At 66.5% G+C, this 56038-nt stretch carries 52 protein-coding genes and 1 pseudogene (1 of these 53 cut by a window edge); 23 read left to right on the top strand and 30 right to left on the bottom strand.

All coding sequences use genetic code 11. The features are described 5' to 3' along the window. The 5 genes and pseudogenes from lpxK to ACIQ3B_RS06705 all read right to left on the bottom strand — a co-directional run. Positions 1-784, bottom strand: a pseudogene (gene lpxK, locus ACIQ3B_RS06725) (tetraacyldisaccharide 4'-kinase) (its annotated part extends 194 nt beyond the left edge of the window); the annotation flags it as partial. Further along, positions 781-2022: a 3-deoxy-D-manno-octulosonic acid transferase gene (locus ACIQ3B_RS06720; protein WP_397400887.1), complete on the bottom strand. Its 1242-nt coding sequence runs from the start codon at positions 2020-2022 to the stop codon at positions 781-783. The pseudogene lpxK and the gene ACIQ3B_RS06720, both read right to left, overlap by 4 nt. Next, entirely contained in the window at positions 2019-2972 is a 954-nt protein-coding gene (locus ACIQ3B_RS06715; RefSeq protein WP_397400885.1) for a cation diffusion facilitator family transporter, read from the bottom strand. The genes ACIQ3B_RS06720 and ACIQ3B_RS06715 overlap by 4 nt, the downstream gene beginning before the upstream one ends. A 32-nt stretch (positions 2973-3004) precedes the next feature. Next, positions 3005-3712: a lysophospholipid acyltransferase family protein gene (locus ACIQ3B_RS06710; protein WP_397400883.1), complete on the bottom strand. Its 708-nt coding sequence runs from the start codon at positions 3710-3712 to the stop codon at positions 3005-3007. Further along, complete coding sequence (locus ACIQ3B_RS06705; RefSeq protein ID WP_397400881.1) at positions 3709-5499, bottom strand: ABC transporter ATP-binding protein; 1791 nt, start codon at positions 5497-5499, stop codon at positions 3709-3711. The genes ACIQ3B_RS06710 and ACIQ3B_RS06705 overlap by 4 nt, the downstream gene beginning before the upstream one ends. Before the next feature lie 83 nt (positions 5500-5582). Between ACIQ3B_RS06705 and ACIQ3B_RS06700 the strand changes: the two genes are divergently transcribed. The 4 genes from ACIQ3B_RS06700 to ACIQ3B_RS06685 all read left to right on the top strand — a co-directional run bounded on the left by ACIQ3B_RS06700 (position 5583) and on the right by ACIQ3B_RS06685 (position 8494). After that, on the top strand, positions 5583-6266 hold the full coding sequence (locus ACIQ3B_RS06700; protein ID WP_397400879.1) for a protein tyrosine phosphatase: 684 nt from the start codon (positions 5583-5585) through the stop codon (positions 6264-6266). A 3-nt stretch (positions 6267-6269) separates the two neighbouring features. Next, on the top strand, positions 6270-6809 hold the full coding sequence (locus ACIQ3B_RS06695; protein ID WP_397400877.1) for a GNAT family N-acetyltransferase: 540 nt from the start codon (positions 6270-6272) through the stop codon (positions 6807-6809). 106 nt (positions 6810-6915) lie between these two features. Next, positions 6916-7266 (top strand): endonuclease domain-containing protein, encoded by a 351-nt coding sequence (locus ACIQ3B_RS06690; protein ID WP_397400875.1) that lies wholly within the window; start codon positions 6916-6918, stop codon positions 7264-7266. A 244-nt stretch (positions 7267-7510) separates the two neighbouring features. Continuing rightward, complete coding sequence (locus tag ACIQ3B_RS06685) at positions 7511-8494, top strand: NADP-dependent oxidoreductase (protein ID WP_397400873.1); 984 nt, start codon at positions 7511-7513, stop codon at positions 8492-8494. Between the two features lie 60 nt (positions 8495-8554). Here ACIQ3B_RS06685 and ACIQ3B_RS06680 read toward each other — a convergent pair whose 3' ends face one another. From ACIQ3B_RS06680 to ACIQ3B_RS06670, 3 genes are all read right to left on the bottom strand, one after another. Beyond that, the gene (locus ACIQ3B_RS06680; RefSeq protein ID WP_397400871.1) at positions 8555-9202 is read right to left on the bottom strand and encodes an alpha/beta hydrolase; all 648 of its coding nucleotides are present in this window, start codon (positions 9200-9202) and stop codon (positions 8555-8557) included. Positions 9203-9492: 290 nt separating this feature from the next. Continuing rightward, complete coding sequence (locus ACIQ3B_RS06675) at positions 9493-11181, bottom strand: carboxylesterase/lipase family protein (RefSeq protein ID WP_397400869.1); 1689 nt, start codon at positions 11179-11181, stop codon at positions 9493-9495. An 86-nt stretch (positions 11182-11267) separates the two neighbouring features. Next, entirely contained in the window at positions 11268-11897 is a 630-nt protein-coding gene (locus ACIQ3B_RS06670) for a hypothetical protein (protein ID WP_397400868.1), read from the bottom strand. 239 nt (positions 11898-12136) lie between these two features. Here ACIQ3B_RS06670 and ACIQ3B_RS06665 point away from each other — a divergent pair, with 239 nt between their 5' ends. Then, positions 12137-12562 (top strand): endonuclease domain-containing protein, encoded by a 426-nt coding sequence (locus ACIQ3B_RS06665; protein WP_397400866.1) that lies wholly within the window; start codon positions 12137-12139, stop codon positions 12560-12562. A gap of 179 nt (positions 12563-12741) precedes the next feature. Here the strand turns inward: ACIQ3B_RS06665 and ACIQ3B_RS06660 are convergent, their stop codons facing one another. From ACIQ3B_RS06660 to ACIQ3B_RS06635, 6 genes are all read right to left on the bottom strand, one after another. Continuing rightward, positions 12742-13839 carry an acyl-CoA dehydrogenase family protein gene (locus ACIQ3B_RS06660; RefSeq protein ID WP_397400864.1) on the bottom strand — a complete coding sequence of 366 codons (1098 nt, stop codon included), beginning with the start codon at positions 13837-13839 and terminating at the stop codon, positions 12742-12744. A gap of 199 nt (positions 13840-14038) precedes the next feature. Beyond that, positions 14039-15241: an acyl-CoA dehydrogenase family protein gene (locus ACIQ3B_RS06655; RefSeq protein WP_397400862.1), complete on the bottom strand. Its 1203-nt coding sequence runs from the start codon at positions 15239-15241 to the stop codon at positions 14039-14041. Positions 15242-15389: 148 nt separating this feature from the next. Next, positions 15390-16595 (bottom strand): acyl-CoA dehydrogenase family protein, encoded by a 1206-nt coding sequence (locus ACIQ3B_RS06650; protein WP_397400860.1) that lies wholly within the window; start codon positions 16593-16595, stop codon positions 15390-15392. Between the two features lie 187 nt (positions 16596-16782). Continuing rightward, positions 16783-17988: an acyl-CoA dehydrogenase family protein gene (locus ACIQ3B_RS06645; RefSeq protein WP_397400858.1), complete on the bottom strand. Its 1206-nt coding sequence runs from the start codon at positions 17986-17988 to the stop codon at positions 16783-16785. 46 nt (positions 17989-18034) lie between these two features. Then, entirely contained in the window at positions 18035-19243 is a 1209-nt protein-coding gene (locus ACIQ3B_RS06640; protein WP_397400856.1) for an acyl-CoA dehydrogenase family protein, read from the bottom strand. Between the two features lie 8 nt (positions 19244-19251). Beyond that, entirely contained in the window at positions 19252-20457 is a 1206-nt protein-coding gene (locus tag ACIQ3B_RS06635; RefSeq protein WP_397400854.1) for an acyl-CoA dehydrogenase family protein, read from the bottom strand. Positions 20458-20571: 114 nt separating this feature from the next. On the opposite strand from ACIQ3B_RS06635, the gene ACIQ3B_RS06630 reads away from it, so the two are divergent. Next, positions 20572-22257, top strand: a complete 1686-nt coding sequence (locus ACIQ3B_RS06630) for a phosphatidylglycerol lysyltransferase domain-containing protein (RefSeq protein WP_397400853.1) — start codon at positions 20572-20574, stop codon at positions 22255-22257. Here the strand turns inward: ACIQ3B_RS06630 and ACIQ3B_RS06625 are convergent. Next, positions 22238-22444, bottom strand: coding sequence for a hypothetical protein (locus tag ACIQ3B_RS06625; protein ID WP_397400851.1), 207 nt, complete (start codon positions 22442-22444; stop codon positions 22238-22240). The genes ACIQ3B_RS06630 and ACIQ3B_RS06625 overlap by 20 nt on opposite strands. Before the next feature lie 133 nt (positions 22445-22577). On the opposite strand from ACIQ3B_RS06625, the gene ACIQ3B_RS06620 reads away from it, so the two are divergent. From ACIQ3B_RS06620 to ACIQ3B_RS06600, 5 genes are read left to right on the top strand one after another with little or no spacing between them, the layout of a single operon-like run. Then, the gene (locus ACIQ3B_RS06620) at positions 22578-25238 is read left to right on the top strand and encodes a peptidoglycan-binding protein (protein WP_397400849.1); all 2661 of its coding nucleotides are present in this window, start codon (positions 22578-22580) and stop codon (positions 25236-25238) included. Positions 25239-25291: 53 nt separating this feature from the next. Next, a complete protein-coding gene (locus ACIQ3B_RS06615) occupies positions 25292-26215 on the top strand; it encodes a sulfite exporter TauE/SafE family protein (RefSeq protein ID WP_397400847.1) in 924 nt (307 codons plus the stop codon). After that, positions 26212-27012: a TIGR02186 family protein gene (locus ACIQ3B_RS06610; protein ID WP_397400845.1), complete on the top strand. Its 801-nt coding sequence runs from the start codon at positions 26212-26214 to the stop codon at positions 27010-27012. Before ACIQ3B_RS06615 ends, ACIQ3B_RS06610 begins: the two co-directional genes overlap by 4 nt. Positions 27013-27027: 15 nt before the next feature. Then, positions 27028-27486, top strand: coding sequence for a DUF3429 domain-containing protein (locus ACIQ3B_RS06605; RefSeq protein WP_397400843.1), 459 nt, complete (start codon positions 27028-27030; stop codon positions 27484-27486). A 26-nt stretch (positions 27487-27512) separates the two neighbouring features. After that, the gene (locus tag ACIQ3B_RS06600) at positions 27513-28265 is read left to right on the top strand and encodes a hypothetical protein (protein WP_397400841.1); all 753 of its coding nucleotides are present in this window, start codon (positions 27513-27515) and stop codon (positions 28263-28265) included. A gap of 1 nt (position 28266) precedes the next feature. Here the strand turns inward: ACIQ3B_RS06600 and ACIQ3B_RS06595 are convergent, their stop codons facing one another. The 8 genes from ACIQ3B_RS06595 to ACIQ3B_RS06560 all read right to left on the bottom strand — a co-directional run bounded on the left by ACIQ3B_RS06595 (position 28267) and on the right by ACIQ3B_RS06560 (position 34339). Beyond that, positions 28267-28695 carry a BLUF domain-containing protein gene (locus tag ACIQ3B_RS06595; RefSeq protein WP_397400839.1) on the bottom strand — a complete coding sequence of 143 codons (429 nt, stop codon included), beginning with the start codon at positions 28693-28695 and terminating at the stop codon, positions 28267-28269. A 7-nt stretch (positions 28696-28702) separates the two neighbouring features. Beyond that, positions 28703-29416 (bottom strand): GTP cyclohydrolase I, encoded by a 714-nt coding sequence (folE, locus tag ACIQ3B_RS06590; RefSeq protein WP_397400837.1) that lies wholly within the window; start codon positions 29414-29416, stop codon positions 28703-28705. Between the two features lie 110 nt (positions 29417-29526). Further along, entirely contained in the window at positions 29527-29733 is a 207-nt protein-coding gene (locus tag ACIQ3B_RS06585; RefSeq protein WP_397400835.1) for a hypothetical protein, read from the bottom strand. A 133-nt stretch (positions 29734-29866) separates the two neighbouring features. Beyond that, entirely contained in the window at positions 29867-30805 is a 939-nt protein-coding gene (locus ACIQ3B_RS06580) for an alpha/beta hydrolase (RefSeq protein ID WP_397400833.1), read from the bottom strand. Continuing rightward, positions 30802-31740 (bottom strand): phytanoyl-CoA dioxygenase family protein, encoded by a 939-nt coding sequence (locus tag ACIQ3B_RS06575; RefSeq protein ID WP_397400831.1) that lies wholly within the window; start codon positions 31738-31740, stop codon positions 30802-30804. Before ACIQ3B_RS06575 ends, ACIQ3B_RS06580 begins: the two co-directional genes overlap by 4 nt. A 192-nt stretch (positions 31741-31932) precedes the next feature. Further along, positions 31933-32310, bottom strand: coding sequence for a VOC family protein (locus ACIQ3B_RS06570; protein ID WP_397400829.1), 378 nt, complete (start codon positions 32308-32310; stop codon positions 31933-31935). A 2-nt stretch (positions 32311-32312) separates the two neighbouring features. Next, positions 32313-33470 (bottom strand): acyl-CoA dehydrogenase family protein, encoded by a 1158-nt coding sequence (locus tag ACIQ3B_RS06565; protein WP_397400827.1) that lies wholly within the window; start codon positions 33468-33470, stop codon positions 32313-32315. Continuing rightward, positions 33470-34339 (bottom strand): sulfurtransferase, encoded by an 870-nt coding sequence (locus ACIQ3B_RS06560; RefSeq protein ID WP_397400825.1) that lies wholly within the window; start codon positions 34337-34339, stop codon positions 33470-33472. Before ACIQ3B_RS06560 ends, ACIQ3B_RS06565 begins: the two co-directional genes overlap by 1 nt. Before the next feature lie 700 nt (positions 34340-35039). Between ACIQ3B_RS06560 and ACIQ3B_RS06555 the strand changes: the two genes are divergently transcribed. The 6 genes from ACIQ3B_RS06555 to ACIQ3B_RS06530 all read left to right on the top strand — a co-directional run bounded on the left by ACIQ3B_RS06555 (position 35040) and on the right by ACIQ3B_RS06530 (position 42975). Then, on the top strand, positions 35040-36077 hold the full coding sequence (locus tag ACIQ3B_RS06555) for an AAA family ATPase (RefSeq protein WP_397400823.1): 1038 nt from the start codon (positions 35040-35042) through the stop codon (positions 36075-36077). A 166-nt stretch (positions 36078-36243) separates the two neighbouring features. Then, positions 36244-38529, top strand: a complete 2286-nt coding sequence (locus ACIQ3B_RS06550; protein ID WP_397400822.1) for a S8 family peptidase — start codon at positions 36244-36246, stop codon at positions 38527-38529. A gap of 196 nt (positions 38530-38725) precedes the next feature. Further along, a complete protein-coding gene (locus ACIQ3B_RS06545) occupies positions 38726-40000 on the top strand; it encodes a NupC/NupG family nucleoside CNT transporter (protein ID WP_397400821.1) in 1275 nt (424 codons plus the stop codon). 400 nt (positions 40001-40400) lie between these two features. Beyond that, positions 40401-41003 (top strand): CDP-alcohol phosphatidyltransferase family protein, encoded by a 603-nt coding sequence (locus ACIQ3B_RS06540; RefSeq protein WP_397400819.1) that lies wholly within the window; start codon positions 40401-40403, stop codon positions 41001-41003. A gap of 26 nt (positions 41004-41029) precedes the next feature. Beyond that, on the top strand, positions 41030-41839 hold the full coding sequence (locus tag ACIQ3B_RS06535; protein ID WP_397400817.1) for a DUF1499 domain-containing protein: 810 nt from the start codon (positions 41030-41032) through the stop codon (positions 41837-41839). 5 nt (positions 41840-41844) lie between these two features. Beyond that, the gene (locus tag ACIQ3B_RS06530) at positions 41845-42975 is read left to right on the top strand and encodes an NAD(P)/FAD-dependent oxidoreductase (protein ID WP_397400815.1); all 1131 of its coding nucleotides are present in this window, start codon (positions 41845-41847) and stop codon (positions 42973-42975) included. On the opposite strand, the gene ACIQ3B_RS06525 is transcribed toward ACIQ3B_RS06530, so the two are convergent. The 3 genes from ACIQ3B_RS06525 to ACIQ3B_RS06515 are packed head-to-tail and all read right to left on the bottom strand — an operon-like array spanning position 42952 to position 45919. Continuing rightward, the gene (locus tag ACIQ3B_RS06525; RefSeq protein ID WP_397400813.1) at positions 42952-44370 is read right to left on the bottom strand and encodes a dihydrolipoyl dehydrogenase family protein; all 1419 of its coding nucleotides are present in this window, start codon (positions 44368-44370) and stop codon (positions 42952-42954) included. The genes ACIQ3B_RS06530 and ACIQ3B_RS06525 overlap by 24 nt on opposite strands. Beyond that, positions 44367-45083, bottom strand: a complete 717-nt coding sequence (locus ACIQ3B_RS06520) for a TVP38/TMEM64 family protein (RefSeq protein ID WP_397400811.1) — start codon at positions 45081-45083, stop codon at positions 44367-44369. Before ACIQ3B_RS06520 ends, ACIQ3B_RS06525 begins: the two co-directional genes overlap by 4 nt. After that, a complete protein-coding gene (locus ACIQ3B_RS06515; protein WP_397400809.1) occupies positions 45083-45919 on the bottom strand; it encodes a DUF547 domain-containing protein in 837 nt (278 codons plus the stop codon). The genes ACIQ3B_RS06520 and ACIQ3B_RS06515 overlap by 1 nt, the downstream gene beginning before the upstream one ends. A 68-nt stretch (positions 45920-45987) precedes the next feature. Here ACIQ3B_RS06515 and ACIQ3B_RS06510 point away from each other — a divergent pair, with 68 nt between their 5' ends. Then, on the top strand, positions 45988-47208 hold the full coding sequence (locus ACIQ3B_RS06510) for an acetyl-CoA acetyltransferase (RefSeq protein WP_397400808.1): 1221 nt from the start codon (positions 45988-45990) through the stop codon (positions 47206-47208). A 10-nt stretch (positions 47209-47218) separates the two neighbouring features. Then, positions 47219-48028, top strand: a complete 810-nt coding sequence (locus ACIQ3B_RS06505) for a DUF1295 domain-containing protein (RefSeq protein ID WP_397400806.1) — start codon at positions 47219-47221, stop codon at positions 48026-48028. 7 nt (positions 48029-48035) lie between these two features. Here ACIQ3B_RS06505 and ACIQ3B_RS06500 read toward each other — a convergent pair whose 3' ends face one another. Continuing rightward, a complete protein-coding gene (locus ACIQ3B_RS06500) occupies positions 48036-48431 on the bottom strand; it encodes a nuclear transport factor 2 family protein (RefSeq protein WP_397400804.1) in 396 nt (131 codons plus the stop codon). Then, positions 48428-49918 (bottom strand): carotenoid oxygenase family protein, encoded by a 1491-nt coding sequence (locus tag ACIQ3B_RS06495; protein WP_397400802.1) that lies wholly within the window; start codon positions 49916-49918, stop codon positions 48428-48430. The genes ACIQ3B_RS06500 and ACIQ3B_RS06495 overlap by 4 nt, the downstream gene beginning before the upstream one ends. A 151-nt stretch (positions 49919-50069) precedes the next feature. Between ACIQ3B_RS06495 and ACIQ3B_RS06490 the strand changes: the two genes are divergently transcribed. Both ACIQ3B_RS06490 and ACIQ3B_RS06485 read left to right on the top strand, forming a co-directional pair. Further along, positions 50070-50834, top strand: coding sequence for an SDR family oxidoreductase (locus tag ACIQ3B_RS06490; RefSeq protein ID WP_397400799.1), 765 nt, complete (start codon positions 50070-50072; stop codon positions 50832-50834). A gap of 227 nt (positions 50835-51061) precedes the next feature. Next, a complete protein-coding gene (locus ACIQ3B_RS06485; RefSeq protein WP_397400797.1) occupies positions 51062-52147 on the top strand; it encodes a serine hydrolase domain-containing protein in 1086 nt (361 codons plus the stop codon). A gap of 9 nt (positions 52148-52156) precedes the next feature. On the opposite strand, the gene ACIQ3B_RS06480 is transcribed toward ACIQ3B_RS06485, so the two are convergent. Further along, positions 52157-53551 (bottom strand): hypothetical protein, encoded by a 1395-nt coding sequence (locus ACIQ3B_RS06480; RefSeq protein ID WP_397400795.1) that lies wholly within the window; start codon positions 53549-53551, stop codon positions 52157-52159. Positions 53552-53565: 14 nt separating this feature from the next. Next, positions 53566-54405, bottom strand: coding sequence for a PIG-L deacetylase family protein (locus ACIQ3B_RS06475; protein WP_397400793.1), 840 nt, complete (start codon positions 54403-54405; stop codon positions 53566-53568). Between the two features lie 88 nt (positions 54406-54493). Between ACIQ3B_RS06475 and ACIQ3B_RS06470 the strand changes: the two genes are divergently transcribed. Both ACIQ3B_RS06470 and ACIQ3B_RS06465 read left to right on the top strand, forming a co-directional pair. Beyond that, positions 54494-55546: an iron-containing alcohol dehydrogenase gene (locus tag ACIQ3B_RS06470; protein WP_397400791.1), complete on the top strand. Its 1053-nt coding sequence runs from the start codon at positions 54494-54496 to the stop codon at positions 55544-55546. Between the two features lie 15 nt (positions 55547-55561). Further along, on the top strand, positions 55562-56038 hold a 477-nt coding region (locus ACIQ3B_RS06465; RefSeq protein WP_397400789.1), incomplete at its 3' end, for a DegT/DnrJ/EryC1/StrS family aminotransferase.

The following is a 56038-nucleotide window of genomic DNA, read 5'->3' as shown; positions in this document are numbered from 1 at the left end:
AGAAGTCGGCCAGTTCGCAGCCTGCCGCCTGCCAGGCCCGTTCCACCTTCCACGGCTTGCCGACGCCGGCGAACCCCACCTGTGGCCCGGATGGCGGCGGCGACGCTGGAACGAGATGCGCAATCAGCACCGGCAGGGGGCTGAACAGACCTACCAGTTCCGGGTCCGGTTCCGCCAGATCGGCCGGCAACAGCAGCACCACCGCATCGGCCCTCGCCAATCCGGCCTTCAGTGGCTCGCGCATGGGACCGGACGGAAACACCCCGCCCGCGCCGAATGGCCATTCCTCTCCGCGCGTCTCGCCATCGACCACGATCAGCGACAGTGTCTTTTTCACCGAGGGATTCTGGTGCCCGTCATCCATCACGATGATCCGGGCGCCGTCCTGCGCGGCGGCTATGGCCCCGGCGGCCCGATCGCGCGACACCCATACCGCCAGGTCTCGGGCCAGCATCAACGGCTCGTCGCCGACCTCGGCGCTTGAGTGCCGTGCGGCGTCGACCTTCAACGGCCCAGGTTCTGATCCGCCGTAGCCCCGCGACAGCACGGCCGCGCCCAGTCGCCGGGCGATCTCCCGCACCACCGGGGTCTTGCCGGTTCCACCCACCGTGAGGTTGCCTACGCAGATCACCGGCACGCCGGGATCAACCGGACGTCCCCGGGCGATCCGGCGCGCGGTGACTGCGGCCCAGAGCCACCCGACCGGCGTCAGCAGCAGGCGCACCACCCCGCCCGTGCCCCGCCGGCTGCGGCTGTACCACCAGCGAGGCGTCGACAGCTTCATGGCGCCAGCAACGGGTCGAGAAGCGCCAGGGCCTGATCCAGCGCCGCGCCCTGGCGGTTGGCATAGGCCAGGGCCGCCTCGCCCATCCGCCGGGCGATGACGGGATTGTCCAGCAGGCCCCGGATGTGGCGGGTCAAGGCCGTGCCGTTGACGGCCTCGATGGCGGCTGCCTCGGCGAACATCTCGGCATAGATGTCGGCGGCGTTGAACACATACCGGCCCGTCAGGATCGGGCGCCCGATCCGCGCCGGCTCCAGTGGATTGTGCCCGCCGATGCCCGGCACGAAGCTGCCGCCCATCACCACGATGTCGGCCAGCCGGAAGAACAGGCCCAGTTCGCCCAGGGTGTCGGCCACATAGACCGGCCCCATCGCTTCCCCCTGGCTTCTCAAGGCGCCCCCCAGCATGGCGGCGATCTCCGGTCCCCGCTCGGGATGGCGCGGGGCCAGAATGAGGACCCCGCCCGGCGCGGCGTTGCGCACGGCGTTGGCGATCAACGCGTCTTCCCCCGGATGGGTGCTGGCCGCCAGCACCACCGTGCGACCGGCGAGCGCAGTGCGCAGGCGGTCGAGCTCGGCCATATCAGCCGGCAGGGGCTCGCCCACCAGTTTCAGGTTAAGGCGGGGGCCGTTGGTCCCGCCCAGACGGCTCAGCCGTTCATCGGTAGCCGCGTCCTGGGGCATGATCAGGTCAAAGGCCGAGACCAGAGCCCGCGCCGAGGCCGGCCATTGTGACCAGCCGTTGGCGCTGGCCGCCGTCATCCGCGCCGACAGCAACGCCAGCCGCACGCCGCGAGCCTTTGCCGCCAGGATCAGGTTGGGCCAGAGCTCGCTCTCGACAAATACCGCCGCATTCGGCCGCCAGTGATCCAGAAAACGTCGCACCGCGCCCGGCCCGTCCACCGGGGCGAACTGGTGAAGCACGCCCTCGGGCAACCGCTGCGCCAGCAACGCCGCCGCCGTCGTCGTGCCGCAGGTCACCAGGATCGTCAGGTCGGGCCGTCGGGTCCTGAGCGCCGCCACCAGCGGCAGCAGGGAGGTGGTCTCCCCAACGCTCACACCATGCAGCCAGACCAGCGCGCCGTCCGGCCGGGGCAAACCGGCGCGTCCCAGCCGTTCGGAGAGGCGCCCGGGATCCTCCTTGCCCCGCCGGGCTCGGGCGCGCAGCAGCGATGGGGCCAGCGGCTCGAGCGCCGCCATCGCCGCGCCGTACAGGACCAGAGGCAGGGGTGTGCTCACACCACCTCGGCGGGCGCGAGGCGGCAGGCGTGGGCGGCGTCGGTCTCGACCTGCAGCGTCGAGTGTCCGATCCCGAAGTGGCTGGCCAGTCCTTCGCAGGTGGCGTGAAGAAAGGCGTCGGCGTCGGTGTTTGCGGGGCGCAGCAGGTGGGCGGTCAAGGCGGTCTCGGTGGTGCTGATCGCCCAGATGTGCAGGTCGTGAACGTCCTCGACCCCGGGCTGGTCCGCCAGCCAGCGGCGCACGGCCTCGACGTCGATCTCGCGCGGCGCGGCGTCCATCGCCATGTCGGCGGAATCGCGCAGCAGGCCCCAGGTTCCCAAGACGATCACGCCGGCGATCCCGAGGCTGAGCGCCGGGTCGATCCAGAGCAGGCCGGTCACAGCGATGGCGCCGGCGCCGGCCACGACCGCCAGCGACACCGCCGCGTCGGCCGCCATGTGCAGGAAGGCGCCGCGCACGTTGAGGTCCGACTGGCTGCCGCGCATGAACAGCAGGGCCGTCGCACCGTTTATCAGCACGCCCAGGCCTGCGGTCAGCATGACGATGGACGTTTCAACCGGGGCAGGCTCCGAGAACCGGCGCACCGCTTCCGAGACGATCACCCCCACCGCCACCAGCAGCATCACCGCGTTGGCCAGCGACGCCAGGACCGTTGCCTTGCGCAGGCCGTAGGTGCGACGCCCGGCCGGCGCCCGCTTCGCCAGCACCGTGGCGCCCCACGCCAACAACAGGGCCAGGACGTCCGACAGATTGTGGCCGGCGTCCGCCAGCAGGGCGAGCGACCCTGTCCAGAGGCCTGCGGCGACCTCGGCCCCGACGAAGGCTATGTTCAGGGTCACGCCAATCGCAAAGGCGCGGCCCATGTCTTTGGGTGCATGATGATGGTGGCCGCTGCCATGGCCATGTCCATGGTCGTGCCGGTGATCATGATCGTGGTGATCGTGCGCCATCGCGCCCTGTGTCTCACCGACCGGCGGATGGATCAATGCGCGGGGCGCCCCACCAGCGCCTCGGCCCGTCGGGTGGCGGCGGACAGGCGGTCAGACCAGTCCGCGATCAGGGTGTCGATCAGGGCGTCGTCCGCATCGGCCGGTACTTCCAGCGGCCCCTCCCAGACAACGGCCCCGCGACCGAACGGTGCGGCGAACATCACCCGGTCCCAGCTCTTGCGGCTCTGCCAGGCCGGGTTGGCGGCGATGCCCATCAGGAAGACGGGTTGGCCCGACCGCCGGGCGATCTGAAGGGACCCGGCGGCGATCACCTCGTTCGGCCCGCGCGGCCCGTCGGGGCTCACCACCAGGGCGCCGCCGTCCTTCACCCAGGCCACCGCCTCGCGGATCGCGCCCACCGCCTGCCGCGCCTTGGCCGCGTCGCCCGGCTTGGCGGACGAGGCGCGGATGGCGCCGAACCCCGACATGGCCAGCGCTCGGGCGATGAACTCGCCGTCCGCCGAGGGCGAGATCAGGCACTTGGTCCGCTTGCGTCCCCACTGCGGCGTGGGCGCCAGGCCCAGCGGGATCCGGCCGTGCCAGAACAGCGCGATGGCCCCGGATGGTCCGGCCAGCACCGGCTCCACGCAGTCGACGTTTTCATGGCGCCAGCGCACGGTCTTCAGGATCAGGCGCATATAGATACCCAGCAACCAGCCGAGCACCGCCTGTACGCCGTCGCTGCGCAGGAACGCCTTCAATCTGTCGGCCCCGGCCCCGGCCCCGGCCCCGGCTCCAGATCCTGGCTTCGGGCCAGGCGCGCATAGAGGCCGCGCTTTTTCACCAGGCTCGCGTGGTCGCCGGTCTCAACGATCCGCCCCTTGTCCACCACATAGATCCGGTCGGCGCCGCGCACCGTGGAAAGTCGATGGGCGATCAGGATGGTCGTCCGCCCCGCCATCAGACGTTTCAGCGCGGCCTGCACCTGCGCCTCGCTCTCCGTGTCCAGTGCGCTGGTGGCTTCGTCGAGCAACAGGATCGGCGCGTTCTTCAGGAAGGCCCGCGCAATGGCGATCCGTTGCCGCTGCCCGCCCGACAGACGCGCGCCGGCCTCGCCGACGGTGGTCGCATAGCCCTGGGCCAGACCGGCGATGAAGTCATGGGCCGCCGCCGCGCGGGCCGCCGCCTCGATCTCGCCGTCGCTGGCGGCGGGTCTGGCGTAGGCGATATTGGCGCGGATGCTGTCGTCGAACAGGAACGGCTCCTGGGTCACCAGGGCGATCTGGTCCCGGAGCGAAGCGAGCGCCACATCGCGCACATCCTGCCCATCGATCAGCACCCGACCCGCACTGGCGTCATAGAACCGCGGGATCAGGTTCAGGATGGTGGTCTTGCCGCCGCCGGACGGTCCCACCAGGGCCACGGTTTCCCCGCGCCGGACCTCGAATGACAGGTCGCTCAAGGTGGGCGAGGCGTCATCATAGGCAAAGCCCACGGCCTCGAACCGGATCGTCGCCTGATCCAGCGCCAGCGCGGGCGCGCCGGGGCGTTCGCGGACCTCAGGCTCAACATCCAGCGCCGAGAACAGGCGTCTCGCCGCCGACATGCCCTCGGCGAACACCGTCTGCAGATTGGCGATCTGGCGCAGCGATTGCGAGGCCACCCCCAGCGCCGCCATGAAGGCCACGAAGGCGCCCACGGTCATGCCGCCCTGATGGGCCCGCCAGCCGGCATAGCCGATCACGATCGCCACGATGATGGTCATCAGCAGTTCGGTGGCCGGCGCGGCCCGGGCGCGGGCGTTGGCGCCCTTGGTCAGATGCTTCTGGCGCCGCCGCACCACCTCCGCGACCCGCGCCTCCTCATAGGCCTCGCGGTTCTCCAGCTTCACCACGCGTACGCCGTCCAGGCTTTCCATGATCGCGGTGGACAGCGCCGACGTCTCGGCCATGGCGCCTTTTGCGGCCTTCGTGGTGCGCTTGGCGAACCGGCGCATGATCCAGGTGGCAAGCGGCGCCACCACGATCAGCAGGATCGACATCAGCCGGTCGTTGGACACCATCACGCTGATGGCCCCGATCACGATCAGGAGGTTCTGCGTGTAGTTGATCACGCCTGAGGTCGCCGCCTCGCGGATCAACCCTGCGTCATAGAGCACCGACGACACATAGCTGCCGGAGTGGCGGCTTCGCAGATGGGCCAGATCCGCCCGCACCAGCCGCCCGAACAGCTGCACCTGGATATCGCCGACGACCGCGTTGCCGATCCGGTTCACCAGCGTCGCCTGAATGACCTGCGCGGCGGCGCGCGCGATGGCATAGACCACAATCGTCAGCGGCAGGATCAACAGGGTCCCGGGCTTGGGATTGGCCATCAGATCGTTGGTGGCCGGCTCCAGGATCTGCACCAGCAGGGTGGTGAACACCGCCGCCGCGATCGCCGCCACAAAGGCGCCCGTCCAGCCCATCCAGCGCGGCCGCAGATAGACGCCGGCCACCCGCGAGATCAGGGCTCGGGTAGAAAGCTCGGCCGGGGCGCGTTCGCTCATCACGCTGGGTTCGGATTTTGCGTCGTTGAAGTCAAGCTCACGCGGACTTCCGCCGACGTCGCGATCACCTTAAAGCCGGTGAGATGACGGATGCATCCTCCAGCCCTCGTTTCAACCTGACCTCTCCCCTGGGCCGGGCGCAGGCGGTGGCCGACTATCTGTGGAATGACCATGCCTATCTCCGGCTGGGCTTCTCCAACGCCCACTGGATCTCGGAAGAACTGGTCCGCGCCAACCAGCCCTGGCCTCACCAGCTGGCCGACTGGAAGGCGCGCGGGATCAGGACCGTCGTCAACCTGCGCGGCGGCTTCGACGCCAGTTTCCACGCCCTCGAAAAGGACGCCTGCCAGCGTCTGGGCCTCAACCTCGTCGATTTCACCATCACCTCACGCGAGGTCCCGTCACGCGAGCGTGTGCTGGGCGCGAAAGCCTTGTTCGAGACGCTGGAATATCCGGCCTTCATGCACTGCAAGTCCGGCGCGGACCGGGCGGGCATCATGAGCGTGCTCTACATGCACTTTCGCAAAGGCCTGCCGATCCGCGAGGCGATGGACCAGCTCTCGTTCCGCTACCTTCACATCCGCCACGGCAAGACCGGGGTGCTCGACTATACCTTCGCCAGATACCTGACCGAAGGCGAACCGGCGGGAATGACGTTCCTCGAGTGGGTCGAAAGCCCCCTCTACGACCCCGCCGCCATGAAGGCCGAGTTCCGCACCAACATGTGGGGCAACCTCCTGACCGAAAGCGTGCTGCGGAGAGAGTGACCGATGGGCCCGTTTCTGAACCCTCCTCCAACGCTGATGGACGGCGTGATCCGACTGGACGCCCCGACTGTCGCCGACGCGGAGGCGCATGTTGCTGGCGAGGACCGCGAAATCCGCCTGCGGTTCGAGTCGCCGGACCCCGATTTTCCGGCCACACTGGAGCGCGCTCGGGAGGTGTTTGCCGGATGGATGGCGACGCATCGGGAAGATGGCCCGACGATAGTCTACGCCGTGCGCGGGCCGTCGAACCAGCTCGCGGGTGGCTGCAAGATCCGGCGCCTCGCGGCGGGCGGCGCAGCGGTCTCCTACTGGATATATCCGGCGTTTCGTCGGTTGGGATACGGCGCCCGCGCGCTTGCACTTCTCTGCACCGTCGCCGCTGAGGATCCAGAGCTCACGCGTCTTGAGGCGCGCATTGATGCCGATAACCTGGCGTCACGCCGGACTGCGGAAGCAAATGGATTCATCGATAACGGCCTGATCGAAGACGAAGCTCAAGACGGTCAGATCGTCATGCGCAGAATCTATCTGCGCGCGCCCTGAATTCGGCGACGCAGCCCTTTCCCTTCGCCCCTTGTGGGAGAAGGTGGCAGGCGAAGCCTGACGGATGAGGGGTCGAAAATCGGGTCAGGATAGGTCACCCTGGGCCATGGCTCGCCCCACGACCGTTCCTCAGGCCCGCGCTCTGCGCCGCCGGGCGTCGGAGACCGAACGCATGCTGTGGAAGCTGCTGCGGGATCGAAAGCTGGAAGGACTGAAGTTCCGGCGACAGTTTCCGCTCGGCCCCTACGTTCTGGATTTTGTCTGCCTGCGACACCGGCTGGTGATCGAGGCGGATGGCCCGTTTCACGATCCGACACAAGATGCTGTTCGAGATGCTTGGCTGGCAGCCGAGGGCTTCCGCGTCTTGCGCTTCCCGAACACCGAGATTCAGCTGAGGGACTGGCAGGTCATTGGGCGCATTCTCGAGGTCGTCGGAGCGCCGCCACCCCAGCCATAGGCCTGTGCGACCCCTCATCCGACCGCCTTCGGCGGCCACCTTCTCCCACAAGGGGAGAAGGGAAAGGCGGCCTCCGAAAACAGACGATCAGCACGGCCTTGCCATCTGCAGGAAGTACTTCCTGAGTCGCACCTTCACCGGGAAAAGAAGACCTGCGAGACCTCGCACCGGCGTCGCATTCTCGCTACACCTGCCGCGAACACATCAGGCGCGGCCTAACGCGCCCTCTTGGGAGCCTCGACACATGACCGCCAGCCGCCAGATCCACCTCGTCCGCCGTCCCTCCGGCGTTCCCGTCGTTGAGGACTTCGCCGTGGTCGAGGTCGACACCCCGGATGCCGCCGAGGGTGAGGTCCAGGTACAGAACGTGCTGATGTCGGTGGACCCCTACATGCGACCCCGCCTCACCGCTGACCAGCCGCTGGACGCCCCCATGCTGGGCGGCGGCATCGGCCGGATCGTCCAGTCGCGCAACTCCCGCTTCAAGGCAGGCGATCTGGTCCGCCACGGCGCCGGCATGCAGGAGCGCTTCAATTCCGACGGCAAGGGTCTGCAGGTGCTGACCACCGACCCGGCGCTGTCGCTCAGCGTCTACATGCATGCGCTCGGCGGCACCGGTATCACGGCCTATGGCGGCCTGCTGGAAACCGGTGCGCTGAAGGACGGCGAGCAGGTGTTCGTCTCCACCGCGGGCGGCGCGGTAGGGTCTGTCGTGGCCCAGATCGCCAAGATCAAGGGTTGCTATGTCGGCGGCTCTACGGGCGCCGACGACAAGGCCGCCTGGCTGCGCGACGAGGTCGGCCTCGACGCCGTCGTCAACTACAAGACCACCCCGCTCACCAAGGTCCTGCGGGAGGCCATGCCCAAGGGTATCGACGTCTATTTCGAGAACGTCGGCGGCGGTCATCTGGACGCCGTCCTGCCTCGCATGAACCAGCGCGGGCGCGTCGCCGTCTGCGGCATGATCTCCACCTACAACGGCGGCGGCGAGGGCGTGCGCAACCTCTCGACCATGATCTACAGCCGGATCCGCATGGAAGGCTTCGTGGCCAGCGACTTCCCGCACCTGCAGGCGGCCTTCGTCAGCGACATGACCGGCTGGCTGAAGGATGGCCGCATCAAATATCAGGAGACGATCCTGGACGGCTTCGAGCGCGCGCCCGAGGGCCTGATCGGCCTCTTCTCCGGCCTCAACAGCGGCAAGATGCTGATCCGCGTTTCGGAGTAACGCTTAGCCGGGATGAGCGGTGATAGGGGAGGTCAGAGCGAGTGGATTGCGCTCCAGGCGTCAGGTTCCAGCCACCGGCCTCGAAAGTCGGTGTGCCAGGAATGTCGCGCCCAGCCTAAGTCCCATCTCGTCGATGCTGTGCCCCAGTCTCGGCGAGACGTGGGTCACCACATCCAGGCCGGCGGCTTCCAGCCCTTGTTTGGCCCTGGCCAGCGAGGCCACCGGCAGCACCTCATCGGCGTCGCCGTGGATCAGCAGCACCGGTGGCCGGGTGACAACCTCGACCGTCAGTTCGTCGGGGTCGGCCAGCATGCCCGAGAAGCCCACGATCCCGGCCAGCGCCTGCGCCCGGCGCGGCCCCACATGCAGGGCCATCATCGTGCCCTGGCTGAACCCCACCAGCGCCATCCGGGCCTCATCCAGCCCAAACTCGGCCAGTTTCGCGTCGATGAAGGCGTTCAGTCCCGCCGCCGGCTTGCGCACACCCGCCGCCCGGCCTCCCGGTGTCAGATTACTCAGGCCCCACCACTGATAGCCATCCGGCGCGCCCGGGCAGATTTCCGGCGCGTTGGGCGACAGGAACACCGTGTCCGGCAACGCGCCGCGCCAGTACTCGGCCAGGCCGATCAGGTCGTCGCCGTTCGACCCATAGCCGTGCAGAAAGATCACCATCGACTGCGGCGCCCCGCCGGAAGCGGGCAGGCGCATTGGCCCTTCAAGCATCGTCAATGTCCGGTCCTCGCTCTGCTATTGGCGACTTACATACACCAGCTTCGATAGCGCGCCTGCCTTGCTGATCGTCACGACCTGGCGCTACGCGCCGGCGACGCCCTGCACCTCGCCATCGCGACTGGCCAGGGCGCTGCCATGCTCACCCTCGATCGACGCCTCCATCAGGCCTGCTTGGCGCTCGGCCATCCGGTGCAGACGGTCTGACCCCCTCGAGGACACCATGATCGCCGTGGTCACCACCGTCAGCTACGCGCTGAAGCAGGCCCTCAGAACGTCTGCTTCGCCCAGGCCGTCTTGCACAGGTGCTGGTCGCGGAAGGCGTCAGCCGTCATCGCCGTCACCCCGCCGCCCGAGGCTACGTCCAGCGCCTGGACCGTCCCGCCCTTGAATCCTGCCCAGGCCGGGGCGCCCGCGCCGTTGGGGTTGCCGGTCTTCGCGAAGTTGGTCCAGTAGGTCGACATGGTCGTCTTCAGCGCGGTCTGTTCGGCGTTCTGGGCCGCGCTGGCCATGCCGAACAGATAGGGCAACTCGAACGCATGCGCCGCGCCCTGTGGCAGGCTCAGCGCATATTTGCCGCCGAATACGCCGAACAGCGGTAGCGCGGTCTGGTCGCGGAACTCATACATCCAGATCGGCGCACCCTGCGCGGCGATGCGCGCTGACACGTTCACGCCGTTGCACGAGAAGGTGCTGTCGGTGCCCGCCGCCGCCGCCGCGCGGCTGGGCTGCAGCCCGACATCGTCGCCGTGTCGGCTCAGTGGATAGTATCCCGCCAGGTCGCTGACCGAGACGCCGGTCTGACTGGCCATCGCCTCCGCGCCCTTGTTGAAGCCCTCGGCCGTCATCAGGAAGGAGCGGTCGGCGGGATTGAAGTTGGGCGGCTTGGCCGCAAAACGCGCGCCCAACTCGGCCAGGGCCAGGAACAGCAGGTTCTCGTCTTCGTTGGATCCGTTGATCACCGGGACCTTGTTGTTGGCGCCGGCCGCGAACGTCGCCTTGATGGACCGGGTCAGCACCTTGCCGTCAATCGAAGGGATCACCCCGCCGGTGGCCCGTTCGAACGCGCTCATCAGCTTGCCGCGCACCACCGTGTCGGGCAGGCCGCGCAGGCAGGCCGCCGTCACCGCGCCGCCGGCGCAGGCCGCGCCCGGATCAGCGCCCGCCATCGCCGTCTCCAGCGCCGTCGTGCTCTTGGCCTCCAGTTGCGCCTGGGTCAACTGGCCCGACACCCCATAGGCGCCGCTCTGGATGATGGCCTTGTCGAACAGTCCCTTTGACAGCGGCGAGGCCAGCAGCGTCAGCACGCTCATGCCGCCTGCAGATTCGCCAAAGATCGTCACGTTCTTCGCATCACCGCCAAACCGGCTGATATTCTCCCGCACCCAGCGCAGCGCCGCCTGCTGATCCATCATCCCGTAGTTGCCCGCGCTGCCCCCCGCATCGCGCAGCGCCGGATGCGCCAGGAAGCCCATGGCCCCCAGCCGGTAGTGGATCGCCACCACGATCACGCCCTTGCCCACCAGCGGCTCAGCCTGGGCATAGGTCGAGGCGTCGCCGGTGGTGAAAGCCCCGCCGTGGATCCACACCATCACCGGGAACGGGCCTTTGCCGGTGGGCGTATGGACGTCCAGATAGAGGCAATCCTCATTGTCGCCCCGGGTCCGGAACGGGCTGTCCGGCCCGGTCTGCAGACAGGCCGCCGCCGTCTTGCTGCGTGCGATCGGCGCGGTCCACTTCGCCGCCGGCGCGGGCGCCTTCCAGCGCAGCTCGCCCACTGGCGGGGCCGCAAACGGAATGCCGAAATAGCTGCGCATCGCCGCCCCGCGCTCGGTCGCCTGCACCGGCCCGTTCACGGTCTTCACCACCACCGGCGCGTCCGCCGCCAAGGCCGGCGTCGTCGCCAGGACTGCCAGCGCGGCCAGGCTCGCGGAAATTTTCGATGTCAGGTGGCGCATGCCGTTTCCCCAGAAAGACGCGTCCCGAATCCCGGAACATTCGGGCGATCTATGAGGCCGCCTGAGGCCGCGCGCAACGCCCCGGCCTACCCCATTTTCCGATACAGTTTCGGCGTCAGCCGCCCCTTGCGCGCCAACAGCGACCGGATCTCGGCGTTCGTCGCTTGTATGCCCATCAGCCACACCTTGTCCGGGACCAGATGCTCGGCGTTGAAGGCCAGCCAGCCGTCGCGCCAGTCGCAGGCGTCGATGAAGGCCGCCCGAAACCCCGGACATCCGCGCACCCGCGTATAGAGCGCCTTGAATGACGGCGCCCCCGGCCGCCGCACGGCCTCGCTCACCGACGCCCCGTCGCGCAGGTCGCTCAGCAACTGTCCCAGCGCCTGCGCCGGCACCATGGGTCGCCGCCCGCCGCGCCGCCGCCGGCCGCGCAATCGCCGCAACGCATCGCGCTCGGCCACCCGGTTCGCCGCCAGCTGCGCCCGCACCTGCGCCACTGCCTCCCCGAACGCGGGCACGACCTGCATCCACCGGAACACCGTGCAATAGGCTGGCATCCGAGGATCGGCCGTGATCGACTTCACCGTCTCCCCGGCGCCGATCCGCGTCAGGATCAACTCCCCCATCGCCCAGGTGAAGGCGGTGTCCTTCCACCCGGACCCATGGTCCATCGGCGGGATCGGCAAGTCGCAGGCGGGGTGTGGTTCGGTGGACATCCGGACAGTCCAACATGCGGCGACGTCAGTTCCGGACGTAGTCACTTCCTCTCCCTATTGGTTTCTCCGGGGGAGAGAAGGTTGAATGCGGCGCCTTGCGGCTTCGGGAAAGTGTCTGCACCTCCACTTTCCCCCGTCTCGAATGTTCCCTATAAGTTCTTACCTCCCCCGCAAAGCGGCGGGAGGGGGACCACGCCCCGAAGAGGGCGTGGTGGAGGGGGCAGGCCGCCAGTCACCGCATGAGACGCACTTTGATCGCTAACCGCGCCCGGGCCTTGCGACAGGTCATGAGCGACCCAGAGGTCATCCTGTGGACGCGCCTGCGTGGGCGCGGCCCCGACAAGCCTACCTTCCGCCGCCAGCATCCTTTCGGCTCTGTCATTCTAGATTTCTACTGCCCGTCAGCGCGGCTCGCTGTGGAGGTTGATGGCGCTACCCACTGGGACGACGCTGCTCAGGCGCGGGACGAGGCACGCGATCATTGGCTCAGGTCCCAGGGCGTCGATGTCATGCGCATCCCTGCATCCCAAGTCTACAACCAGCTGGGCGATGTCGTGTACGCCATCCTGTGGCGCGTGGACGAGCGTCTTCGGACGGGGCCGGCCCCCTCCACCCCGCCCTCTACGGGGCGCGGTCCCCCTCCCGCCGCTTCGCGGGGGAGGTAAGGATTCAAGGGTAGGTGAGGGCGGCGCACCTGGCCATCCGCCTCTACCTTTCCCCCGCAAAGCGGCGGGAGCGGGCGGTGGTGGGGGCAGGCCGCTTGCACGGCCCATCACCCCAACGAAAAGCCCCGCCGGTTCTCACCGACGGGGCTTCCCGAACTCAAAACGTAATCAGCGGCTGATCAATACCCCTGGATCCGCGCATACCGGTCGCGGTGGAACGCCTGGTTCCCAAACGCCGCTTCCGCCGCGCGGGCGCGCTTCAGGTAGAAGCCCGCGTCATGCGCATCGGTCATGCCGATGCCGCCGTGCATCTGCACCATCTCGTTGCTCACCAGGTGGAACGTGTCGCCCATCTTGGCCTTGGCCAGCGACACTAGCTCCGGCACGTCCGGGGCGTCGTTGTCGATGGCGCTCAGTGCGGCTTCCACCGCCGAGCGGCTCAGTTCCAGCTCGGTGAACATCTTGGCCGCGCGGTGCTGCAGGGCCTGGAAGGAACCGATCACCTGGCCGAACTGAACGCGGGTCTTCAGATAGTCCAGCGTCACTTCAAAGGCCTGCACGGCGGCGCCCAGCATTTCTGCGGAGATGCCGGCCCGCGCGCGGTCCAGGGTCTTTTCCAGCAGGGCCGCGCCGCCCGTCAGCTTGTCGGCGTCCGAGACGGCGACGTTGTCGAAGCTGACGTTGGCCGCGCCGCGGCTGTCGGCCAGGTTCAGCTTGGTGCGCGTCACGCCGGGGGCGTCAGCGGCCACCAGATAGAGTTCGACGGCGCCGCCCGAGATGGCCGAGACCACGAACACATTGGCCGCCATGCCTTCCAACACGAAGGACTTCTTGCCCGAGAGTTTGCCGCCCGAGACGGTGGTCGCCACCTTGTCGGGGCGATGGTGCGGGCCTTCATCGACCGCCAGGGTGGCGATGGCCGCGCCTTCCGCGATCTTGGACAGCCAGGCCGACTTCTGCGCGTCGGAGCCGCCCAGGATGATCGCCGAGGCGCCGCCCAGCGCGCTGGCCAGCAGCGGCGAGGCGGTGAGCGTGCGGCCGGTTTCTTCCAGCACCAGACCCAGGCTGAGGTAGCCGAAGTCTGAGCCGCCGTATTCCTCGGGGATGATCACCCCGGCCCAGCCCATTTCCGCCATCTCGTTCCAGGCGGCGACGTCATAGCCCAGCTCGGCGCCGCTATCGCGCATCTTGCGGAAGGCGGTGACCGGGGACTTCTCCTGCACCCAGCTCTTGGCTGCGTCGCGCAGCATGCTCTGTTCTTCAGTCAGAACGGCCATAGTTGTTGTTTCCTTCGTGAATTTCTTGTCGTGACGTTGGTGATCGGGATTTCAGATGGAGAGCGGGTGCGGCGTCAACGCCCCCTCCACCCTTCGGGTGCCCCTGCCCCTTGAACGGGGAAGGTTCGTCGCGCGTACCTCCCCTGCGCAGCGGGGGAGGGGGACCACGAAGTGGTGGAGGGGGCGCTGCGTTCGCACATCACTTGCTTTGCGTAAGGTCCGGCAAGCCCAGAATGCGCTTGCTGACGATATTCGACTGCACCTCGGACGAGCCGCCGAAGATGGTGAAGGCCTTGCCGAACAGCCAGCCGCGCACCGCGCCCAGTTCCTCAGCCGAGAAGTCGTCGCCCTCCCAGCCCAGGCCCTGATGGCCCATGATCTCCAGCGCCATCTCGTGACGCTCCTGGATCAGGGAGGTGCCGGCGTTCTTCATGATCGAGGTGGTGTTGCCGGGGCTGGCGTTGCCGCGCGCCTCGACCATGGCGCGCACAGCGGTCTGCTGGAACGCGCGCATGTTCATCACATTGTTGATCAGGCGGGTACGCAGATCGCTGTCGGCGATCCGGCCTTCCTCGTCGACGCCCACATATTCCTTGGCCAGCTGCTCGATGGGCTTGCCGCCCGAGCCCAGCCCGCCGCCGGCGCCGGTGAGGCCCGAACGCTCGTGCTGCAGCAGCCGCTTGGCGATGGTCCAGCCGCCGTTCAGCGGTCCGACCAGGTTCTTCTTTTCGGCAATGGCGTCAGTCAGGAACACTTCGCAGAAAGGTGAAGATCCCGCGATCAAAGGAATCGGACGGGTTTCAACACCCTTCTGATGCATGGTGAACAGTACGAACGAGATGCCTTCGTGCTTCTTCGAAGTATCCGTCCGCACCAGACAGAAGCACCAGTCGGCCCATTGCGCGCCGCTCGTCCAGATTTTCTGACCGTTGATGACGAAGTGGTCGCCTTTATCTTCGGCTTTCGTCTGAAGACCTGCAAGGTCCGAACCGGCGCCCGGCTCGGAGAAGCCCTGGCACCAGGCGATTTCGCCGCGGCAGATCGGCGGGATGTGCTCCTGCTTCTGCGCCTCGGTGCCGTACTCCAGCAGGGTGGGGCCGAACATCATCACGCCCATGCCGCCGATCGGGTTGTAGGCCCGCGCCCGGGCGAACTCGCCCTGCACCACCCGCGCTTCCGCCGAGCTCAGTCCGCCGCCGCCATATTCCTTCGGCCAGGTGGGGGTGCCCCAGCCCTTGGAGCCCACCGCCTTGCGCCAGGCTTCCATGTCGGGTGTGGGCGTGTTGCGCTCCTCCACCTGCATCGGGTTCTTGCCTTTGAGCGCGGCGGGGAAATTCGCCTCGACCCAGGTCCTTACCTCGCCCCGGAAGGCCTCGAGGTCAGTTCCGCCAAAATCCGCCATCTGTCTTCGTCCTCTTTGAACCCAAATTCCTGATCGTCATCCCCGGGCCTGACCCGGGGACCCATGCTGACCTTGCCGCCCACAAGCCGGAACGTCCGGGAGCATGGGTGGCCGGGTCAAGCCCGGCCATGACGAGCGCTGTGGTAGTCTACCGTGCCTGCGTCACCTCGGGCAGTCCGAGAATCCGCTTTGAGATAATGTTCAACTGCACTTCCCAGGAGCCGCCCGCAATGGTGCCGCTCTTGGTGCGCAGCATGGCCTTGATCGTGCCGGTCTCGTCGTCGGTAAATCCGGCGCCGTCCCAGCCCAGGCCCTGATGGCCCAGCACCTCGACCGACAGCTCGGCCTTGTCCTGGCGCACCTTGGAGCCCACGTTCTTCAGCACCGACGAGGCCGCATTGGGGCCGGAGTTGCCGCGATTTTCCTCTGCCGCCCGCCGCCCGGTGAGCTGGAAGGCGCGTTCCTCCATCAGGTGTTCGGTAATCCGCCGGCGCAGGTCCACGTCGGTCAGCCTGCCGCTGTCATCGACGCCCACATAGGCCTTGGCCAGATCCTTCAGCGGCGGTCCGGGCACGGCGCCGGGACCGGGACCGCCGCCCGCGCCGGAAATGCCCTCCCGCTCGTGCTGCAACAGTCGCTTGGCGATCGTCCAGCCACCGTTCAGCGGCCCCATCAGGTTGGCCTTGGGCACCTTCACATCCGTGAAGAAGGTCTCGCAGAAGGGCGCCGTATCATTGATCAGCCGGATCGGCCGCGGCTCAACGCCGCCGCCAGCCATATCGATCAGCAGGAAGCTGATCCCCTCATGCTTCTTGGACGTATCGGTACGTACCAGGCAGAAGCACCAGTCGGCCTTGTCGGCGCCGCTCGTCCAGATTTTGCTGCCGTCCACAATGTAGTGGTCGCCCATGTCGACGGCCTTGGTCTGCAAGGACGCCAGGTCTGATCCGGCGCCGGGTTCGGAGAACCCCTGGCACCACATCTTCTCACCCTTCACGATGGCCGGGATGTATGCGTGCTTCTGGGCCTCGGTGCCGTACTCCAGCAGGGTCGGGCCGAACATGATGACGCCCATGCCGCCGATCGGGTTGTAGGCGCCGATGGCGGCCATCTCCTGGGCCAGCACCTTGGCTTCCTCGCGGCTGAGGCCGCCGCCGCCATAGGCCCGGGGCCAGGTAGGTGTGCCCCAGCCCTTTTCGCCCATCGCCTTGCGCCAGGCGTCCCGCTCGGGGCTCAGCGCTTCCAGCCGCTCGCCACCGCCCGTGGCGCCCTTGAGGGACGCCGGAAAGTTGGCCATCAGCCATTCGCGAACGTCCGTCCTGAACGCCTCGAGGGTACTGCCGAAATCTGCCATCTCAAGTTCCTCCCTGAGCCCTTTCACCTCCCCCGCGAAGCGGCGGGAGGGGGACCGCTCGCCGGAGAGCGAGTGGTGGAGGGGGCAAGCCGCTCAATCGACGCTTGCCGCCTGTCCCCTCCACCCCGCCCTATTCGGGGCGTGGTCCCCCTCCCGCCATCGCAAGCGATGGGGGAGGTAAGGGTTTCTACCCTTGCGTCGTATCCGGCAGACCCAGGATGCGCTTGGAGACGATATTGCTCTGCACTTCCTGGCTGCCGCCGTAGATCGTGGTCGCCTTGCCCGAGAGCCAGGCGCGAACCGTCTCCAGTTCGTCCTTATCAAAGTCCTCGCCGGCCCAGCCCAGGCCCTGATGGCCCATGATCTCCAGCAACAGCTCCGACCGGTTCTGGCCGATCCAGGTGCCGGAGTTCTTCATCACCGAGGTGGTCGCCGAAGGGTTCACATTGCCTTTGGCCTCGTCCATGGCCCGCAGGACCGTCAGGGCGTGGGCCTTGGCATTGATCTGGTGCTGCGAGATCCTCGCCCGTAGATCGCTGTCGGCCAACCGGCCCTGATCGTCGATGCCCACATATTTCTTGGCCATGTCGGGGATCGAAATCCCGCCGCTGCCGGCCATCCGCGATCCGCCCTGGCCCGAGCGTTCATGCTGCAGCAGCCGCTTGCCGACCGTCCAGCCACCGTTATACGGCCCGACCATGTCGTCCTTCTCGGCGCGCGCATCGGTGAAGAAGGTCTCGCAGAACGGCGACGAGCCGGCGATCAGCTTGATCGGCCGGGTTTCGACCCCGGGCTGGTGCATATCGATGAGCACAAAACTTATGCCCTCGTGCTTCTTCGTGGTATCTGTACGGACCAGACAGAAGCACCAGTCGGCGTATTGCGCGCCGCTCGTCCAGATCTTCTGGCCATTGATTTTCCAGTGATCTCCGGCGTCCTCGCACTTGGTCATCAGACTGGCGAGGTCCGATCCGGCGCCGGGCTCGGAATACCCCTGGCACCAGCGCAGCTCACCCTTCACGATCGGCGGGATGTGGCGCTGCTTCTGCTCTTCGGTGCCGTATTCCAGCAGGGTCGGGCCGAACATCGACAGGCCCATGCCGATCATCGGGTTGTAGGCGCCGATCCGGTCCATCTCGTCGGCCAGCACCCGTGCCTCGTCGCCGGTCAGGCCGCCCGCGCCATATTTCTTCGGCCAGGTGGGGGTGCCCCAGCCCTTCTCGGCCATCCGCTGCTTCCAGACCAGATAGTCGCCGGTCGGCTTCACCCCGCCCGCGATCATCCGGGTTCCCGCCTCGGGATCCTCCCGCAGCGACTGCGGATAGTTGGCCTCAAGCCAGGTCCGCGCCTCCATCCGGAACGTGTCCAGGTCCGAACCGCCGAAATCCGCCATCGCAAACTCCCAAACTGGTGTTGTAGTAATACCGCTTATTCTAATCTTACTTCGGATCGGGCAGGCCTAGAACCCTTTTTGAGACCACGTTCAGATTGATTTCCGAACTGCCGCCCTCGATCGAGTTGGCCTTTGATCGCAGCCAGCCGCGAACGGCGGCCAGCTCGCCGGGCTCGTAGCCCTCGCCGGCCCAGCCCAGTCCCTGATGGCCCAGCCCCTCGACCAGCAGTTCGTTGCGCTCATGGGCGATCTTGGCCCCGGCGTACTTCATGGCGGCGGCCAGATTGGACGGACCGTTGCCGGCCTTGGACTCATCCTGCTGGCGGTGCACGGTCAGCTGGAAGGACCGGGCCTCCATCAGGTGCTCCGTGATCCGGCGGCGCAGGTCGGTGTCGCTGAGCCGCCCGTCGGCCTCGACCCCGACGCCGGCCTTGGCCGCCTCGACGACGGTCGGCACCGCTGTGACCCCGCCGATGTTGCCGGCGCCCAGGCTGGCTCCGATGCCTTCCCGTTCAAACTGCAGCAGCCGCTTGGCGATCGTCCAGGCGCCGTTCAGCGGTCCGAACAGCTGATCCTTGGGCACCTTCACGTCGGTGAAGAAGGTCTCACAGAACGGCGACGTCCCGTTGATCAGCAGGATCGGCCGGACTTCGACCCCCGGGGCCTTCATGTCGATCAGCAGGAAGCTGATCCCTTCATGCTTTTTCGACCGATCCGTGCGCACCAGACAGTAGCAGCGATCCGCGTACTGAGCGCCAGAAGTCCATATTTTTGAACCACTTACGAGGAAGTGGTCGCCCTTGTCCTCGGCCCAGGTCTGCAGCGACGCCAGGTCCGATCCGGCGCCCGGTTCGGAGTACCCCTGGCACCACCAAACGTCGCCGCTGACGATGCCGGGGAAGTGCTCTTTCTTCAGCGCATCGCTGCCGTACTCCAGCAGCGTCGGGCCGAACATCGAGACGCCCATGCCGCCGATGGGATTGCGGGCGCCGATCTTCGCCATTTCCTCGGCCAGAACCCGGGCCTCGTCTCGCGACAGACCGCCGCCGCCGATGGACTTCGGCCAGACCGGCGTACCCCAGCCCCTGGCGCCCATGGCGCGGCGCCAGGCCAGCGCTTCGGGACTCTCCGGTTGGGCCTGAAGCTTGGCAAGCTGGGCCATCGGGGTCTCTGCCAGAGACTTCGGGAAATTGGCCTCCAGCCAATCCCGCGCCTCGGCACGGAAGGTTTCTACGTCGCGGCCAAAGTCAGCCATGTCTCGCCCTACTTCATGTCCGGAAGGCCAAGCACCCGCTTGGCGATTACATTGAGATTCACTTCGGAAGTGCCACCCTCGATGGAGTTGGCCTTGGTTCTCAGCCAGCCGCGCACCGCGCCGATTTCCGGCGGATCATAGCCCTCGCCGTCCCAGCCCAGGCCCTGATGACCCAGCGCCTCGACCATGAGTTCGGAACGTTCCTTGGCGAACTCGGCCGCCGCATATTTGATGATCGACGTGGCTGCGCTCGGCCCATTGCCCGCGCGACTCTCGGCCGCCGAACGATTGATGGTCTGTCGCAGCGCCTGGAAGTCCATCTTGTTGAGGGTGATCCGCTTGCGCAGGTCTGCATCCGGGAGGGCGCCATAGGAGGTAGCGAGGTTTGCCAGATCGCCGGACGCGCCACCGGCCGTGCCGCCCTCGCCGAACCCGGCGGAGATGTTCTGACGCTCATACTGCAGCAGCCTTTTGGCGATTTCCCAACCGCCGTTGACCCGGCCGACCAGGTTCTCCTTGGGGATCTTCACGTCAGTGAAGAAGGTCTCGCAGAACGGGCTCTCGCCGCTGATCAGCTGGATCGGCCGGGTCTCGACGCCCGGCGACGCCATGTCGATAAGCACGAACGAGATTCCCTCGTGCTTCTTGGTCGCGTCGGTCCGCACCAGGCAGAAGCACCAGTCGGCCTTGTCAGCATAGCTCGTCCACACCTTGCTGCCGTTGATCAGCCAGTGGTCGCCCTTGTCCTCGCATCTGGTCGCTAGCGCGGCCAGGTCCGAGCCGGCGCCTGGCTCGGAATAGCCCTGGCACCAGCGGACCTCGCCTTTGATGATCCGCGGCAGGTGGACCAGCTTCTGGGCTTCGGTGGCGTATTCCATCAGCACTGGCCCAAGCATCCAGATTCCGAAGGCAAGCACCGGCGGCCGGTACTTGCCAGCGGCCAGCTCCTTGTCCAGAATCCGGGCTTCGTCAGCCGTCAGCCCGCCGCCGCCATAGGCCTTTGGCCAGGTAGGTGTCGTCCACCCCTTGGCCGCCATGCGGTTCATCCAGAGGATTTGCGGATCTTGGGAACCTGCGAACGCCCGACCTCCCCATACCGCTTCCGGGTCAGTCGGCGCATCGGCGCTGCGCAATTCGGCGGGATACATCGCCTTGAGCTGCTCGCGGACATCCTTTCGGAAGGCCTCAAGGTCGACGGCGCCGAAATCGGCCATGACGATCTCCCAACTGTTACAGGACCCAAACTTAATGATCGTCCCGGCAAGGGCAAGCCGAATGAAACAGTTGTTTGAGCGGATATGCGCCAACCTAGCTAAGAGAACGACTCAATGAGCCTGTTGTCTGACCTTAAGCCCGCCACGAACGCCGCCGCGCCGTGGACGGCAGCGTTACTCACCCTGGCCGCGGGTGTCATGTTGCTGGCGTCGGCGGCCACGCCCTCCGAACCGACGCGGTTCATACGCGTGATGCAGATCGAGCCGGTACTTCTGATCGAGCTCAGCCACTTCGCGTCAAGCGTTCTGGGGCTGCTCCTGGTGATGCTGGCCTTTGGGCTGCGGGCGCGGCTTGGTGCGGCCTGGGCAGCTACAATTGTGGTGTTGCTGGCGGCGGCTCCGCTCAGCCTGGTGAAAGGATTCATCTGGGAAGAAACCACCATCCTGACCGCACTTGCCGTGATGCTCGTGCCCTTTCGCCGGGCGTTTCCGCGAACCGCGCGCCTGACCCGTATGGAGGTGACCCCCGGATGGTTGCTGTCGGCGGTCTGTCTGGTGGCAGGGGCGGGTCTCCTCGGGGTCTGGTCGTTCCAGCACGCTGACTATGGCGAGATGCCGTGGTGGGAGGTCATGGCGGACGAGGATGCGGCGCGGTCTCTTCGCGGCTGGGTGGGTGCGGCCATGGCATTGTTGGCGGTCGGCGTCTGGCGCCTGCTGGCCTCCGCCGCCACGCCCGCGATCGTCGGGGATGAGGACCCGGAGTTTCAGCGCGTGCGCGCGATCCTGGCCAACGCGGAGGTGTCCAAGCCGACCTCCAACCTCGCGCTTCTGGGCGACAAGCGGTTCCTGTTTTCTGCGTCCGGCGACACGTTCCTGATGTTCGGGGTCAGGGGGCGTAGCTGGATCGCGATGGGCCCGCCGGTCGGGCGGCGCGACGAGCGACTCGAATTGCTCTGGCAGTTCCGCGAGCTCGCCGACTCTCATGCGGCGCGCCCGGGATTCTATCTGCTCGAGGCAGACGATCTGCCAGACATCGTCGAGTTGGGTTTTGCGATCCAGAAGCTGGGTGAAGCGGCCGTGACCCCGCTGGAAGACTTCACCATTGAGGGCACCAAACGCGGCAACCTGCGGCGAGCGTGGCGCAAGGCGGCCGAGGAGGGGGCGACCTTCGAGGTTGTACCTCCGGAGGCGGTCGAGGCGCTGATTCCGGATCTGCAGCGAATTTCGGATGCTTGGCTCGCCGGCCACGCTGGCGGCGAGAAGGGTTTCGCTCTGGGCGGCTTCCATCCACCCTATGTTCAGCAGTTTCCGGTGGCGCTGGTCCGGTGGGAGGGCCGCATCGTAGCCTTCGCGACCCTTTGGCCTGTGGCCTCCCTTTCGGCGTACTCGATCGATCTGATGCGCTATGTCGAGGAAGGTCCGCGCCGGATCATGGACTATCTGTTTGTCGAACTGATCCAGTGGGGGCGCGAGCAGGACTACGCCGCCTTTGACTTCGGCATGGCGCCGCTGTCTGGTCTGGATGATCGCCCGCTGGCGCCGATGCTTTCGCGGGTGGGTCGGCTGATCTTCGACCGTGGCGAGGAAATCTACAACTTCCAGGGCGTACGCGGATACAAGGACAAGTACGATCCGCTGTGGCAGCCGCGATATGTCGCAGCCCCGCGGAAGTGGGCCATCCCGCTCTTGCTGGCCGATGTCGGATTGTTGACCTCCGGCGGTATGGCCAATCTTGCCAAGCGCCCTTCGAAGAAGACCGACGAGATGGTCCCGGCGGCGGCTACAGCCCCGGTGGGTTGACGCCCGCCATCCGGAGAGCGCTGAACAGGAACATCATGGCTCCCGCTGCCGCCAGCAGCATGATGAAGCGCCATGGCGCCATGCGCGGGCCCTTCAGCGGGTTGGGCGGCCGCGCGCCGCGCCAGCCCGCGAACAGCCCGATGAGCGCCAGGACCAACCCAAAACTGACCGAGGTCGAGATCGTCATTGCATCGGTTTAGTCCGTAGCTAAGGGATCATCCACAGAAACCCCCGCGACCCACCAGATGTTGTGTTAACCGCGCGTTTACACCCCATAGTTCGGCGCCTAGGGTGAAAACCATGCGGGAGGTGCGATTCGGATGAGCGCAGGGGCGCCCTGGAGCGTCAAGGGAATCGATCCCAAGGCCCGTGAGGTCGCGAAGGATCTTGCCCGTCGCTCCGGCATGACGCTGGGTGAATGGTTGAACCGGGTCATCCTGGAAGACGACCTGCCCGAGGACGTCACCGCAGAGGCCCAGGTCTCGGATCGACTCCATCGATTTTCAAACCCCGCGCCGCGATTGGCAGTGGCTTCAGGGTCATCAGACCTCGCGCGTATCGGTTTTGCGCTGGATCGTGTGACCGACCGGATCGAGGCGTCTGAAACCCGCACCGGCCTGGCGATCCATGGTGTTGAGCATTCGGTCCGACAGGCGCTGGCCCGTATCGAGACCGCCGAGCGGGAGCAGCGCGCCAGCGCACACCGCCTGGAGGGGTTGGTCGCCGAGAACACAGCGGAGCAAGTCGCGTTCGGCGCGCGTCTGCGCCACCTGGAATCAGAACCAGCCGGCCCCCGGTCTGTCGAGGCGATGCAGGCCCTGGAGGTGCGCCTGGCCAGCGTTGAGCCAGAGGTTTTGACCGATGCCGTGCTGCAGCGGCTCGGAGAGCGACTGGCCGAGGCCGAGGCGCGAACCGCCAATGCACTGGAAACCCTGCAAAGAACTCTGGCATCCTTCGACCAGCGTGTGGCCGCCGTTGAGCGCCATGACGCTGCCGCCGTCGAACAGAGGTTCGAGACTCTGGGCCTTGCACTGACGCAGCAGGTTGAGCTGGTGCGTGGCGAGGTCGCGCGGAAACTGGAAGCCGCGACGGGCCCGGCGCTAGAGGCCCGGCTCAGCGCCATGGCCGAAACGGTGAAGGTGGCCGAGCGGCGATCCACACGTGCTGTCGAGGAGATCGGCCGACAGGTGCTGTTGATGGCCGAAGCGGTCAGCCGCAAGCTGGGCGAAGTGGATCAACGAAGCGCTGACGCCATTGATCAGGTTGGGTCCGAGGTCGCGCGGATCGCAGGTGCGGTCGAGCTGCGCCTGGCCCGTGGAGAGCACGCGCAGGCCGAAGCCTTCGCGCGCCTGAACGCTGGTTTCTCAAGGGTTACCGACGCGCTTGCCGCTCGCGGGATAGGCGCGGATGTGGAGGTTGACCCTGCGTCTGCGCCGCTGGATGCCGTCGACCTGGAACCGGTTGATGCGATTGAACATACGCTGGTCGCAATCGATCAGGAGTTTGACCAGGCGTTGATCGCCAACGACGCGTCGATCGAGCGCGATCCCCAGACGGCCGCTCTGCTTGAGGAGGCTCGTGAGCGATTGGGTCTGGGCCGTGCTGTAGAGGTCGAAGACCAATCGCCCGCGGCGTCTGATCCATTCGAGCCAGACCCCCAAACCCTGGCGCTTCTGCAGGAGGCCTGGCAACGCCTTGGCCCTCCACCCGAACCCGCACCTGAACCTCTGCCGGTGGAGGTCGCAACGCCGTCGACGCATAGGGGGCCATTCGATCCCGAGTTTTTCGCCAGGGCCGAATCTCACGACGATAGTCGCCAGGAGACCTACGAGGCCCCTTGGCGGCGCCTGGATCTTGATGGATCGGCGCCAGAAGCTGAGACGGCCTTTGTTCCGATCCAGGAATCCGATGACGAGGCGCTGTTCGCGCCTCGCGACGCTGCGCCGTCTCCTCCCGAACTGTCGACACGCGAGGTCATTGATCGTGCTCGCGCGGCAGCCCGCGCCGCCGACGCCACCCGGCCTCTGGACATGCGGGCGAAGGTCGACCGCAAGGCCGCTACAGGTCGTCTGTTTCAGGGATTTGGGACCAAGCCGCCATCCCGTCGCCACAACACGGCCCTGCAGACCGCCCTGCTGGTGGCTGGGGGTGCAGCCTTTCTAAGCGTAGGTGCAGCCGGCTTGACCCTGATGCAGGGCCCGGCGGGCGGCGCGCGAGACGCCGAGATTTCGCCGTTGGGGCCAAACCCCCGCGCGGCGGTGGCGCTCTCTGCCCCGGCACGCCCGGTGTCGACACCCGTTTTAGAACAGGTTCGGCGCGACGTTGAGAACGGCGCCCCAGGTGCGATTGCCCGTCTCAAGGCGCTTGCCGACGCGGACCACCCGCAGGCTCAGCTCTATCTGGCTCAACTCTATGATTTGGGGCAGGCTGGAATGGCCCGTGACCCTGTTGAAGCCCGTCGCCTGGTCGCTCTGGCCGCCGAAAACGGTGATATCCAGGCGATGCACAATCTGGGCGTCTTCTATTTCAGGGGAGAGGGCGGCCCTCAGGATCTCGCCAGCGCAGCCAAGTGGTTCCGCAAGGCTGCCGAGGGCGGCGTTATCGAGAGCCAGTACAATCTGGCGCTCCTCTACCAGACCGGATCGGGCCTACAGAAGGATCTGACCAAGGCCCGCTACTGGTTCGCCGAGGCCGCCGGCCAGGGCGATACCGAGGCAAGCCGTGCGCTGGCGAGCCTGGACCGACCGTCCAAACCCAGCCCAGCCGGGACGCCTGCCGGTCAGACGCGACCCTACACCCCGGCGACGGGACCGGGCGTCTCGCAGAATGTCCGCCAGACCCAGCTGATCCTTGCGAGGCTGGGCTACTACGATGGGCCGGCAGACGGCTTGTCCAATCCCGCCTACCGGACGGCGCTGTCCGCGTACCAGACGGCTCTGGACGGGCAGGGCGTCGGATCCCGGCCCACGCTCGCGAAGTGATCTGCTTTGACCGGGGGCTGATCCAAGGCCCGTTCAGGGCATAGGCGCGAGAGGTGGATATCTATCTCCCCATTGCCGAGATCGCGGTCAACGCGCCGCTGATCGTCGCGCTCGGGGCGCTTGTGGGCTTCATCTCCGGCTTGTTCGGAATTGGCGGCGGCTTCCTGATGACACCGCTGCTGGTGTTCTTCGGCATTCCCGCGCCAGTGGCGGTGTCCAGCATGGCGTTGCACGTGGCCGGGTCGTCCATGTCGAGCGTCATGGCTTACAGTCGCCGCCGTGCTGTGGACTGGCGCATGGGCGGCGTTCTGGCGACCGGTGGGGTGGTCGGCGCCATCGCCGGGGTGGAAATCTTCCGATTGCTTCGGTTGCTTGGACAGGCCGATCTGATCGTAGCCCTGGCCTATCTGGTGTTTCTGGGCGTCATCGGCGGGCTGATGCTCTGGGAATCCCTGGGGCAAATTCTGCGGCGCCACCGTGGTCTGCCGAATCCGCCGCAACGGGCTCGCCGGCCGATCTGGCTCTATGGCTTGCCCCTGAAGGTGCGCTTTCCCCGGTCCCGCCTCTACATCAGCGTCATTCCACCGCTGGCGCTTGGTGTGTTCGTGGGCGTCCTGTCCGCCATCATGGGTGTCGGGGGCGGGTTCATCCTGGTTCCGGCGATGATCTACATCCTGCGGATGCCAGCCGGCATGGTGGTGGGCACCAGCCTGTTCCAGATCATCATCACGACCGCTCTCACCGGCGTGTTGCAGGCTGGCCGGAACCAGACGGTCGATGTTGTGCTGGCGACCTTGCTGCTGGTTGGGGGTGTGATCGGCGCCCAGCTGGGTGCGCGCGCGTCCTCGCGGTTCCGGGCTGAAGAGTTGCGCGCCATCCTGGCCCTGATCGTTCTGCTGGTCGGCCTGCGGATGGGACTGGGCCTGTTTCTCACGCCGGAAGAGCCTTTTGTACTCATGACGGGGATGGCAGGATGACGCGCGCCGTCGTTCCGCTGGCCATGTTCACTGCACTTGCTGTGCTCACACCCGCGCGAGCGGCCCCGGTGATCTCTGCGGCGCTCACCGACACCACGGTGAAGGTCTCGTCGGACTTCAACGGTGCCCGGATCATTCTGTACGGCGCGGTGTTCGATCCCTCGGCGACCCCCAGCGATGTGGTTGTGCTGGTCCGGGGTCCCGAGCAGGCGGTGCGGATCACCCGCCGCGACAGGGTTTTCGGCCTGTGGCTCAACAGCCGCCCTGTGGTGTTTCGCGGTGCTCCGGGCTTCTATCGCGCAGCGTCCAATCGTCCGCTGGATGAAATCGCGACCTTCGGGACCTTGCGAAGGCTTGGGGCGGGCATCGACCACCTCGCCATCAATGCGCCGGAGGAACAGAGGATCGAAACCCGCTACGGGGTCCGCGACATCGTCGTCTCGCGGCTGGGCGCCGACTACTATGCATGGCGGCGGGCCGTGGTTCGGCTCAAGCAGGCGGCGGGGCTCTACAACGAGGATGGCCGGGGCGTGCGTTTCGTAGATCGGGGTCTGTTCCGCGCCGAGATCGCACTGCCGGCCGGAGCGCCGACCGGGATCTATCGGGCCGACATTCTATTGTTTCAGAACGGAAAACCTGTTGCGCAACGGTCGAGGGCGCTGACGGTCGAAAAGGTCGGCATTGAGCGGGCCCTTTACGTCTGGGCGCATGTGAGGCCATGGTCTTACGGGTTGGTTTCCATGGCGTTTGCCCTGGTGGCCGGTTGGGCGGCCTCCATGGCCTTCCGGAGGGATTGATGGCTCGTGGATAGCGTGACACCCGCCTCGAGATCGGAATCGCCGCCGCTGGCCCTTTGGGCCATCGCCGCGCTGTGCCTGTCGCCATTTGTGGCGGCTGCATTGATCTTCAGCTACGGCCCGCCAAAGCATGCCACGATGTCTCTGAATATCCTGATGACATGGTCCGCGGGCGGCATGTCGTTCCTGGCTGGCGTACGCTGGGGACTTGAAACCCGCGAGCCGGATCCCCGCTGGCAGCGCCAGGGATTTTCCGCCCTTGCGGCCTTGGCTGCGTGGATCATTTTCCTGGCGCGCGGCCATGCCCCCGACACCTGGATCCTGGGCGGGTTTATCGCGGCCTTCCTGATCCAGTGGCTGTTCGACCACCAGACGCCGGACACGCCGTCGCGCTATCCCATACTATCGACAGCCGTCACCGGCGTGGCCTGCGTTTCGTTGGCGCTGGCGCTGGAAAAGGCGCTGCACGCCTGAGCGGGCGATACAAGAAGGACACCATCATGCGCCTCAGACAGATCGCCTTGGTCGGGCAGGACCTCGCCGCCGCGACGGCCGATATCGTGGACGTTCTGGGATTGGGTGAGGCCTATGCCGATCCGGGCGTAGGCAAGTTCGGGCTGACCAATGCAGTCTGGCCGGTGGGCGACACCTTTCTGGAAGTGGTCACGCCCCTGCAACCGGGCACGACGGCGGGTCGCCTGCTGGAAAAGCGCGGCGGCGACGGCGGCTATATGGTGATCCTGCAAGTGGACGACATTGCAGTGGCCCGCGGCCACATTCATGCGGCCGGCGCACGGGTGATCGAACAGGTGGACGTCAAGGACAAGGTGTCCATGAGTCACATCCACCCCAAGGATATCGGCGGCGCGATCCTGTCGGTGGATCAGATGATTCCCAGGGAGAACTGGGAATGGGGCGGTCCGGACTGGCGCCGCAACGTGCGGACGGATGTCTCGGCGGCCGTGGTCGGCGGCGAATTGCAGGGAGATGACCCGGAGGGCATGGCACGACGCTGGGCCACCGTGCTCGGGCTCACGGCTGAGCCTTTTGCGGCGGGTTGGCGAATTGCGCTCGACGGCGGTGAACTGCGCTTTGTCGCGGCGACGGATGGCAGAGGCGAGGGCCTCAGCGTGTTTGATGTTGCGGTGCGTGATCCCGAAGCAGTCCGCAACCGGGCGAGGACCCGCAACTGCCTCGTCCCGGACGGTGGTGTTGTTCTATGCGGAACCCGCGTCCGCCTGATCCAGGCCTGATCTATTCGCTACGGTTCAGGATCGCGGCGGTGTCGACCAGTTCGGCCAGTAGCGACAGGGTGGCTTTGCCGGAGCAGTCGAACGGATTCAGTTCCACCCTCTTGAAGTACTTCAGTAACAGCGACGGATTGATCCGGGAGATGGTCACCTGGCCCATCGTCCAGTTGCCGAACCGGCGCTCGCCGATTTCCTCATAGATCAGAAGCCGGACCTGCTCATGGCGAGGATCCCGCACGATGGTATTGTAGAGATCACACACTTCATCCCGGCCGCCCTCCAGCACTTGGATGAAAAGGTCGTCGGAAACGCACAATAGGCCTGTCACCCCCAGATCGGGGTTGTTCTTCCGCGACTGGGCGAGAATATCATCGCAGGAAGACTCCATGAGGGCCTTCGACGGACGACTTGCATAGAGACAGCGCACAAGCATCTGCGGCTCACTTCCGTTGTTGTAGGAGGGACAGGAACTCGCTTCTCAAGTGCTTGTCCTTGAGAAAGGAGCCTCTCATCACGCTGTTGATCATCTTGGTCTCGCTGTCCTTTACCCCACGCCAGTGCATGCAGAAGTGATCGGCCTCCATGACGATGGCGAGACCATCAGGCCGCACCTTGTCCATCAGCAGTTCGGCCATCTGGGTGATGGCCTCCTCCTGGATCTGTGGGCGCGACATCACCCAATCGGCCAGGCGCGAGTACTTTGAAAGCCCGATCAGGTTGGAGTGCTCATTGGGCATAAGACCGATCCACAGGCGCCCCATGATCGGGCAGAAGTGGTGGCTGCAGGCGCTGCGCACCGTAATCGGACCCACAATCATCAACTCGTTGAGCGACTCTGCGTTGGGAAACTCCGTAACCGGCGGCGCGTCAGCGTAGCGGCCGCGAAACACCTCTGTGAGATACATCTTGGCCACCCGGCGCGCGGTGTCCTGGGTATTGTGGTCGCCCTCGGTGTCGATCACCAGGCTTTCCAGCACGCCCTGGAACTTGCCTGCCACCTCGGTAAGCAGGGCGTCCATTTCCCCGGGCTCTACGAAGGCGGCTATGTTGTCGTTGGCATTAAACCGTTTGCGAGCACGTTGCAGCCGCCTGCGGATCGTCACGGAAATCGGCTCCGGGGCCGTTATATCGCTGGGCGGGGGCGGTTCGCTCATGGGACTCTTCGACGCGCGCGACAGGAAGCGCCTGCCCGTACCGTATCGACCTACAGCCCGGGGAACCGCACGTCATGTGAATCCGGCGTGACGCAACGAAACGCTAGTGTCTATTTTTCGGTCAGGTTCCAGACGCCGTCCCAATCGCGGGGTGGTGGCGCGTCCCGGAGCAGACGACAACGCCCCACATACATGCTCGCCGGGCCGTCGTCCGGATAGAGCTCCAGCGCCGCCAGGAACGCCCGCTCCGCCGTATCCCAGTCGCGGGCGCGATAGGCGTTCAGGCCCTCCGCGTGAAGCATCAGCAATGACGCCATGGCAGGCTCATGAGCGCGATAGCCGAGGGAGCAGCGTCTCACCCAAGCCGATCACACTGCTTACGCCTACGCAGAACAGCTTCGCCGCCTGATGCCGGCTCAGCCCGCCATCCACCGCCGCCACGGCGCGACGCTAGCTACGCCAGAGCCACTTCAGTGACTCCGCGAAGATCGCGCCCGCATGCCGCAGGTTGTGCGCGCCGGAGCCATACTCAAACCGCACGTCATATCCCGCGAAGTCCAGCGCCCGCGCCATGGTCTGGTTGGCTAGCGGCCAGTCGCCCAGCACGTTGCGACCGTCGTTTTCCCCGCTCTGCAGGAACACCCGGAGCGGCAGCCGTGGCGTGATCCCCACCAGATAGGGATAGTTATGCCCGCCCATGATGTTCACGAACGAGCCGCAGTGGCTCAGAACGCGCCGGAACTGGTCCGGAAAATGCCAGGCCGCCGTGAAGGCGCAGATGCCGCCGCTGGAAATGCCGCACACGGTGCGATGCTCCGGATCGCGGGTGAGGGTCAGGCCCTCCTGCGCTTCCACGAACGGCAAAACCTCCTCGATCAGGAACCGGCCGAAGCTGTCGGTCAGCGCGTCATACTCCTGCCGGCGCTGCTCGGCCGCTGCGGCGTAGACCTCAGCGCGCGGCGTGGCCGGATCTGTCGGCGCGTGCCCCGGGTTGACGAATACCGCGACAGTCGGCGCGATCTCGCCTCTCGCGTGAAGGCTGTCCAGCACCCGGGCCGCGCGCACGGCGCCCTTGGGGTCCAGGTAGCTGGCTCCGTCGTTGAAGACGATCAGGTGGGCGGGTTTGCTGCGATCCAGACCGGCCGGCGTGTAGACGCTGATCACCCTTTGCGTCCCCGGATAGATCTTCGACTGGTCCCAGTCCGCGTGGCGCGAGACCGCGCCTGTCGGCACATCGTCGCTGGGAAAGGCTTCGGGGCAGGGGTGGTAGGGCGCGTCGCCGGCATGCCGCAGATAGTTCGTGAAGTCGCTCGATCGGTGGCCGTTCACATCGCGGCTGCGGGTCTCATGCAGACCCAGCGCCTGATAGGTCCCAAGATCCATGGTCATGGCGCAGGCGTCCCTCCGGCCAGGGCGGCGCGATAGGGCGAGAGGTCCCAGCCGGGATACCGCACCTGGGCGCGGCGCAGGGTTTCCTCCGTCCAGAACGGATGACCGGGCGGCTGCACGCCGAAGCAGGCCAGTTGCTCCGGCGTCGCGTGGTCGAAGATATTGCGCCAGGGCTTGGTATGATGAAACGGCCAGGCGTGATAGCCGACGGCGTCGTTCCCCGCCGCCTTGAAGCAGACCATCACCGCATACCGGACGCCGCCGGGCGCCGTCATGTTGGTGCCCCGATGATAGATGTCGATGCCGTAGGGCACGATGGAGCCGGCCGGCGCTGCGCTGGAGCGGGCCATCGCCTTTAGGCCATCCTGTAACCTCGCCTGATGCTCCGGCGAAAAATCCAGCGAGCCCTCGGGCCCCGCCACCCTGGCGCTGTCCGGCCGCGTCACATAGTTCATCGCCCCGTGTGCGTCTGAGACGTCTGTGAAGTAGCAGAGGATCGTCACCGAATTCAGGTGGTCCGCCTCGGACGGTACGGTCAGGGTGTGATTGACGAAGTCGCAGTGGAACGGCTGGTCATAATCGGCGTCGCCGGTGAACTTGGCCCAGGCCTGGCACTGGTAGAGATGCACATCGTCGGTCTTCAGCGCCGCCTTGGCGAACGCGATCAGTTCCGGATGTACGCCGATCAGGTTCAGCGCCGGTGAGCACTCAAGCGGTATGGCGTCCAAGTCCTTGAACTGGGCGGCGTTGAAGCGGCCCAGCTGGCCCTCCCGCTTCTTTTCCAGCCCCGCCTCGGCGCCGGCCTCGCGGCCGAACACCGTGACAAAATCCGCCCTGACCGCCGCCACTTCGTCGGGCGTGAAGAAGCCGACAAGCGGCCGTACGCCGTCGCGACGCCAGATTTCCACATCCTCGGGGGTGAAGCGTTCGCTCATGGGGAGGTCCTGATCATTTCGTGGGGCAACAGACTGACCCATCATTGCTGCACCTACCAGCCCGAAAGTGAAATAACCCCTTCGCCCCGCCCCCCGTGTGTCATCCTGGTTTTCGCGCCGGCGAAAGACCGGGACCCATAAACACCGTCTCGCCAATCCTCGCAAGGCGGCCCCGCTTCGAGCCATAATCCGTCACTTCCGCACGAACGCACACAGCTTGTTGCCGTCGCAGTCGTGCACATAGGCGGCATAGAACACCGGGTTCATCCCCTCGCGCACCCCGGGCGGCCCCTCGCAGATTCCGCCATTTGCCAGAGCCGCGGCATGGAACCGGTCGATAGCGGCCCGGTCCTCGCCCAGAAACGCCAGCATCGCCCCGTTGCCGCCCGACGCTGCGGCGCGATCAAACGGCCGGGTCAGGAAAAACCTCGCCCGGTCACCCGCCCGCGAATAGCCCGTCCAGGTCTCGCTGGTGGTGTCCCGCACAGCCCCCAGCGCCGCGAAGGCCGCGTCGTAAAAGCGTATCGCCCGCGCCATGTCGTCCACGCCGATCGTCGAATAGGCGATCATCGTCAAAACCCCGCTGTCATCGTGGGCAGGCCCAGGTACAGGCGCCCCGCCGTCTCCGCGATCATCGGCGAGACCATGAAATGCTGCGTGGCCACATGCACGTCGCGGAACTGCCGCTGCAACGGCGAGACGTCATAGATCGAGCTGCCGCCGGCCAGATTGTACATCATGTCCACCACCGCGGCGGATTCCTGCATGGCGTGCCAGGTGGCCAGACGCATGTCGCGGCTGTGGCTGAGCGCCACGGGTCCGCCGGCGTTGGCGGCCTCCCAGCCGGCGTCGATGGCGCCGTAGAAGAACGCGCGGGCGGACCGCAGCCGCGCCTCGGCGCGGGCCACCTCCATCTGCACATAGGGCTTCTCGGCCAGCGGCGACGACGACCCGCCGCGCTTCTTCTCTCCGGCGATCTTCATGAATTCCGTCAGGCTGGCCCGCGCGATCCCCAGACCCACCGCCCCCACGCCCTGGGCCAGCGGCGAGAACCCCGGAAACCGGAACAGCGGCCGGTCTGGCGTAGACTTCACCAGATAGCCCGCCGCGCGGTGCTCGGGCACGAACAGGTCCCTGACCTCAAACGCCGTGCTGCCCGTGCCGTTGAGGCCCGCCACATGCCAGGTGTCCAGCGAGATCACGTCCGCAGCCGGAAAGAACAGCATGTGGTTGCGCGGCAATCCGGCGGAGTTGGTCAGGGGCTGGCCGTCCTCCACCAGCACACACCCGCCGCCGACCCAGTCGGCATTGCCCGAGCCCGACCCCCACTGCCAGGTTCCGTTGACGCGGAAGCCCCCGGCCACCCTTGTCGCCGTCCCGGACGCGGCGAACACGCCCGAGATCAGGCTCGCGGGATTGGCCAGCAGTTCGCGGGTGGCCTCATCCGTCAGCCGCGCCAGCGCCAGGCCGGTGGTCGCGCCGATGAAGGTCACCCAGGCGCTGGCGGCGTCGCCTTCCGCCACGGCCTCGACCACCTGGGCGGCGATGGACGGCGGGACCTCCAGGCCGCCGACGTTCTCGCCGACGTACATCCGGTAGAAGCCGGCCTCGCCCAGCCGGGTGGCGATATCCCCCGGCAGCCGCCGCAGCGCCTCGATCTCGCCGCCGCGCGGGGCGATCTCGGCCGCGATGGCTCTGGCGGTGTCGACCAGTCCGTGGATGTCGCTCATCACGCCCCCGTCTCCATCGGCAGCTCCGGGTCCTTCGTCCACTCCGACATCGACCCGTCATAGACCGCCACCGACGGATGCCCCAGCCGCGTCAACGCCAGCGCGTCCATCGTCGCCGAGATGCCGCCGCCGCAGTAGAAGATCACCCGGGGCCGTTCAAACGCGCCCACCCCCTCGAACAGCGCCCGCAACTCATCGTCGCTGCGATAGAGCCCGTCCGCGTCCAGCAGCGCTGCATAGGGCACATTGCGGCTGCCCTTGATGTGGCCCTTGCGGCCATAGTTCATCTCCGCCTCGCCCGAGTGCACCCCGGCCGACAGCGCATTGATCGTGCAGACCGCCCCGTCGTCGATCGCCGCCAGCACGGCGTCCTTGTCGGCCCAGGCGTCGGCCCGTTCGGCGATCATGGCGCTCGCCGCCGGATAGGTCCGGACCTGCGTCTCCACCGGTCGTCCCTCGGCCATCCAGCGCGCATAGCCGCCGTCCAGCACCGCCACATCGGCCAGCCCCGCCGAGCGCAATATCCACCACAGCCGCGTCGCCCACATGGGCGTAGACGTGCTGTAACAGACCACCTTGACCCCCGGCCCGATCCCCGCCGCGCCCAGCGCGTCGGCCAGCGCCGCACCCTTCAGCCGCGTGAAGCCCAGCGGCGCGGTGGTGTCCGAAAGCTCCCGCGCCAGATCCAGAAACGCCGCGCCGGGAACATGCCCCGCCTCGTAGTCCGCCCGCCCGCTCTCCACCACATAGGGCCCGGGCTTCGACGGCCGCAGATGCACCGTCGCGTCAAAGATCCTGACATCAGGATCGGTCAGATGCGCCGCCACCCAATCCGTCGACACCAGCCCGCGCCCGTCCCAGCCGCTCATGATCGTTTCCTCGATGTTGTGGGCGTGACCCTCATCCGAGGGCGCCCGAAGATCAACCCCACCTCCTCCCTCCACGCGAAGCGAGAGGGGGAGGATTGAGGAGAGGGCCGGCTGGGCTGACTCTGGCATGACGTCGAGGGCCCAACAGCGTCCCCGCCGCAAATCCTCGCATTCCCATCAGCGGATCACGCTCTCACGAGCCGGCCCTCTCCTCGGTCCTCTCCCTCTCTTCCCCCGCATTCGCGGGGTCGGGGGAGAGGAGGTGGGCTCGCGGAAGGCGTTGAGAATGCGCGCATCGGCGCAGTCCCGGCCCTGGATCTCATGGCAGCCAGTTTGCCTGACGCCCAGGCCAACTCAAGGTTCGCCCTCCGGACGACCGCCCCGCGGCGGCGCTGCGCGCCGACCTTGACTTGGCCGGGGCGTCAGGCTCGCATCATCCGTGAGATTCAAATTGGGCAGGCCTCAGACGCGCCGCGTCGGAATGCGCGTATGTCCCGATATTTCCGAATTCTTTTGACAACTGGGGACAATGTTCCTTATTTGTTCCAAACTGCGGTCGAGTGAGTTTGACAAAGCCTACGGTCATTTGAAAACCGGAAAACCGAAGCGCCGTCCAAGCGTCAATGCAGCTCGCAGCGTCGCATTGGCCGTGTTAACTTGATTTGAAGGTCCTGCTTCCATGCAAGGGTAGGATGTTGAGATGGCCAGAAGCGACCTGCTTGTTTCTCTAGTGCGTGCCGGTGCAGCCGGAGACCGGTCGATGTTAGCATCGACCGTAGAAGCGATTGTGGCCGAAGAAAAATCCAGAAGCCACCACGTCCTCGCTGACCGACTTGAAAGAGCTCTTCAGACGGTTCCGGTCACGAGCTCAAATGAAATGCGGCGATCTCAGGCTGGGGGGCGAGATTTCGTCATTGAGTCCGAACCGCAGGTGCGTTTGGACGATCTGATTTTACCGCTACCAGCGAACCGAGTGGCACGCCAGCTGATCGAAGAACAGTCTCGCTCAGATCTGCTACGTGCCCAGGGACTTCAGCCTCGACATAGAGTCCTTCTTTCGGGGCCTCCTGGTAATGGAAAAACATCAATTGCGGAAGCCATCGCGGAGGCTGTTGCACTTCCGCTCTTGACCGTTCGCTACGACGCATTGGTCGGTGCGTATCTTGGAGAGACCAATGCGCGACTAGCAAAACTATTCGAATATGCTCGCGCAACCCCGTGCGTGTTGTTTTTCGATGAGTTCGATGCTGTCGGGAAGGAGCGTGGTGACGTCCATGAAACTGGTGAGATCAAGCGAGTTGTTTCGTTTCTGCTCATGCAACTCGATCAACTGCCAAGCTACGTCATCGTAGTTGCCGCGACAAACCACGCTGAGCTTCTTGACCGGGCCGTTTGGCGTCGGTTCCAATTGCGCATCGAAATGCCTGCTCCTGATGTGGCTCGGCGTGCAGTGTTGGTGTCGCGGTATTTTGAGGGTTGGCGTGACGACCCCGGAATCGCGCCCGAGCGCTTGGCCGAAAGGCTCGGTCCGATCAGTTTCGCCGAAGTGGCCGAATTCTGCCAAAACGTGCGTAGACGCTCTATACTGTCTCAAGGTAGTGAGTCGCTGCGTCGCATCATCGGTGATGAACTTGATCTTTGGGCGTCCCGAGTGACGCCATGGGAAAATGGCGAAACCCCCACAATTTCCGCTCCTGCGTCTAGATCCGCCAAGGGCCGGCGGTCGTCAGAAGCGTAAACCCGCTTTCCCGCCTCCACGCCAATTCGGCGTCGCAGAACAGCTTGGTCGGCGCCCAGGACAAGAACTCCAACGCCTCGCGCAGACTCTAGCCTCTGGTCGCGACCCGCTTGAACTTTGCGCGGACGCTGCCGGCCTTGCTCCCGAACGTCTGCTCGTATTTGAGTTGACAACCGACGTACAAAACTTCGCCCGCGCTGCCCAACTCGTGCCGGGGCTCGAGTTCATTGGCGCGGAAGATCTTGAAGGCGACGACGCCGACAAAAATCCGTCGCTCTACCTGATGATCCCGGACGTTGCGGCGTTGCGCCAGATGGTTAGCCTATGGACCCGTTTCCAGGCGGGCCAGCCACTACCGGCGGGCCTTACGCCCTGGCGAAATTTGTTTGCTCAGCTGAAGGACCTTCGACCCTGGGGCCCGCAGGATCGTGTCACACCGGAAGACTTAGAGATTCTCGCCCAGGAGCGGGCTGACAGCAGGGGCATGATCCGCCTTGAGATTGAACTCGTCTTCCGCGCCGCTGCTGCGGGCGTCGAGCGTGAAGCACTCGGCACCCTCCTGCAAAGCGGCGGTGAGCTCGTGTCGAGAACTCGCATCGAAGGCGCAAAGTATCACGCCTTGCTTGCCGACATTCCCCAAGCCGAACTGGGCAGAGTCCTCGCCCGAGGAAACGAGGGCTTGGTCGCCGCAGAGTCGGTCATGCACATTCGGCCGCAGAGCGCCGTGCATGTAACCGCCCACGAAAGCCAGAATGGACCGGTACCGGCGTTGCCTGCCCTGCCCCAAGGCGATCCCATTGCCGCCGTGTTCGACGCCGTGCCGCTCGCCGGCCATCCGCGTCTCGCCGGCCGCCTCTCGCTTGATGATCCCTTCAACCTTGAACCGCTTGCCGTCGGACGAAGGATACATGGTACCGCCATGGCCTCCGCAGTGCTGCACGGCGATCTCGCCGCCCCCGCCATGCCGCCACTCGAGCGTCGGGTGTTTTTCGTCAACGTGATGTTCGCGCCGCAGGATCTGGACCAGGACGAACGGTTCCCCGAACGCTTGCCAGCCGACCTTTTCGAGGAAGCTGTGCTCCGACTAAAGGCAGGCGAGGATCCCGCCGCCCCGAGCGTCATCGTGATTAACGCCTCGCTCGGCGACCGCAACAAGCCCTTCACCGGGCGCATGTCCGGCTGGGCGCGAGTAGTCGATCATCTTTCGCACACATATGGCCTGCTCTTCATCGTCAGCGCCGGCAACCATCTGGACGATCTCGTTACCGCCGACATGAACACTATCGCCTTCGAAGCACTCGACACGGCGCAGAAGGCACGCACCACATTGCGCGCCAGCGCTGCTACCATTGCGCATCGCCGCATCCTTGCGCCTGCGGAATCGATCAACGCCCTGACGGTCGGTGCCTTGCACAGTGATAGTTTTCCGCAAGGCGTGTTGCCGGCGTCCACCTTCGACGTCTGGCTCGACACCGGGCTGTGCACGATTTCCAGCGGTCTTGGCCCGGGGATGGGCAACGCCGTAAAGCCCGACGTTCTCGCGCCGGGGGGGCGTCACCATGTGCGGCTGATGCCGGCCGGCTTCGGGCACGCGCTTCGTCCGATTGGGAAGAATTCCACTCTCCTGGGTGGGATCGTCGTCGCCGCGCCTCCGGCCCCAACCGACGTCAATCTCGACCGGACAAATTGCACCGTCGGGACCAGCGTGGCGGCTGCGATCATGACCGGCGTCGCCGCCCGCGCCCACGAAGCATTGGAGGCGTCCTACGACGACTTCTTGGCGCTCCCCGGCGCGCAACGGGCGGCTCTGCTGAAGGCGCTTCTCGTCCACTGTGCGCGCTGGACGCCCGCCCGCGATCTGATCGTCGAGATCCTCGGCCCGGCCGACAACAAGCTGAACGTCCGGCAAAAGGACAATGTGCGGCGCTATCTTGGCTATGGCGCCGTCGACGCGGATAGGGTCCTCGACTGCGCGAATGATCGCGCGACCCTTTGGGCGGTCGGCCAGCTGACCAAGGAACAATCCCACACCTTCGCCGTGCCCTTGCCCGTGGTCATGTCAGGTAAGGCGCGGCTCCACGAAATCTCGACGACTGTGGCATGGTTCGCGCCGCCAAGTGTCGGGGCAGGCAACTATCGCGGTGTCCGGCTCAAACTCGTCGAACCCAAAGAGCCAGCGGCGAGCTTCGCCGTCAAGGCGGCCGGCCACCAGCCGGATGCCAATCAAGCTCACCGCGGAACCGTGATCCACCGCCGCTGGTCTGGCGAGAAGGCGGCCGCCCTCGCCGCCAATGCCAGCTTTGAGCTGATGGTCCAGCGCCAGATCGATGAGATCGACGACCCGATTTCCTACGCCGTTGTCACAACCGTTACGATGCCGGGGGTCGAGGAGGTCTATACCCAGGTTCGCGACCGAGTTGCTCTTAAGCCAAGGGTGCGGGTGCTCACCTAGGCCCTGTTGACGAAGTGGGTTGCCAAAGCAGTTGATCGCTGGGTTCGGGATTCAGTGGTAGTCTCAGGGACATCAAGTTTTCGATTCTGGCGCGCAGTGGTAATTCTCGCGCTCGTCTGACGACTCCCCAACATCCCCTATTCCCGCCCCCACCCCCGCCAGCGTATGAACCCCCCACCGGGGGCAGAACACACACATGGCGCCAGACATCCTCCTCCAGCTCCAGGGTCTCACCGGCCTCGCCCTGATCGTCCTCACCGCCTGGGGCCTGTCCGAAGATCGCCGCGCCCGGCCCGGCGCCGTCTGGATCCTCGGCGCCCTGGCCATGCAGATCGCCATCGCGCTGATCGTCGTCCGCGTGCCCTTAGTCTGGTCCATCATCGGTCTGGCCAACCACGCGGTGGCGGCCATCGAGCAGGCGTCGCTGGTCGGCTCCAGCTACATGTTCGGCTACACCGGCGGCGGGCCGCTGCCGTTTGAGCTGAAGCCGGGCGTTGCGCCGCCGCTGATCATCGCGTTTCAGATCCTGCCGCTGATCATCGTCTATTCGGCGCTGGCGGCGCTGATGTGGCACTGGGGGATTCTGTCGCGGATCGTCCAGGGGCTGTCCTGGGCGCTGCGCCGTACCCTCGGCGTCAGCGGCGTGGTGGGCCTTAGCGCAGGCGCGAACATCTTCCTGGGTGTCGTGGAATCGCCGCTGGTGGTGCGGGCTTATTTCGAGCGGATGAGCCGCTCGGAGCTGTTCGCCGTCATGGTGCTGGCCATGTCCAACATCTCCGGCGTGCTGCTGGTGCTCTACGCCCAGACCCTGGCGAAGAGCGTGCCCGACGCGGTCGGCCACATGATCTCGGCCTCGCTGATCTCGCTGCCGGCGTCGATTCTCATCGCGCGGCTGATGGTGCCGGGGCAGGGCGGAACCGACGCTTCCACCGACGAGGCGGGCCTCAAATACGACAGCAGTATCGACGCCATCGTGCGCGGGACCATGGACGGCGTGCAGCTGTTCCTGGCGGTGATCGGCGTGATCATCGTGATCTTCGCCCTGGTCGCCCTGGTGGATCAGGCCCTGACGCTCGCGCCCCTGTTCGACGGCCAGCCCCTGACCCTGCGCCGCATCTTCGGCTGGCTGTTTTCGCCCCTGATGTGGACGCTCGGCGTGCCCTGGGATCAGGCGCCCCAGGCCGGCGCCCTGATGGGCACCAAGACCATCCTCAACGAATATGTCGCCTATCTGGACCTGGCCGCTCTGCCGGCCGCGACGTTCGATCCGCGCAGCCAGCTGATCGTCACCTATGCCCTCTGCGGCGTGGCGAACCTCGCCAGCGTCGGCCTGCTGGTCTCCACCATCGGCACCCTGGCCCCCGGCCGCCGCGCCGAGGTAGCGGCGCTCGGCATGAAGTCCTGGCTGGCCGGCAACATGGCCTCGGCCATGACCGGCGCGGTCATCGGCCTCGTGACCTGGGCGGGGTGAGGGGCTGAGCTTTCACCATCGGACGACCACGGTCGCCCCTTCTCCCCTTGTGGGATCGTTGCGCAATCCAGCGTGACCGAGAGGCTCCGACTCCAAGGTGCCCAAGACCCCCTTCGCCCCTTGTGGGAGAAGGTGGCAGGCGAAGCCTGACGGATGAGGGGTCGCGCCGCCCTATCGAAATGATTTCAATGCCCTATCGGAGAGGGCTATCGACCCCTCATCCGACCTCGCTTCGCGAGGCCACCTTCTCCCACAAGGGGCGAAGGAGCGTGGCGCCGAACTCTCTCGCTATCTGGAATTATGCAACGGTCCCACAAGGGGAGAAGGGCGCCCGGCGTCTATCGCTTGCGCAATGATCGGGCAGGGGCAAACCTCAGCCAAAGAAAGGTCCCTAACCCCCATGTTCGACGCCCGGCTGCGGCCCCTGATCGACCCGGCCCTGAACCGCATGGGCGCCGCCCTGGCGCACGCCGGGATCACGGCCAATCAGGTAACCGTGGCCGGCGCGCTCTGCGGCGCCCTCGCCGGCGTCGCCATCGGGCTGGGACATCCTCTGGCCGGGCTGGGGTTCATCCTCGCCAGCCGGCTGCTGGACGGGCTGGACGGCGCCGTCGCCCGCGCGAGCAGCCCCACCGACTTCGGCGGCTTCCTCGATATCGTCTGCGACTATGTCTTCTACCTGGCCGTGCCGCTGGGCTTCGGGTTCGCGGCGGCGGAGAATCTGCCCTATGCCCTGGCCCTGGTCGCCGCCTTCACCCTCACCGCCGTCAGCTTCCTGGCCTATGCGACCCTGGCGGCCAAGCGGGGCGTGGAGACCGCCGCCCACGGCCCCAAGAGCTTCTTCTACAGCACCGGCCTGGCCGAGGGCGCCGAGACGATCCTGGCCTTCGTCCTGATGTGCCTGGCGCCCGGCCTGTTCCCGGCCATCGCCGCCGTCTTCACCGCCCTTTGTGTCCTGACCGTGATCCAGCGTAGCGTGATCGCGCGGCGTGTGTTTCGATAGTTGGCGCCACTCATAAAGGTCCTCCGATGAAACTGCTGATCGCCCGCATCTCGCTGATCCTGTCCCTGCTGTTGCCGGCCTACTTCATGGTGGCGGCCCTTGGGGTGAAGTTCGGCCTGTGGCCCTGGCAGTTCGGCCTGATGACGCTGATCGTTCAGTTCGGCCTGCCGCTGATCGGCATCACCCTGCTGCTGGGTCTTGTGGCGCTGGTGTGGACCCTGGTCCGCAAGCCGCGCACCGGCTGGGCCATGGCGCTGGTGGGCCTGCTGATCCCGGTGCTGGCCCTGGGCTATCTGGCCTCGGTGCGGGCGAAGTCGGCTGACATTCCGCCGATCCACGACATCTCCACCGACATCGTCGATGCGCCGGTCTTCTCCGCGAAGGTGATGGCGGCGCGCCAGGCCATGAGCGCCAATCCGGTGAACCCCATGACGGCGCCCATGGGCAGCCTGGACGCCTACAAGGCGCCGGACTTCTCGAAGATCGCCGCCTTGACCTTGGGTCAAGTGGGCCACGAAGCCTATCCGGCCGTCCGCACCCTGACCGTCGCCGCTGACCCCGCCAAGGCCGCCGCCGCCGCCCAGGCCGAGGCCGCGGCCCAGGGCTGGACCGGCGTCACCGCCGACCCTGCCACCGGCGTCGTCGAGGCGACGGCCGAGACCTTCTGGTTCGGGTTCAAGGATGATGTGGTCGTACGGGTCCGTCCGGGCGCCGCCGGCGGGTCCATCGTCGACGTCCGCTCCACCTCCCGCGTGGGCCTCAGCGACATCGGCGCCAACGCCGCCCGCATCCAGAAATTCCTGACCGGCCTGAAGACCCGCTTGGCTGCGGCCTAGGCGCCTTGGCGCCGGCCCGACCCCGCGTCGTCCTGGTTGGCGCCGGCCACGCACACCTGCATGTCGTGCGAAACGCCGCCGTCCTGCGCGCGGCGGGCGTCGAGCCGGTGCTGGTGGCGCCATCCACCTTTCACTACTCCGGCCTGGCGACCGGCGTTCTGTCCGGCGCCCTGACCGCCGACCGCGCGCAGATCGACGTGGCCGCGTTGGCGTCGAATTTCGGTGTCCGGCACATCGCCGCCGAGGCCGCAGCGATCGACCGGACGGCCCGGCGCCTGCGTCTCTCCAACGGCCAGGACCTGGTCTACGACGCCCTCTCCCTCAACGTCGGCAGCATCACCCCGGACCCCTACCGCCTCACCGGGCAGGCCGATGTCTGGTCAACAAAGCCACTAAACAGCCTTGCTTGTCTGAAGACGCGTATAGAAAGTTCCATCTGTAACGCTCGCCCGGACCTCGCCATCGTCATCGCTGGAGGCGGTCCGTCAGGCTTCGAGATCGCGGCCGCCCTGGCTGGACTTCTGGAGCGGAACGCACGGCATCCAGGCATTCATCTTGTGTGCAAGCGGGAGGCGGACTGGGGTCCCCGCCGCGCGATCTCCTGCCTCACGGCAGCCCTCCAGCGACGCGGCGTGGTCCTGGTCTCCGGTGAGGTCGTCGAACGCGAGGCCGGGGCCTGCCGCCTGTCCGACGGCCGCAGCCTCGCCTGCGACATGCTGGTGCTGGCGGCCGGCCTCTCGGCGGCGCCCATTGTCACGGCGACGGGATTGCCCGTCTCAAGTGAAGGGCGGCTGCAGGTCGGGCCGACCCTGCAATCGGTCGCCGATCCGAACCTCTTCGCGGTCGGCGACTGCTCGGTGATGAAGGGCGCCCCCCGCCCCGCCGCAGGCGTCTTCGGCGTGCGCGCCGCGCCGATCCTGCTCCACAACCTCGCCGCCCTGGGTGGGGGGGCCATGCGCCGCTATCGCCCCCAGCGCCATTGGCTCTCGATCATGGACCTCGGCGATGGAACGGGCCTGGCGATGCGAGGCCGGCTCTGGTGGATGGGCCGCAGCGCGCTGGCTCTGAAACGCCGCCTCGACCTCGGATTCATTGCCGCGATGCGCGCACCGTCAGGCGAAGTGCTTCAGGATTGAGACCACTTTTCGGGTCCGGTCCGAAAATAGCGCCGGCGTGTAGAAGGCGCTCGCCAGCCGCTTGCTGATCTCCCCACGGGTAGGATAGGGCGCGATCATCCCGGTCAACTGGCTCAGCTTCAGCCCCGCCGTCAGCGCCAGCGACCAGAGCTGAATGTGATCCCCGGCGTGCCGGCCCACCAGGGTCACCCCCAGCACCTTGCCCCTGGCCGTCGTGATCAGCTTGCCGAACCCGCGGGTGTCGCCCTCGGCCTGGGCCCGGTCGTTCTCGGCGAAATCGAAAGTCTGGACGCGGATATCGGCGCCGTGCCGCTTGCGGGCCTCTGCCTCGCCCAGACCGATCGCCCCTACCTCTGGGTCGCAATAGGTCACCCTAGGAACCTGCACGGCGTCGGCGTTGACCGGCAGGGCGAACAGGGCGCGCCGCACCACCAGCGAGGCGTGCGTTCCGGCCAGATGGGTAAACTGGCCCCGGCCCGCCGCATCACCTACCGCGAACACGCGCCGGTTCGAGCTCAGCAGCGACTTGTCGGTTAGGATCCCGTTTCGATCACGGGCGATCCCGGCCGCCTCCAGGTTCAGGTCATCTATAGACGGCGTGCGACCCAAGGCGACCAGCAGGTGCGAGCCCGAGACCCGGACCTCCCTGTCTCCGGACTGAAGCACGACTGTCGGCCCCGCCTCCACGCGGATCGCCTTGTGGCCGGCCATCAGTTCGACTCCGTCGGCTTCAAGCTGTTCCACAACGACCTTCGCCGCCTCGGGGTCCTCGCGGCCCAGGATCGCCTCGGCCTCGATGATGACCACCTCCGACCCCAGACGCCGGAACGCCTGACCCAGCTCCACGCCGATGGGCCCGCCGCCCAGCACAATCAGCCGCTCGGGCAGGGACTTGAGCTCGAAGATCGTCTCGTTGGTGAGATGCGGCGTGGCGTCCAGTCCCGGGATCGGCGGGATCATCGCCCGCGACCCGGTCGCGATGACGAACTTGCGGGCCTCCACCCGGACGCTGTCGCTGGCCACCGTGCGGGCATCGACGAAGCGAGCCGCCTCGCGGACCACCTGGCAGCCGAGCCCCTCGAAGCGCTCCTGGCTGTCGACCGGCGCGATCGTCGCAATGGTGGCGTGGACGTGCGCCATGACTTTCGCAAAGTCGATGCTCACCGCCTTGGCGCTGATGCCCAGATGTCCGCTATGCCGGGCCTCGTGCGCCGCGCTGGCGGCGGCGATCAGGGCCTTGGACGGCACGCAGCCATAGTTCAGGCAATCCCCGCCCATCTCGCCCTTTTCGAAGAGCACCACCTTCAGGCCCAGTTGAGCGGCGCCTGCGGCGACGGACAGTCCGCCCGAGCCCGCGCCAATGACGGCGATGTCGGCTTTGATCGTCTGGCTCACAGGGTCTTCCCGGATCTGGCGCGCATGCGCTGGTAAATCGTCGTGGCGAGCGTGAGCAGACCCAGCGCCACCAGCGGGCCCAGCACGGTTGGTGAGAAGATGACCCCCAGGTCCGGCGTCTCGCCACGCGCCAGCAGCTCTCCGATCCCGGCGCCGATGCCGCTGTAGATGAAGGTCGCCGGCATGATCCCGATGAAGGTCGCCACAGCATAGGCGCGCAGCGGCGCATGGGCCAGGGCTGCGGCCACATTGACCAGCCAGAAGGGCGCCAGCGGGATCAGGCGCAGCGTCAGGATATAGCCAAAGGCGCCTGCCTGTACGCCGTCGATCACCGACTTCAGCCTGCCGCCTGAGGCCTCGGCCTTGTCGCGCAGGACCTGGCCAAATGAGGTTTTCACAGCGTAGAACACCAGCACCGCGCCGATCGTGGCGCCCGCAACTGTGGCGGCGCCGCCGATCCAGATCCCGAACAGGTACCCCCCCGCCAGGGTGAGGATTGTGGCTCCGGGCAGACTGACCGCCGTGGCCAGCGCGTAGACGACGACGAAGGTCAGCAGGGCCAGCGGCAGTTGCTGATCCACGAACGCCCGCAGCGCGGCCTCATTGGCCTGTAGCGCCTCGAGATTGAGGTATCGCGTCGCCCCGCTGGCGAATACGGCCAAAACCGCCAGAAGCAGGATCAGCAGGGGGACGAAACGTTTGAAGCGGGCCATCAGGCCTCCGATGTGGCGTTGATCGACCAGTCATAGGCGCCTCTGGCGATCCGATCTACTGCTTGCAGCCGGGCGCGGAGGGCCGGGGCAGCATATTGCGCCAGGTGCGCAATCACCTTGCCGTCACTGCCGCCAAAGTCGCCTCCGTACCAGCGGTAGATCGAGGAGACGATCAGCTTCTGGCCCTCGAACCGCACGCCGCGAGCATGGTTCACATAGGCGCGCGCGGCCGCATCCAGGGCGTCCCCGAGCCCGACCCCGCGGAGCGCCGCCTGTGGCAGGTTCGGGCAACTGAAGGATGCGCAATTGACAGCATAGTGCACCCGCGGATCGCGCCAACCCTTGCGCAGAATGTCATGCTCGATGTTGTTCAGGGACAGGTCCACGCCAGCCACCCGCGTGATCGGCTTCCACCAGGGCCCAGGCAACAGACCCGAGGTGCGGATGTTGCGGATCGAGGCGACTGGCCAGGCATCCAGCACCACCTCCAGGGTCAGGGCGTTGTAGAGATTGGCCCAGTAGGCGAACTGCTCCGGACGGGTCAGTGTCAACGGGTCCAGCCCCGTCAATCCGTCCAGGTAGCGCTTGAGCGCCTGCCGATCTGCCGCAGACCGGCTCCAGCCCGTATAGTCGACCCGGACCACCCCGTCCTGCGACAGCCGGGCCCATCGCGCCAGCAGGGCGTCAAACGCCGAAGGGTCGGCCGCGCCGGTCCCGGCCGCACGCCCGGTGAACCTTGCGAGCCCCTGCGCCGCCGCCGACCCCGCGCCGAGACCGGCGGCCAGGCCAAAACCTGCGCTGATCAGCGTACGTCTGGGCAATCTGTCGATAGACACTTCCGCAAGTTCCCTTGGTCTCGTCAGGATCAACGGTATAGTCACACGAACGACTGGGCGAGGGCACGATGGTCTATATTCTGGGTGGCTGGCAGAGCGACTTCTCGAAGAACTGGGCGCGCCAGCAGATGGACTTTGCCGACGCCTTTGCCGAGGTGGTGGGCGAGGGCCTGGCGGCCGTTGACCTGGAACCTAAAGACATCGACACGGGCCACGTGGGCAACTTCGTGGGTGAACTATTCGCGGGTCAGGGCCTGCTGGGCGGATTCTTTGGTCTGGTGCATCCCGGCTTCGACGGTATGCCGACGTCGCGGCACGAGGCGGCCTGCGCCTCGGGCAGCGTGGCGATCCTGGCCGCTACCGCCGAGATCGAGGCCGGACGCTACGACACGGCATGTGTCGTCGGCCTCGAAATGATGCGCAATGTGTCTGGCCAGCAGGCCGCGCAAAATCTGGGGGCTGCGGCCTGGACCGGCCATGAATTTGAGGACACAACCTTTCTGTGGCCCCGCGCCTTTTCCGACCTCGGCGAGGAGTACGACCGTCGTTTTGGCCTGAAGTATGAGCATCTCATGCGGATCGCCGAGATCAACTTCGCCAACGGCCGCAAGAACCCCAACGCCCAAACGCGGCAGTGGGCCTTCAATGACAAGAGCTTCACCGAAGACGATGAAGCCAACCCGGTCGTCGAGGGCATGATCCGCAAGAACGACTGCGGCCAGGTGACGGATGGTTCGGCTGTGGTCTTCCTGGCCTCTGAAAAGGCGGCGACCGAATATGCCGCCAAGCGCGGTATCCCGCTGGAAAGCCTGCCGCAGATCAAGGGTTGGGGGCATCGCTCCGCGCCGATCAGCTATGACCGCAAGGTGCGCGCCAGCGCCGGCGAGCCCTATGTGTTTCCCCAGGTGAAGCGCGCCATCGACGACGCCCGCGCCCGCGCCGGGATCACGGATGTGTCCCAGCTGGACGCCGTTGAGACGCACGACTGCTTCACGACCACCGAATACATGGCCATCGAGCACTTGGGCCTGACAGCGCCCGGCGAGGCCTGGAAGGCCATCGAGGACGGCTCCATCGAAATCGGCGGCCGGCTCCCGGTCAACCCGTCCGGCGGCCTGATCGGCGGCGGCCATCCCGTGGGCGCCACAGGCGTGCGCATGGCGCTGGACGCCTTCAAGCAAGTGACGGACCGCGCTGGCGACTATCAGGTCGAGGGCGCCAAAACCGTGCAGACGCTCAACATCGGCGGCTCGACCACGACGACGGTCAGCCTCGTCGTCGGCCTCTGAAGGACAACCAATGCAGGACATAGCCATCGTTCTGGCGGTCAACGCCGGGGTCATTCTGGCGCTGTTTGTCCTGGCCTGGGCCGCCTGCGTGGCGATGCGCGACTGCACCCCCGTCGACAGCCTCTGGGGCGCAGGCATGGGTGTGGTGGCGATCTCCACCTTCCTGCAAACCGGCGGCGGTACAGAGCGCCGGTTGGTGCTGACCGTGATCTGCGTGGCCTGGGCGCTCAGGCTGGCGGGCTATCTGCTCTGGCGCTGGCGCGATCATGGCCCCGACCGCCGCTACGTCCGGATGATGGACAAGGCCAAGGCCGAGCGTGGCTGGGGTTATGGCTATGCGGCCTTCCGACTGGTGTTCCTGCTGCAGATGCCCTTGCTCTGGCTCGTCTGCCTGCCGGTGCAACTGGGCCAGATCGCGGCTGAGCCGGCGCGCCTGGGCTGGATTGGTTGGACCGGGGCGGGTCTGGCGGTGTTCGGCCTGATCTTCGAAAGCCTGGGTGACTGGCAGCTGGTTCGGTTTCGCAAGGATCCGGCCAACGCAGGCCTGATCCTTGATCGGGGACTGTGGCGCTATACCCGGCATCCCAACTACTTCGGCGACGCATGCGTGTGGTTTGGCCTCTGGCTGGTGGCGGCGGAGACGACGCCCGGCCTGTTCGCCATCGTGGGGCCCGCCTACCTGGTGTTCACGCTCACCCGCTGGAGTGGAATGCCCACCGTCGAGGGGCGCATGCAGCGGCGCAAGCCGGGGTACGATGACTACAAGCGCCGTACCTCGGCCTTCATTCCCTGGCCGCCGAAGACCGCCGAACCAGGCTGACGCCGCCTTACGGTTTACGCCGCGCGTCCAGCAGAATCTTGAACTGGGCGGAGTCGACGTACTCATCCAGTCGAGTGATGACGCCGTCCTGCACGCGAACCACGGCGCAGGCGTCCATCGTCCAGGGCCCGCCGCCATTGGGCAGGGAAGCTTCCAGTACGTGTTGCTGCACGAACCCGTCCGCCAGCGCCTCGCGGCGCAGGATCCGGTAGTTGCGGTCGGGGATCATGCGGATCATCCAGCCCAGCAACTTCATGTTCTCCTCGACGGTCTGCTCAATCCCGTCAGTATTGTGCCAGAGCTTGGCGTCGGGGGCGTAGCAGGCGCGCACCGCCTCCGTGTCGCCGGCCTGGACGGCGGCCATGTAGCGGGCGCCGAAGTCGAGATAGTCCTGAGCGGTCATGGGGTCCTGTCTGCGCCGGAGACGCCGTTTCTGATGAATTCGCGGTCGGCCCAGACGCTGTGGGTGCCGCTGGAGATCTTGTGCGGCAGGGCGATCCGGACCACCGGGCCATCTTCGAAGCGCTTGCAGTCGATCAGGACACATTCCGACGTGCCGGCGGCCTCGTTGATGATGAAGCTGACCAGATAGCCGTCGTCCTCGTCCATGGCGTTGATGCGCGGCACGAAGGGCGCCTCACTGGCGTACTGGCCTTCAGGTAGCGTCAGCGACCAAGACTGGCCGGTCTCCAGATCGTGTTTCACAAAGCCCTTGAACAGGAACCAGCCGGGCTTTGTGAAGGTGGAATAGGCGTAGCGATAGGGCTTGCCGGCATAGCGCTGGTTGAACATCCCGAACTCCAGCACCCGGTCATCCAGATGATGCTCGCGGGTTTCGCCGGTCTTCAGGTTGAACCGCCAGCGGTGCAGTTTGGACAGGAACGAATGCTCGTCCAGGAAGCCCATCATGTGCTCGTAGCCGGCCGGTGCATCGGCCAGCGGGCGGGGCGTCGGCTTCTCCTGAAAATAGCCGTCCATGACGATCTCGTCGCCGTCCTCATAGGCGTTGAGGAAGTGCAGGATATAGGTGGGATCGGCCTCGAACCAGCGGATGTCTTCGGGGTTCCCGAAGCGCGGGATCACCGCAAACCTCGAGGGCATCCCCCGATGCTCGCGCACGGCATGGACGTTGCGCTTCAGGAGCTCCTTGTCCCAGAACACCGGCAGATCGTTCAGGATCGAGTAGTTGGCGGTAAACGCCATGTCGTGCGGCAGGCGGGGGCCGGGCAGGGGCACCGGCACATAGTGGACCCGCTTTCCGGTCCGGTCGACGACGCCATAGTGCATGTAGGGCGCGTGCTTGGAGTAGTTGAAGAAGAGAAGGTCGCCGGTGGCCTCGTCGACCTTGGCGTGGGCCGAGACGCCGTCCAGCGGCACCCAGCTGGCGACGCCGCCCTGTTCCAGGGTCTCGGGATCCAGCCAGTAGGCCTCGCCGCACTGATAGAAGGTCGCGACGATCCGCCCGCCATGCACCACCACGTCGGTGGATGCGGTATCCTTCAGTCCGCCATGGGCTCCAAATCCCGGACGCAGCGAGACGCCTGCGCCGTCCATAAGGCCGCCCCAGAGCGATTGCCCGGCCTCCTGTTCGGCCTCGAAACCGCGCGTGCGGACAAAGCGATTGCGATAGTCAGCCCGGCCGTCTTTGAAGCTGATGACGTGGACCATACCGTCGCCGTCGAAGGGGTGGTAGCGGCCCAGCGCCTGATGCACCGGGTTCTCGGTGTTGCGGACATAGACGCCATCGATATCCGTCGGAATAGCGCCTTCCAGCACCGTAAGGTCGCTCGCGTCGACCTCCTCGTGCAACGGGGTCCAGGCGCCGGTGAGGTAGGGGTGGTTGCTCGGCTGGAGCGAGGTCTTCACCTGAGGCAGGCGTTCCATCTTCATCGGGGCTCCAGTCCGGTTGGGGAGCGGCACACTATCAGCGTGACCTGCCTTCGCAAGTTGGGTCGTCGCGCGCACAGATCATCTACCGCGCAGCGGCTGGCCGGTTTAAGGAAGCCGACAAGATTTCAGGAAACGTCATGGGCAGGAAACTATGAACCTCACGGACAAGGTCATCGTCGTCACCGGCGCGGCAAGCGGCATTGGCCGGGCGCTGGCGCACCGCTTTGTCGCGGAGGGCGCGCGCGCCGTGGTCTGCTCGGACCGCGATGGCGACGGCGTTCGCGCTGTCGCCGCGGAAATCGGCGGCGTCGCCATCCAGGCGGATGTTTCCCGCGAGGCGGACATCAAGGCGCTGATCGAACAGGTCGAGAGCCAGATCGGACCTATTGACCTCTTCTGCTCCAATGCCGGCATCGGTGTCGGCGGCGGCGCCGAGACGCCCACCGAAGACTGGCAGCGGATCTGGGACATCAATGTCATGGCCCATGTCTGGGCGGCGCGACACCTGGTGCCTCTGATGGCCGCGCGCGGTGGCGGCTATCTGCTGAACACCTCGTCGGCGGCGGGGTTGCTGTCCCAGATCGGCTCGGCGCCTTACGCCGTCACAAAGCACGCCGCCGTCGGTCTGGCGGAGTGGCTGGCGATCACCCACGGCGATCAGGGCATCAAGGTCTCCGTCCTGTGCCCGCAGGCGGTGCGGACCGCCATGACCGCCGGCAATCCGGACGGCGTCGCCAGCATCGACGGCATGATGGAGCCGGACGTGGTGGCTGAAGCCTGCGTGCGCGCCATTGAGGCGGAGACCTTCCTGGTCCTGCCGCACCCCGAAGTCCTGACCTACATGCGCAACAAGACGAATGACTACGACCGCTGGATCGGCGGGATGCGCAAGCTCAACCGCAGATTTGCGGGATAGCGTCCCGCTCTGGAATGTGAACTTCCTTGCGGTCCGTGGGCGGCCAGCGTGTGGCTTTCAAGATCCAGGTTGCGGCTCCCGATGGTCGCCGGGGCCAATCCGGTCATGTTCGCTGCCGGCGGTAAGCACCCGGCATGGACTTCCTGATCCGACCCGCTGGATCTAGGGTGGCGCTTGCAGATCGGTCATCTGTCCCGTGACCGACATAGCGATGGGCGTGGCATGACATGACAAGCCGCAGGGTCTTTGTTGGCGCGGCAGCGGGGCTCGCAATCGGCGGGCCTTCGATGGCGGCCGGGGCGGAGTACTGGCCTGCGGGCAGCGACTGGGCCGGTCCCGCGCCGGGCGGACCGGGGCTGGACCCACAACGTCTTGCCGCGGGCATTGATGCCGCTATGGCCGAGCGCAGCAGCAGTGTTGTGGTCCTGCACAAGGGGCGGCTGGCGGCGGAACGCTATGCGCCTAGCGTAAGGGATCCGAGTCTTCAGGAGATCGCCTCGGCCGCCAAGAGCATGGTGTCCGTTCTGGTCGGCATCGCCATCGATCAGGGCAGGATCAAGAGCGTCGAGCAAAGCGCCGCCGATTTCATTCCGGCGTGGCGCGATAAGCCGCAGGCGGCGATCACGATCCGTCACATGCTCAGCATGACCAGCGGCCAGAATTTTCGAGGTCTGGCGTTGCGTGGCGTGGCCGGCGACCAGTTCGAGATAAACGCCGCCGCCCCTCAGGCGGTCCCGCCCGGAACCCTGTGGGCCTATGATACCGCGACGTTCCATCTGCTCTACCACCTCATCGAGCGCGCGGTTGGCGAGCCTTTCGAAGCCTTCGCCGGGCGGAACCTGCTGGGCCCGCTGGGAATGAAAGACACCACCTGGCTGACCAATGTGGGTCAGGGCCCGGGCGGCCCTGTGACGAACTACTATTCTGCGCGAAGCTCGGCCCGGGATCTGGCTCGCTTTGGCCTATTCGCCCAGCGCGGCGGTCGCTGGGCCGGGCGGCAGATCGTCAGTGCGGCCTATCTCAAGGCGGCGACCTCGCCCTCACAGGCGCTCAATCCGGCCTATGGATATCTGTGGTGGGAAAACGCCCGACCCGGACGCGGCGCCGGCGTCGGCGCGGGTGGGGCGGAGGGTGCGGGATATCGCTTCGAAGGCTCGCCGCGCGACACCTTTGCGGCCATGGGCGCTGGCGGGCAGGTCGTGATGGTCGTGCCTTCGCTGGAACTGGTCGTCGTTCGTCAGGGACAGAACCCGGCAAGTGCGGCCAGCCTGCCTCGCCTGCTGGCGGCGGTATGCGGTGCGGTCAGAAGCTGACGGGTGGCGTCACGCCGCGCGGAGGCCGGCCAGCATTGCAGCCGCGTGTTCGAGCGCGACCTCGACCTCTCCCGACTGCAAGCCCGCGGTCACGGTTTCATAGCGAACTGACGCCTCCGGTTCGGCGAAGTGCGAGGCCAGCGGCAGGTAGCGCAGATGGGCGTTGGCCAGACCCACGATGAAGGCGGTTGGGCTCGCGGCCAGCTCGGACCAAGCCTGTCCTACCTCGACCATCACCTCGCCGGGCAGCGCCAGTAGCTCGAAATCGTTGATCCGCATCACCTGGACCGGCGCCTTGACCGGCCTGGGCGGCGTGGCGACCGCGGGTCGCTGATAGAGACCCAGATACCGGCAGCAGGCGATCATCAGTTCGCGCATGTCTTCCTCGCTGAGGTCGCGGGCGACCACCACCTCTGAGGCCACGGACCAGAGCGGGCCCGGCGGCAGGCCGCGTTCGAGGTCCGGACCCAGATAGGTGGCCAGCGTCGCGCGCGCGTCGGCCAGCAGAGCGGCGGCGGCCTCCGGCGAATAGTCGGCGAAGTTGGGTTTCAGGAACAGGCTCTGCCGATCCGACGAGACCCTGAGCGGCGCGGTGACCGTGGCGCTCGCCAATACGTCCGTCACCGCCCGGGCCAGATCCTCGCCCATTTTTCGCGTGTCGGCATAGTCGCCGCCCACATAGCCGCGCGGGTCCAGTGCGTCCCGATTGGGGCTGGTGATCGGCACCACATTGCCCTCGGTGGTGTTGAAGAACAGCGCATTGACGCCCGGCGTGGCGGCCTCGATGGCGCGCTGGGCGACGCCTGGAAAATCGCCGCTGATGTGCAGGTTATCCCAGCCCAGGGTGACGGGGTGGCATCCCGCGCCGAACAGCAAGGCGATCGGCGTCCCGGTTTCCGCGTCATCCGCGATGACGACCGGGATCCGCCTGTCGACCAGATTGGGCGCCCCGCGGGTACGGCGATTGAGGAAGTCGTCCAGTTCGCCCACCCCGGTGCGAACCAGGCAGGGCCGCGCAGTGTCCACCGCCTGCACGCCGACCAGGATCATCGCCGCCTGCAGCGAGGCCGCGAACGCCGCGACACCGCGCGCGCCGTCCCCTGCATCATGAGGCACGGGCCCGGAGTGGGTATGTGAGGCACAGACGCAGATCTGCTCCGGCGCCAGCCCCAGGCGTTCGCCCAGCGCCAGGGCGACGGCCTCACCCAGCGGCCTCGGCGTCGAGATCAGGTCGGCGGTGATCAGCAAGAGCCGGTTCTCACCATCGTCGAGGAACAGCGCCTTGACGAAGATCCGGTCAAGCACGCACTGGCTGGGCTGGGTGCGCTGTCCGAACCCCGCCATCATCACCGGCCAATCCGGGGTGATATCGATGCGCGCTGTCCCTGCCCGCGATGTCGCCATGGCCGCCTCCCGTTTCATAGCCGGCGCCCATGCCGGGTCAGCAGGCCTTCAAGTCCGCCGAACCGCACGACGCGAAACTCTTCCGCTGCGTCCAGATCGTGGCGCTGACCCACCTGGCGCGCGCCACCCCGGATCAGCATCTCGACAAAGGGCCGCAGGTCGCCGCCAGCGGCGACGTCATCCAACAGGGGCAGGGCCCAGCCGCCGGTCCTCGCCTGCATGCGGACCTGGTTCACATAGTTGCGCAGCATGGTCTGGTGACACAGTGCGGCTTCCAGCTTGCGCTCCAGGACCGGCGCGATATCGATTACGTCGGTCACCTGGTTTACCGAACGCCCGAAGTACCACCGCTCGAAACAGCCGTGTGGCGCCAGACCCGCAGCCAGATGCTCGGGGTGATGCAGGGGAAACTGGCTGGTCCAGAAGGCCTCGTCCACCGCGGCGGCGACCTTGATGTGGTCCTGGTTGTCCTCGCCGTACATTGCATAGGGATCGAAGGTAACCAGGGCATAGGGTTTGTGCGTACGGATCTGGCGGATCACATGCTCGCGCAGAGCTACCTCACTGACGTCGCCCAGAACGTCGGTCGCATAGCCCAGCTCGACGATCTCGGTGATGCCCATGGCGGCAGCGGCCTGACGGAACTCGGCGGCGTTGGCGGCGATGGTCGCGGCTTCGGTGAGGTTGTGGGAGTCCCAGCGGTCATCGGTGACCCGCACACAGACGATCCGCCACCCGGCATCGGCCCAGCGCAGGATCGTGCCGCCCAGAAACAGCGCCGGGTCGTCTGCATGGGCCACCACCAGCAGGATCGTGCGGCCCTCTCCAGGCGCGATGGTGGTCGGCGCGGTCATGGGTTTGAACGCTAGGCGCCGGATCGTCTGCGGTCAAATCATTGACCGCCGGTTTGCGGCCTGCATAGGCTGAGCGGCAGGAGACCCGATGGCGCGTGACGCAGACCCCTTCACCTCGATCATGATCGGCGAGCCATTTGATGTGGCCGAGGTGTCGCTGGGGGACGTGCTCTCCGGACTGGGATCGTACACCGCCGTCGTCAACGATCCGCCGTGGACTCTGATCGCGCCGGCGTTTCCGAAACCGGCGCGGGTGATTGTCGCCGCGGACATGGAGCTTTCGGAGCTGGAGGCCCTGGCCGCGGTGGGCGACGCCGGCCGCACGGTCGTCGGCATCGGCGGCGGTACGGCCATGGACACCGCCAAGTTCCTCGCCTGGAAACACGGAAAGCCCCTGATCCAGGTTCCCACCATCACCTCCGTCGACGCCGCCTTCACGGATGCCATCGGCGTGCGCCAGGACCAGCGGGTGCGCTACATCGCCAAGGTCATACCGCGTCTGGTGGTCCTCGACCTGCCCCTGATCCGGTCGGCGCCGCCGCACCTGAACCGCGCAGGCGTGGGGGATGTGCTGTCGTGCCACACCGGTCTCTTTGACTGGAAACTGGCCAGTGGGGCTGGGCAAGGTCATCCCTGGCGGGCCGACCTCGCCGCCCTTGGCGCTGAACTTCTGGACGGTCTGGACGCCGCTGCGGGCGACATCCGCGATGTCTCCGCCGATGGAATCCGGTTCCTGGCCCATGCCTACCGCCGTATTGGCGCCGCCTGTGCGCTGGCTGGTCACAGTCGATTTGAGGAAGGCTCCGAGCACTTCTGGGCCTACGCTTACGAGGCCCTGACCGGCGTGTCCCAGATCCATGGCGAACTCATCGCCTGCGGCGTGGTGGCGCTCAGTGTGGTGCAGGGCAACGACCCTGGCCGCGCCGCCGATATTGTGACCCGCAGCGGCGTCCGCGCCCATCCGGCGGACCTCGGGATCACCGAGCAACAGTTCCGCGCCGCCCTGACCGGACTGGCGGCCTATGCCCGCGCGGAGGCCCTCGACATATCCGTGGCGGATCTGACGCCGGTGACACCGGATCAGGTTGACGCCGCCTGGCAGGCGGTCTGCGCGTTGCCGCGTCGACCCGTGGCCGCATGAGCCGGAGCCATACCCATGACCTCTGATAACCGCGCCGCGATTCTTGGCGGACAACCGCTCATTGCCGCGCCTTTCCCCCGTTGGCCGGTCTGGGACGACCGTGAGCGCGAGGCCCTGTCCGCCACCCTGGACAGCGGCGGCTGGTGGGATGGCGACGGGGAAAGGGCTGCGCGTTTCGCCAGCGATTTTGCCGCCTACCAAGGCGCAAGACATGGCCTCGCCATGACCAACGGCACTCACACCCTGGAGACAGCTTTGGCGGCTTGCGACGTCGGCGAGGGCGACGAGGTCATTGTGCCCGGGATGACCTTCGTGGCGTCTGCCGGCGCGGTGCTGGCGGTCAACGCCACGCCGGTGCTGGTGGACGTGGACCCGGAGACCCTCTGCCTCGACGCCGCTGCCGCAGAGGCCGCCATCACGGAGCGCACCCGGGCCATCATGGTGGTGCATGTGGCCGGCGCGGCGGCCGATCTCGACGCGCTCACTGCGCTC

This window comes from Phenylobacterium sp., assembly GCF_044358365.1.
Lineage (GTDB): Bacteria > Pseudomonadota > Alphaproteobacteria > Caulobacterales > Caulobacteraceae > Phenylobacterium.
Note: the sequence above shows the minus strand (reverse complement) of the source record. Positions and strands in the feature narration are given on the sequence as shown.

Coding starts and splice junctions, on each gene's coding strand:
- ACIQ3B_RS06690 (WP_397400875.1), top strand. CDS start 6,916: ATGGCTCGCCCCACGACCGTTCCTCAGGCCCGCGCTCTGCGCCGCCGG.
- ACIQ3B_RS06555 (WP_397400823.1), top strand. CDS start 35,040: ATGGCCAGAAGCGACCTGCTTGTTTCTCTAGTGCGTGCCGGTGCAGCC.
- ACIQ3B_RS06630 (WP_397400853.1), top strand. CDS start 20,572: ATGAGCCTGTTGTCTGACCTTAAGCCCGCCACGAACGCCGCCGCGCCG.
- ACIQ3B_RS06635 (WP_397400854.1), bottom strand. CDS start 20,457: ATGGCCGATTTCGGCGCCGTCGACCTTGAGGCCTTCCGAAAGGATGTC.
- ACIQ3B_RS06505 (WP_397400806.1), top strand. CDS start 47,219: ATGCAGGACATAGCCATCGTTCTGGCGGTCAACGCCGGGGTCATTCTG.
- ACIQ3B_RS06480 (WP_397400795.1), bottom strand. CDS start 53,551: ATGGCGACATCGCGGGCAGGGACAGCGCGCATCGATATCACCCCGGAT.
- ACIQ3B_RS06620 (WP_397400849.1), top strand. CDS start 22,578: ATGAGCGCAGGGGCGCCCTGGAGCGTCAAGGGAATCGATCCCAAGGCC.
- ACIQ3B_RS06565 (WP_397400827.1), bottom strand. CDS start 33,470: ATGAGCGACATCCACGGACTGGTCGACACCGCCAGAGCCATCGCGGCC.
- ACIQ3B_RS06665 (WP_397400866.1), top strand. CDS start 12,137: ATGAGACGCACTTTGATCGCTAACCGCGCCCGGGCCTTGCGACAGGTC.
- ACIQ3B_RS06670 (WP_397400868.1), bottom strand. CDS start 11,897: ATGTCCACCGAACCACACCCCGCCTGCGACTTGCCGATCCCGCCGATG.
- ACIQ3B_RS06675 (WP_397400869.1), bottom strand. CDS start 11,181: ATGCGCCACCTGACATCGAAAATTTCCGCGAGCCTGGCCGCGCTGGCA.
- ACIQ3B_RS06475 (WP_397400793.1), bottom strand. CDS start 54,405: ATGACCGCGCCGACCACCATCGCGCCTGGAGAGGGCCGCACGATCCTG.
- ACIQ3B_RS06595 (WP_397400839.1), bottom strand. CDS start 28,695: ATGCTTGTGCGCTGTCTCTATGCAAGTCGTCCGTCGAAGGCCCTCATG.
- ACIQ3B_RS06500 (WP_397400804.1), bottom strand. CDS start 48,431: ATGACCGCTCAGGACTATCTCGACTTCGGCGCCCGCTACATGGCCGCC.
- ACIQ3B_RS06510 (WP_397400808.1), top strand. CDS start 45,988: ATGGTCTATATTCTGGGTGGCTGGCAGAGCGACTTCTCGAAGAACTGG.
- ACIQ3B_RS06680 (WP_397400871.1), bottom strand. CDS start 9,202: ATGCGCCTGCCCGCTTCCGGCGGGGCGCCGCAGTCGATGGTGATCTTT.
- ACIQ3B_RS06535 (WP_397400817.1), top strand. CDS start 41,030: ATGAAACTGCTGATCGCCCGCATCTCGCTGATCCTGTCCCTGCTGTTG.
- ACIQ3B_RS06660 (WP_397400864.1), bottom strand. CDS start 13,839: ATGGCCGTTCTGACTGAAGAACAGAGCATGCTGCGCGACGCAGCCAAG.
- ACIQ3B_RS06545 (WP_397400821.1), top strand. CDS start 38,726: ATGGCGCCAGACATCCTCCTCCAGCTCCAGGGTCTCACCGGCCTCGCC.
- ACIQ3B_RS06585 (WP_397400835.1), bottom strand. CDS start 29,733: ATGGCGTCATTGCTGATGCTTCACGCGGAGGGCCTGAACGCCTATCGC.
- ACIQ3B_RS06700 (WP_397400879.1), top strand. CDS start 5,583: ATGACGGATGCATCCTCCAGCCCTCGTTTCAACCTGACCTCTCCCCTG.
- ACIQ3B_RS06470 (WP_397400791.1), top strand. CDS start 54,494: ATGGCGCGTGACGCAGACCCCTTCACCTCGATCATGATCGGCGAGCCA.
- ACIQ3B_RS06625 (WP_397400851.1), bottom strand. CDS start 22,444: ATGACGATCTCGACCTCGGTCAGTTTTGGGTTGGTCCTGGCGCTCATC.
- ACIQ3B_RS06650 (WP_397400860.1), bottom strand. CDS start 16,595: ATGGCAGATTTCGGCAGTACCCTCGAGGCGTTCAGGACGGACGTTCGC.
- ACIQ3B_RS06655 (WP_397400862.1), bottom strand. CDS start 15,241: ATGGCGGATTTTGGCGGAACTGACCTCGAGGCCTTCCGGGGCGAGGTA.
- ACIQ3B_RS06695 (WP_397400877.1), top strand. CDS start 6,270: ATGGGCCCGTTTCTGAACCCTCCTCCAACGCTGATGGACGGCGTGATC.
- ACIQ3B_RS06575 (WP_397400831.1), bottom strand. CDS start 31,740: ATGAGCGAACGCTTCACCCCCGAGGATGTGGAAATCTGGCGTCGCGAC.
- ACIQ3B_RS06640 (WP_397400856.1), bottom strand. CDS start 19,243: ATGGCTGACTTTGGCCGCGACGTAGAAACCTTCCGTGCCGAGGCGCGG.
- ACIQ3B_RS06560 (WP_397400825.1), bottom strand. CDS start 34,339: ATGAGCGGCTGGGACGGGCGCGGGCTGGTGTCGACGGATTGGGTGGCG.
- ACIQ3B_RS06495 (WP_397400802.1), bottom strand. CDS start 49,918: ATGAAGATGGAACGCCTGCCTCAGGTGAAGACCTCGCTCCAGCCGAGC.
- ACIQ3B_RS06485 (WP_397400797.1), top strand. CDS start 51,062: ATGACAAGCCGCAGGGTCTTTGTTGGCGCGGCAGCGGGGCTCGCAATC.
- ACIQ3B_RS06600 (WP_397400841.1), top strand. CDS start 27,513: ATGCGCCTCAGACAGATCGCCTTGGTCGGGCAGGACCTCGCCGCCGCG.
- ACIQ3B_RS06705 (WP_397400881.1), bottom strand. CDS start 5,499: ATGAGCGAACGCGCCCCGGCCGAGCTTTCTACCCGAGCCCTGATCTCG.
- ACIQ3B_RS06540 (WP_397400819.1), top strand. CDS start 40,401: ATGTTCGACGCCCGGCTGCGGCCCCTGATCGACCCGGCCCTGAACCGC.
- folE (WP_397400837.1), bottom strand. CDS start 29,416: ATGAGCGAACCGCCCCCGCCCAGCGATATAACGGCCCCGGAGCCGATT.
- ACIQ3B_RS06570 (WP_397400829.1), bottom strand. CDS start 32,310: ATGATCGCCTATTCGACGATCGGCGTGGACGACATGGCGCGGGCGATA.
- ACIQ3B_RS06490 (WP_397400799.1), top strand. CDS start 50,070: ATGAACCTCACGGACAAGGTCATCGTCGTCACCGGCGCGGCAAGCGGC.
- ACIQ3B_RS06580 (WP_397400833.1), bottom strand. CDS start 30,805: ATGACCATGGATCTTGGGACCTATCAGGCGCTGGGTCTGCATGAGACC.
- ACIQ3B_RS06685 (WP_397400873.1), top strand. CDS start 7,511: ATGACCGCCAGCCGCCAGATCCACCTCGTCCGCCGTCCCTCCGGCGTT.
- ACIQ3B_RS06520 (WP_397400811.1), bottom strand. CDS start 45,083: ATGGCCCGCTTCAAACGTTTCGTCCCCCTGCTGATCCTGCTTCTGGCG.
- ACIQ3B_RS06610 (WP_397400845.1), top strand. CDS start 26,212: ATGACGCGCGCCGTCGTTCCGCTGGCCATGTTCACTGCACTTGCTGTG.
- ACIQ3B_RS06645 (WP_397400858.1), bottom strand. CDS start 17,988: ATGGCGGATTTCGGCGGTTCGGACCTGGACACGTTCCGGATGGAGGCG.
- ACIQ3B_RS06715 (WP_397400885.1), bottom strand. CDS start 2,972: ATGGCGCACGATCACCACGATCATGATCACCGGCACGACCATGGACAT.